Consider the following 54,376-nt stretch of genomic DNA (forward strand, 5'->3'; position numbering starts at 1 on the left):
CAGCACAAAGCTGCCCTTGGCAGCCGCTTCGGCACGCGCATGGCGGCCGTCGAATTCCAGGTCGGCCGCATGCGCGGTCGTCCCCAGCGCTGCCCCCAGGGCAGCGGTCAGGCAAATGATCTTCAGCATCGAAGCGGCAGACCGGCTTGCGCCCGTCGACCTCCCTCCCTCTCTGCACCGTTTATAGGTCCGCGCAGCCGTGACCGGCGCGCGGGCGCGGCGCCTCCCTCAAGGTGCCTTGGGCCCATGGTAGACGCGGGGCTGTCGCCTGCGTCCAGCTGCATACGTATTCATGCACCGACGCGGCAGTACGCCCGCCGGGCTGGCTTATGGTCCGGGTCTGCCAACGGCGCCTTGGGAGGGGAAATGCCGATGTCATCCAGTGTTGTACGTGCGGTGTTCGCGCGAATCATGGGCGTTGCGCTGCTGGGCCTGGCCGCGCTGGCGCAGGCCGCCCCGCAGATCACCAGCGTCCAATCGCCCGGCGGCGTGCTCAAGGTCAGCCTGGTGCTGGACGGCGGCACCGCCCGCTACCGGGTGGAGCGCTTCGGTGAAGCCGTAGTGGAGGATTCCAGGCTTGGCTTCGAACTGCGCGATGGCCGCCTGGACCGGGATTTCATCCTGCTCGGGCAGCAACGACGCAGCGTCGATGAGACGTGGGAACAGCCGTGGGGGGAACGCCGCCTCACCCGCAACCACTTCAACGAGCTGACCGTGCAGCTGGCCGAAACCACCGGCAGCAAGCGCCGGCTGGATGTGGTGTTCCGCGTCTACAACGACGGCCTGGGCTTCCGCTATGTGTTCCCTGAGCAACCGAACCTGCGCGAAGCGATCATCGATGACGAGCTGACCGAGTTTGCCGTCGCACAGGATTCTACCGCTTGGTGGATTCCGGCTGGCGAACCGATCCATTACGAGTACCTGTACCAGCGTACCCCGCTGCGCGAAGTGCCGCTGGTGCACACGCCGATGACGCTGCGGAGCCGCGATGGCCTGCACGTGGCGATCCACGAAGCCGCACTGGTGGACTACGCCGGCATGTGGCTGCGCCGCACCGACGGCCAGCGCCTGCGCGCGCAGCTCTCGCCCTCGGCCGAAGGGTGGAAGGTGCGCCGTGCCCTGCCCTTCGTCACGCCCTGGCGCACGCTGCAGATCGCCGACCGCGCCGGCGGCCTGGTCGAGTCCGACCTGATCCTCAATCTCAACGAGCCCAATGCACTGGGCGATGTGAGCTGGGTGAAGCCGGCCAAGTACCTGGGCGTGTGGTGGTCGATGCACCTGGACAACGAAAGCTGGGCGACCGGACCGAAGCATGCGGCGACCACCGCCAAGACCAGGAGGGTGATCGATTTCGCCGCCGCGCACGGCTTCCGTGGCGTCCTGGTGGAGGGCTGGAATCCCGGCTGGGACGGCATGTGGGTGGGCAATGGCTACGACTTCGACTTCACTCGCGCCACGCCCGATTTCGACATTGAAGCGCTTTCGGCATATGGACTGAAGAAGGGCGTGCACCTGATCGGCCACCATGAAACCGGCTGTGCCATCGAACACTATGAGGCGCAGCTCGACGCCGCGCTGGACCTGTATGCGCGGCTGGGCGTGGACCAGTTCAAGACCGGCTACGTCTGCGACGACGGCCAGGTCGACCGCCGCAACCCGTCGGGTGGCCCGCTGTGGCGAGAGTGGCACGACGGCCAGTTCATGGCGCGCCACCACCTGCATGTCGTGCAGGAAGCCGCGCGCCGGCACCTGTCGGTGAATCCGCACGAGCCGATCAAGGACACCGGCCTGCGCCGCACCTATCCCAACTGGATCTCCCGCGAAGGCGCGCGCGGCATGGAGTACAACGCCTGGGGCCAGCCGCCGAACCCGCCCGAACACGAAGTCAATCTGGTGTTCACCCGGATGCTGGCCGGACCGATGGATTACACCCCCGGCATCCTCAGCCTGAAGGGCCGCCACGGCCAGGCCATCCCCAGTACCCTGGCACGTCAGCTGGCGCTGTACGTGGTGCTGTACAGCCCGATCCAGATGGCCGCCGATCTGCCCGAACACTACCTGCAGCATCGGGAGGCGTTCCGCTTCATCGAAGACGTGGCGGTGGACTGGGAGCAGAGCCGCGTGCTCGATGGTGAAGTGGGCGACTACGTGACGATCGTGCGCCGCGACCGCAACAGCCGTGACTGGTTCCTGGGCAGCATCACCGACGAGCATGGCCGCGTGCTGCCGGTGTCGCTGGGCTTCCTGGAGCCGGGCGTGCGCTACCGCGCGGAAATCTATCGCGATGGCGACGGTGCGGACTACCGCAGCAATCCGTTCGCGTTCACGCGGCAGACGCGTGAAGTGACCAGCGCCGATGCACTGCCCCTGATGCTGGCGCCGGGCGGCGGGCAGGCCATTCGGTTCACGCCATTGGAGTGATGGATGCCCCCGCGTGATGTTCGCCGGGCATGGCCCGGCGCTACCGTGGCGGGGATCTGAAAGCGATTACAACCCTGCAAACGTCATTGAATACGTATGCAGGGTGATTCCCGCGGAGAACCCGCTGCCTACCATAGCGGCGACGACAGCGGCCACCGCGTCGCACGTTCACGGCGTTGCCGGAACGACCTCGAAATGAACAACAACATTGCCTGGGAGGGGAAAATGTTGAACCACAAGCGCAGCGCGCTGAGCATCGCGCTGGCCGTTGTCCTGGCGCCGTCACTGGCGGCGGCACAGACCACGCAGAGCACCACCACGCCGGCCGGCACCGCCGCCACCAACCTGGATACGGTGCAGGTCACCGGTATCCGCCGCGGCATCGAGAACGCGATCGCGATCAAGCAGGACGCCACCTCGGTGGTGGAAGCGATCTCCGCCGAGGACATCGGCAAGCTGCCCGACGTCAGCATTGCCGAATCCATCTCGCGGCTGCCCGGCCTGGCCGCGCAGCGCGTCGCCGGGCGTGCACAGGTGATCAGCGTGCGCGGCCTGTCACCGGACTTCGCCACCACCCTGCTCAACGGCCGTGAGGTCGTCAGCACCGGCGACAACCGTGGCGTCGAGTTCGACCAGTATCCATCCGAGCTGGTCAACGGCGTGACGGTATACAAGACGCCCGATGCGGCACTGGTCGGCCAGGGCCTGTCGGGCACCATCGACATGCAGACCGCCCGTCCGCTCAGCTTCCCCGACCGGGTGATCGCCGTCAGCGGGCGCCTGCAGAAGAGCTCGCTCGGCGATGCGGCCAACGTCGATGAGTTCGGCAACCGCTTCAGCGCCAGCTACATCGACCAGTTCTTCGACAAGACCCTGGGCATCGCCGTCGGTTACGCGCACAGCGACAACCCGATCCAGGAAAACCAGGTCGGCCTGTACGAGCCGTGGACCACCCAGTACACCACGGACGGAAAACGTCCCGGCGTTGCTGCAGGCACCTATTTCTCCGACGGCATCAAGGCGCTGCGCCGTACCGGCAACAACAAGCGCGATGGCGTGATGGCCACGATCCAGTTCCGGCCCAACAACAGCTGGAGCAGCACCTTCGATGCGTTCCACACCGAAGCCGAGCAGATCGACACCGCCAACCAGTTCGAACTGAACCTCAGCAACTACAACGGCAATTACCTGCCGGGCCTGCTGATCAGCAATCCGCAGATCAACGCCGACGGCACCTTCACCGGCGGTACCGCCAGCGGCGTGTACCCGCTGGTGCGCGGCATGTACAACAAGCGCAAGGACAAGATCGACGCGTTCGGCTGGAACAACGAATTCAACTTCGGCAGCGTCAGGCTGGTCGCCGACCTGAACTACTCCAAGGCCACGCGTGACGAGCTGAACCTGGAGAACAATCTGCAGCTCACGCCCATGCCGCAGCTGGATACGGTCGGCGTGCAGATCCGCCAGAACGGCTTCTCGCAGATCAGCCCGGGGCTGAACTACTCCAATCCCGATGCCCTGTTCCTGACCAACACCATCTATGGGTCCGGCTACGGCAAGGTGCCGAAGGTGGAAGATCGCCTGAAGGGCGGCAAGCTGGCGGCGACCATCGCCCTGCCCGAAGCGATGGCGTCGTGGGCACCGGACCTGGACATCGGCGTGAACTATGCCGATCGCCGCAAGGTCAAGACCCAGTCCGAGGGCAACATCCTGCTCGGTGCCCAGGGCGATGCCAACATCGCGGCGGACCTGCAGTACGACCCGGTGAACCTGGGCTTTGCCGGCCTCGGTACCATCCCGGCCTGGAACGTGCCGGCGGCGGTTGCCCGCTACATGACCTTCGATCCGGTCGACAACCTGGACTACCTGATTCCCAAGTCGTGGACGGTGCAGGAGAAGATCACCACCGCCTGGGCGCGCCTGAACATCAACACCGACATCGGCGTGGTCGGCGTGCGCGGCAACATCGGCGTGCAGATGCAGCGCACCGATCAGAGTTCGGACTCCCGCTACTGGGACGCGTCGCAGCCCGCCGGCAGCAACGTGCAGCCCTACTCCGACGGCCGCAAGTACAACGACTGGCTGCCGAGCCTGAATCTGGCCTTCATGTTCCCGCACGAACAGACCCTGCGCTTCGCGGCAGCCAAGCAGGTCGCGCGCCCACGCGTGGACCAGATGCGCGCCGGCCTGGAGTTCGGCGTGGATACCTCCACCGGCCGCCCCGGCGGCAGCGGCGGCAATCCGCGGCTGGACCCGTGGCGCGCCACCGCGCTGGATCTGTCCTATGAGAAGTACTTCGGCGAGAAGGCCTACGTCGCTGCGGCGATCTTCTACAAGGACCTGAAGAGCTACGTCTACACGCAGTCGGTGGACAACTACGACTTCAGCGGGCTGCTCGGCAACTACGTGCCGCCGCCGGGCATGGTGGTGCCCGTGCTGCCGACCGGCACCTTCTCCACGCCGGTGAACGGTGAGGGCGGTACCCTGCGCGGCCTCGAGCTGACCGGTTCGTTCCCGCTGGAGATGCTCACCGACAGCCTGCGCGGCTTCGGCGTGCAGGCCAGTGCCACGTTCAACGACAGCGACATCAAGATCCTCGACCCGGAAAGCGCCTCCAGCGTGGGGACCGATCCCATCAGCCTCCCGGGCCTGTCCAAGCGTGTGTACAACTTCACCGCGTACTTCGAGCGCAATGGTTTCGAGGCCCGCGTGAGCCAGCGCCGTCGTTCGGACTTCATCGGTGAGATCGGCAACTTCAACGGCAATCGCACCCTGCGTTATGTGGTGGGCGAGAACGTGACCGATGCGCAGATCAGCTACACCTTCAGCGACAGCAGCGCCCTGCGCGGGCTGACCCTGCTGCTGCAGGGAAGCAACCTGACCAACGAGCCGTACCGCACCTACGCCGGCACCAAGGATCGCCCGCTGGAATACATCGAGTGGGGCCGCACCTACGTGCTGGGTGTGAACTACAAGTTCTGACCCTCACCGGGCAATGCCGGCCCCAGGCCGGCAACCACCCCATCGGTAACGCCGGGCCATGCCCGGCGGCGAGGACCGCAGGCATGACCGGAAACCCGCTGCGCCTAAGCAGCGGGTTTTCTTTTGGGCGGGGTCCGCCAGCCACGGCACGGCCCATAAAAAAGGGACGGGGCGCTTCGGCCCCGTCCCCGCAAGTACCGCCACCGGAGAAATCGATCAGCTGCGTCGTGCGCAGAACACCGCACGCGGCGGCAGCTGGAGTTCGCCACCCTGCACCGTACCCGCATCCGGGCCCGGCACATCCATCTGCTGCCAACGGCCGGCCGGCAGCGGATGGGTCACCGCCTCGCCCGACAGGTTGAAGGCCAGCAGGAGGGTTTCATCTGCAAGCATACGCTCGAACAGCAGCACTGGCTCACTGCTGTCAAGGAACCGGATGCTGCCATGCTGCAGGACGGGCTGATGGCGACGCCAGCCCAGGAATGCCCGGAAGGCCGCCAGCACCGACTGCGGGTCAGCGTCCTGCACCGCGACGGCCGCTGCCCGGTGCCCGGCCGGAATCGGCAACCACGGCTGACCGGTAGTGAAACCGGCCAGTGGCGCATCCGTCCACGGCATCGGAGTGCGGCAGCCATCGCGGCCCTTGAAGTTCGGCCAGAAGGTGATGCCGTAGGGATCCTGCAGCGCCTCGAACGGCACCTCGGCCTCGGCCAGGCCCAGTTCCTCGCCCTGGTACAGGCAGACCGAGCCGCGCAGGCAACTCAGCAGCGCCACCAGCATGCGCGCCAGGCGCGGATCGGCCGGATGGCCGCCCCAGCGGGTGACCGCGCGCTCCACATCGTGATTGGACACCGCCCAGCACGGCCAGCCTTCACTCATCGCGGTTTCCAGGCGCGAGACAGTCTCGCGGATGTAGGCCGCGCTGTAGTCGTCCACCAGCAGTTCAAAGCTGTAACCCATGTGCAGGCGGCCATCGCGGGTGTACTCGGCGGTGGTGGCCAGCGAATCCTCCGAGGAGATCTCGCCCAGGCTGACCGCACCGGGGTACTGGTCGAGCAGCGCGCGCAGCCGCTCCAGGAACGGCAGGTTCTCCGGCTGCGTGTTGTTGAAGTAGTGGTACTGGTATGCGTACGGGTTGTCCGGGCTGAAGCCTCGGCCAACGCGCTTGTCAGCGGGCTTGGCCGGGTTGTCGCGCAGCTGCGCGTCATGGAAGCAGAAGTTGATCGCATCCAGGCGGAAGCCATCCACGCCACGGTCCAGCCAGAACCGCACGTTGTCCAGCGTGGCCTGCTGCACCTGCGGGTTGTGGAAGTTCAGGTCCGGCTGGTCGACCAGGAAATTGTGCAGATAGTACTGTTCGCGGCGCGGTTCCCACTGCCAGGCGCAGCCGCCGAACAGCGACAGCCAGTTGTTGGGCGGCGTGCCGTCCTCGCGCGGGTCGGCCCAGACGTACCAGTCGGCCTTCGGATTGCTGCGATCCTGGCGGCTCTCGCGGAACCACGCGTGCTCGATCGAGGTATGGCTGAGGACCTGGTCGATCATCACCTTCAGCCCCAGGCCGTGGGCCTTGGCCAGCAGGCGGTCGAAGTCCTCCAGGCTGCCGAACAGCGGGTCGACGTCGCGGTAATCGGCGATGTCATAGCCGAAGTCGGCCATCGGCGACTTGAAGAACGGCGAGATCCAGATGGCATCCACACCCAGCGTGGCGATGTGGTCCAGGCGCTGGATGATCCCTGGCAGGTCACCGACCCCGTCGCCGTTGGCGTCAAGGAAACTGCGCGGATAGATCTGGTAGATGACGGCTCCGCGCCACCATGGATAGTGCGACATCGACAGCCCCCCTCCGGGCATGCGGGACCCGCCGGAAGCGGGCCGAAAACCAAGTCCCGCAAGCTTAGCGGTGCCTCCCCGGGGATGGCGCCACCTGCATACGTATTCACGCCAGGCAGTCACGGACGGCCGGGGCGATCAGGCCGGCAGGCCGGTTTGCGCCCGAATTCACGGGCAGCGCCTATAATCATCGACGAGCCTGAAAGCCTGATCGCATGACCATCACCGAAGACACCCGCCCCGCCCTGGGCCTGCCCCAGATCCAGTCGCTTGCTGCGGCCGACATGGCCGCCGTCGACGCCCTGATCCGGCGCCGGCTGTCCTCGGACGTCGTGCTGATCAACCAGATCGCGGACCACATCATTTCCGCCGGCGGCAAGCGCCTGCGGCCGATGCTAGTGATGCTGGCCGGTCATGCGGTCGGCCATGCCGGCCCCGAGCACCACCAGCTGGCGGCGATCATCGAGTTCATCCACACCTCCACCCTGCTGCACGATGACGTAGTGGACGAATCCAGCCTGCGGCGCGGCCGCAGCACCGCCAATGCCCTGTGGGGCAACGCACCGAGCGTGCTGGTTGGCGACTTCCTGTACTCGCGCAGTTTCCAGCTGATGGTCGAGCTGGACCGCATGCCGGTGATGCGGATCCTGGCCGACACCACCAATCGCATCGCCGAAGGCGAAGTGCTGCAGCTGCTGCACGTGCATAACCCGGATACCGACGAAGCGGCCTACCTGCGCGTGATCGAGCGCAAGACCGCCGTGCTGTTCGCTGCCGGCACCCGCCTGGGCGCGCTGGCCAGCGGCGTGGACGAAGCCACCCAGCAGGCGCTGTACGACTACGGCATGCATCTGGGCTACGCCTTCCAGATCGCCGATGACGTGCTGGATTACTCGGCCAACGCCGAGGAGCTGGGCAAGAATCTGGGCGACGACCTCGCCGAAGGCAAGGCAACGCTGCCGCTGATCCATGCCATGGCCCACTCCGACGACGCCACCCGCGAGCGCCTGCGCACCATCGTGCAGGAAGGCGATGCGTCGGCAATGCCGGAAGTGCTGGCCGCGATCCACGCCACCGGCGGCCTGGACTACAGTCGTCGCCGGGCCGAGGAATACGCAGAGCGCGCCGAGCGTGCGCTCGACGGGCTGGGCGACAATGATGCCGTCGCCGCTCTGCGTGGACTGGCCCGCTACGCGGTGCAGCGGACGCATTGACCGCGCTCGCCGGGCATCGCCCGGCGCTACCTGATGCCGCTGCGCTCGCCGGGCATGGCCCGGCGCTACCTGATGCCGCCGCGCTCGCCGGGCATGGCCCGGCGCTACCGGGTGCCACTGCGCTCGCCGGGCATGGCCCGGCGAACCCGGTGCCTCAGCGCTTCTCGAAGCGCTCCTCGAAGAATTCATCCAGTGCCTTCCACGCGCGCTTCGCCGCCCGTTCGTTGTACTGGCACCCCGGCGGATTGTTGGCATCACGCTCGGCAAAGCAATGCACGGCACCGCTGTAGTTGGTGAACTCCCAGTCGACCTTGGCGGCATTCATCTCGTTCTGGAAGCTGGCGATGTCGGCCGCGGTCACGCTCCTGTCATCGGCACCATTGAGTACCAGCACCGAGGGATGCGCTCCACCGGCCTGCGCCGGCAGCGGCGAGCCCAGCCCACCATGCAGGCTGACCACGCCGGCCAGCGGCGCGCCCGCGCGGGCCAGCTCCAGAACGGTGGTACCGCCGAAGCAGAAGCCGACCGCACCGATGCGGCTGGCATCCAGCGGCACCTTGCCGGCCTGTGCCTTGAGCACATTCACCGCCTCCAGCGCACGCGCCCGCAGCAGCGGCCGGTCGTTGCGCAACGCGGTGGCGACCGGCCCTGCCTCGGCATCGGTCTTCGGCCGCACGCCCTTGCCATAGACATCGGCCACCAGCACCACGTAATCATCGCCAGCCAGCTGCTTGGCCTTCTCGACCGCCGATTCGTTCACACCCTTCCAGTTCGGCACCATCACCAGTCCGGGGCGCCTGTCACTGTCCCCGTCGTCATAGACCAGCACCCCGCTGAAGGTCGTGCCCTGGTGCGTCCACTCCACCGGCTGGGTCTTCATCGCCGCCCACGCCGGCAGCGCCGCCAGACCCAGGACCATCGCCACACCGCAACGCCATGCATTCATGCGCCTGCTCCAGAGAAAAGGAAACAGAGGGGTCGCCTGATGTCCCCCTCCCGTCCGCATTCTGCATTGGCGGCGTGACGCAGGTGTGGTTGGATACGCCCTGATTCCGCCCAGCCCCTGTTTGCGAATGAACCTTGTCGATCAATTCCTGTCCGGCCTGATGCCGCGCCTGCCCGCCGACGATGCTGCGCAATGGACGCATGTCCAGGGCGCCAGCGCCGGAGACCTGCAACGCCTGCGTGCGCAGTGGCCGCAGGTACCTGACAGTCTGGTTGCGCTGCTGTCGCGCGTGGATGGCACGCATTTCCGTCGGTATCCCGAGGGCGAGGTCTGCGTGCTGATGCTCGGCTCGGACGTGGAAGGCGGCGGATACCCCTACTACCTGCGCTCGGTCGCACAGATCTTCGAGGATCAGCGGCACTGGGACGACAGCATCCGCTCGATCTACGAAGAATGGCTGGACGACGAACCGGAGATTCTCGGCGACGCCATCGATGCCGACGTACCGATGAGCCGCCGCCTGTGCTTCTCGCACTGCATGAACAACGGCGGCACCTCGATGCTGTACCTGGATTTCGACCCGGCCCCGGGCGGCACGATCGGCCAGGTGGTGCGCTACCTGCACGACCCGGACAGCTATGCGGTCATCGCGCCCGGCTTCGATGCGTATCTGCAGCAGTTGATTGACGGCGACTACGCGTTCATCGAGGAAGCGTAGATCCACGCCTGCGTGGATGAATTTGCCGGTGGGTTGCCGGCCGGGATCCCGCCGGGGTCAGAACCCTTTCCTGCGGAAAGGGATCCGCCCCCCTCAGGCGATGCCCAGGCCCGGAATCGCGCTGATGCTGTCCGGATCGAATCCGGCCAGCTCGGCGAAGTGACGTCCGCGCGCAACGTAATCGCGGTAGGCCCCAAAACTTGGTGCGCCCGGCGACAACAGCACCACCCCGCCCTGCTGGCCCAGCGCAGCGCGTGCCAGCGCCATGGCCTCCGGCAGGTCGACGGCCGCATGCAGCCCGAATCGACCTGCATCGGCCAGCGGCTGCAGCATCGCGTGGATGCGCGGGCCGTTGCTGCCCATGGTCACGATCTCCACCGGCGGCACATCGTGCGCCATATGCTGCATGAAATCGGTCCAGTCCAGGCCGCGGTCATGCCCGCCCACCAGCAGCGCGATGCGCTGGCCGCTGAAGCACTCCAGCGCCGCCAGACTGGCGTGCGGCGTGGTGCTGATCGAATCGTTGATGTAGGTCAGCCCATCGGCCACGCCGATGCGCTGCAGCCGGTTGGGCAGCGGACGGAAATCCTGCACGGCCGGCGCCAGCGCCGCCGCGTCCAGGCCCAGCGCTTCCAGCGCGGCCAGCACCGCACACAGGTTGCCGCGGTTGTGGCGGCCCGGCAGCGGCGTATTGCGTGTATCGAACACCGCCTGTTCGCCACGATGCACGATGTCGCCACGCATGTGCCAACCCTGCGGCTGGTTGAACCAGACCACCTGGCTGTGCGGCAGCGTCAGTTCCGCCAGATGCGGATCGGCGGCATTGAGCACGGCGATGCACGGAGCGGCATCGGTGACCAGCTGCAGCTTGTCCTCGATATAGCGCTGTTCGCTGCCATGCCAGTCCAGATGTTCGGGGAACAGGTTCAGCACCACCGCCACCTGCGGTCGCGCGCCACTGCGCGCCACTTCGCCGGTCTGGTAGCTGGACAGTTCCACCGCCCAATACTCAGGCGCCGGCTGCGGGTCCAGCACTTCCAGCAGCGGCAGGCCGATGTTGCCGACCAGGCCGGTGCGATGACCGGCCGCACGCAGCAGGTGCGCGACCAGCGCGCTGGTGGTGCTTTTGCCCTTGGTACCGGTCACGCATACGGTGTCATGGACGATGCCGTCGTCAGCGGCATGCTCGGCGAACCAGAGCGCGGTGCCCCCGATGAAACGCGTGCCCCGTGCCGCCGCGGCCACCGCGATCGGCTGGTAGGGACTGATGCCGGGTGACTTGATCACCACGTCGAACGCGGCCAGCGCCTCGGCCGAAGGCTCGCCACGCACCTCCAGTGACCCCTGCGTTTCCGCGCGCGCCGCATCGGCTTCGGCGGCCGGACAGAACAGGCTCAGCGGCAACGTCGGCAGGCGTGCACGCAGCACCGCGAATGCGGCACGGCCCTCACGCCCCCAGCCCCACAGCGCGACGCGCTTTCCTTCAAGCTGAGAAATCTTCACGCACCCGTTCCCACAGCGCAGCCGGAATGCGGTGCTCGCCCTGCAGCTGCAGCATCGACGCCAGCTCCAGTTCGGCCGCGTCGAGCTGCGGCTGGATCTCGTTGCAGAAGCGCTTCACCAGCGCATCTTCCTTCCACTCCGGTCGCTGCGCCAGGGTCGCCATTGCTGCACGCGATTCACGACCTTCGCCCACGCACTCGAACGGCTTGTGATCCTGGAACTCCAGCAGCGCGTCGAAGCCACCGGCCTGCTCGACATCATCCAGCAGATTGCGACCGAAGATGCGCACGAGGCGGGTCTTGGGCATGAACGGCGCCAGCGCCAGAAACACGAAATGGCACTTCGGGCAGACGCCGCACCAGCGGTTCACGGGGCGCTCGCCGAGGATATGGAAGTTGCGGTTGCAGCTGGAGAAATGCGCGTCGTAGAAGTCGCTCTTGGCAAACTGGCGGGCCACCGCCAGTTCCGACATCGGTCGCAGCAGCGAGTAGTACTGCAGGTCTGCGGCCACGTGCGCCTGCACATGGCTGCCGAAGGCCTGCTCGAACGCCCAGCCCTTGGACCACTGGTGGTTCACCTCGCCGGTGCCCGGAATCTGGCTGCCGTAGCTGGCCGAGCGTTCGTTGGAGAACACCACCTGGTCCACGCCCTGCAGCAGGGCTGCCAGCACCATGATCGCCGAGTTCACCGCCGTCACCGGGATATGGCCGTTCCACGCCCCTTGGCGGTTGAGCTCGAACAGCTCCGGCGCCAGCGCGCGGCCCAGGTTCAGCGTCGGCAGGCCGGTGCGTTCGGCGCAGGCACGGATCAGCTGCGAACCGCCGATCCAGGTGACCGTCTCGTCCACACCCGCCCGTCGCAGCGCTTCGATGCTGACCAGCGAATCCTTGCCGCCACCGATGGCGACCAGCGCATGCGGCTGCAGGCCCACCTCCGGTGCCTGCACCGGCTCGCCCTGCACCGGCAGGCGGAAGCGGCCACGCAGGTTGAGGCCGTTGCGGTAGGCGAACTCGCCCAGGCCGTTGAGGTAGATCGCTTCCACCAGCGCCGCGGTATCGGCATCGATGGCGTAGCTGTCGATGCTGACGATCTCCGGCACGCCGGCCTTGTAGTAGCTGACGCCGGCGATCAGGTGCAGCAGCTGCAGCGCTCGCTGCACGGCAGCGGCGCGCGCCGGGTCGAGGACGAACGGGGCGCCGGGAACGGTGATGGTTTCCACCATCTCGGGGCCATCATCGAAGGCGTAGACCAGCCGTGCCACGCCGCTGTCCGCGGCAAATTCGCAGCGGACGAAGCGGAAACGGGAGACCTGGTGTTTGTCGAAAGCAGTCATGGTGTATCCAGTCAGGCACGGACCCGCGCGGTTGCGCGGGGCGTGTCGGTGGGCGGGTGCAGCGCGCGCAGGGCGATCACTCGATCACATCCTCGCGCGGCAGCGCCCGCTGGTTGTAGGTGTTGGACATCACGTAGCCATAGGCGCCAGCGTCAGCAATCAGCATCACGTCGTCCGGCGCGGTGGACACCGGCAGCTTGCGCCGCTTGCCGAACACATCGCTGGACTCGCAGATCGGGCCGACGACATCGAATGCCGCCTCGGCGTACCCGCCCTGGCGGCTGAGGTTCTCGATGTCGTGCCAAGCGTCGTACAGGGCCGGACGCATCAGCGTATTCATGCCGGCATCCAGGCCGACGCGGCGCACGCCGTCCTTCTCCACCACCTGGGTGGCATGGGTCAGCAGCACGCCGGACTCGGCCACCAGGTAGCGCCCCGGCTCGATGGCCAGGCGGAATGCGGGGTGCAACGCCTTGACCTCGGCCAGGCCGGCAGCCCACGCGTCCAGATCGAAGGGCTCGTCCTCGTCGCTGTACGGAATCGGCAGGCCACCGCCGATGTCGATCGTCTGCACGCTGCCGATGCGGCGGGCGAAGCCTGCCAGCTCATCGCACATCAGGCGCCAATGCTGCGGGGTTTCCACGCCGCTGCCCAGGTGGGCGTGCAGGCCGACCACCCGGCTGCCCAGTTCGGTGGCGGCACGGACGAACTCATCGACGCGGGCGATCGGCAGGCCGAACTTGGACTCCTTGCCGCCGGTGCGGACCTTGGCGTGGTGGCCTTCGCCGCGCCCCAGGTCCACGCGCAACCACAGCTCGCGGTTGCGGAACAGGTCCGGCCAGCGCTGCAGGGCTTCGACGTTGTCGACGGTGACGGTCACGCCCAGTGCGAACGCGGCCTCGTACTCACTGCGCGGGCAGAAGCTGGGGGTGAACAGCACACGCCTGGGCGAAAGTTCCGGCAGGTGCTGGAACACATGCTTCAGCTCGCCATGCGAAACGCACTCCAGGCCGAAACCCTCCGACTCCAGCAACTGCAGGATGGCCGGGTGGCTGTTGGCCTTGATCGCGTAGTAACGCTGGTCGATCGGCTTGATCGCAGCCAGCGCGCGGGCACGCGCCCGCACGGTCGGTAGGTGATAGACGTAGCGCGGGGTGCCCGCGTCGGCGAGCTGCAGCAGGTGTGCCCGCTGGCCGCGCCACCAGGGCGTGCCGCGCGGGCGAACCGTGCCGGCGATCTCGCGCCAGCGCGGGCCGAACACCTCGGTTTCCTCCACCGGCATGGCGCCGCTGTCGATCAGTTCCGCATGCAGGATCGGCAGCAGGCCATCGGCATCGGCCTCATCGATGACGAAGGTCAGGTTCAGGTCGTTGGACGACTGCGAGATCATGTGCACGCGCTCACGGCCGAACGTGGCCCACACATCCGACAGCTTGTGCAGCAGCGAGCGCATGCCCAGCCCGACCAGGGTGATCGCCGCACAGGGCACGATCACCTTGACCTTGCACACCTGCGACAGGTCGGCCGACAGCGCGGCCAGCACATCGGTGTTGACCAGGTTCTCCGACGGATCCAGCGACACGGTGACATTGGTTTCGGCCGAACCGATCAGGTCCACCGACAGGCCGTGCTTCTTGAACAGGGCGAACACATCGGCCAGGAAGCCGACCTGTTGCCACATGCCGATGCCTTCCATCGACACCAGCACGATGCCGTTGCGACGACTGATTGCCTTCACGCCCGGTACCGGCGCGGCATTGCCGTCGATGCTGGTACCTGGAAGCTCGGGGCGCTCGGTGTCGAGGATCGCCATCGGTACACCGGCATCGCGGCACGGCTTGATCGAGCGCGGATGCAGCACCTTGGCACCCGTGGTGGCAATTTCCTGCGCCTCGTAGTAATCCAGGCGGGTCAACAGGCGCGCGTCCGGCACATCCTTGGGATTGGCGCTGAACATGCCCGGCACGTCGGTCCAGATTTCCACCCGGCTGGCGCCGAGCAGCGCACCGAAGTACGCCGCCGAGGTGTCCGAACCGCCACGGCCGAGGATGGCAGTGCCACCGTCCGCGTGCCGCGAAATGAAGCCCTGGGTGATCAGAAGGCGGGTCGGCTGCGCACGGAAGCGCTGCGCCCAGTCCGCATCCGAGCGCCACTGGCAGTTCACCGACAGGCGTTGCGACCAGTCGCTCTGGTTCGGCTGCGGCGGCAGTGCATCCAGCCAGTGCCGGGCATCCATCCAGCCCATGTCCAGCCCGGACGCGCGCAGGTATGCAGCGCCCACGGTCGAGGACAGCAGTTCACCCTGGCCCAGCACGTCGGCCTGCCAGTCCAGCGGCCGGGTGGCCGCGCGCGGATCGTCCAGCAGGCCCTGCAGGGCGGCCAGACGCTCGGCCAGCACTTCGCGGCCGAGGCCCAGCTCGACCAGGAATGCCTCGTGGCGTTCGACCAGCGCGGCGACGCGATCACGGCTGTCCGCCGCACCGTCGGCGATCGCGGTCAGCTCGTTGGTCACCCCGGACAGCGCCGAAACCACCACCAGCACGCGCGAGCCGGTTTCTTCCGCGCGTTTTTTCGCCAGCTTCCCGATCGTGTCCCAGCGATGGCGACGCGACACCGAGGTGCCGCCGAACTTCAGTACGATCCAACGATCGACAAGGGGGGAAGCTGACATGGATTGGCTATGTGTATTGTGGGGAAGCCGCCCCTGGGGGCGGAGCCTTCGATTCTAAGCCCAATATCCCCGCCATGACCGCCTATCGTTACCTGCAGCTCGATGTCTTTGCTCCCCGTCCCGGCACGGGCAACCCACTGGGTGTCGTATTTGACGCGGACGGGCTTTCCAGCGACCGCATGCAGGCGCTGGCCGCCTGGCTGAACCTGTCCGAGACAGTGTTCTTCGTCCGCCCCACCGCGGCCGGTGCCGACTACCACGTACGCATTTTCACCCCGGGCAGCGAGCTGCCGTTCGCCGGCCACCCCAGTGTCGGTGCCGCCTGGGCAGCGGTGACCAGCGGCCTGGCCGTGCCGCGCGACGGTGCCCTGGTACAGCAGTGCGCCGCCGGGCTGTTGCCGGTGCGCGTGTCCGGCCCGGCTGCCGCACCGACGATCCAGCTCGCCAGCCCCGCAGCACGGCACCTGGATACCGCTCCCGGGGCGGTGCCGGAAGCGCTGCTGGCCCAGGCCGCCGAGGGCCATGTGGCCCAGTTGTGGGACAACGGTCCGCGATGGTGGCTGCTGCCCCTGCGTGATGCCGCCAGCGTGCGCTCCCTGGCGCCGGACATGGCCGCCGTGCGCGACTGGACCAATGCCACCGGCGCGACCGGCGTGGCCGTGTTCGCACTGGAACAGGCTGCCGCTCACGCGCTCGTGGTGCGCGCTTTCTGCCCCGGCGATGCGGTGAACGTGCCCGAGGATCCGGTGACCGGCAGTGCCAATGCGCTGATTGGCGCCTGGCTGCGGCAACGCAGCGCGCTGCCGGGCACGAACGCCGGCTACGTGGCCAGCCAGGGCCGCGAAGTGGGCCGCGATGGTGAGGTCCAGGTCCAGGTCGATGCGCAGGGCACCGTGTGGATCGGCGGCCAGGTGCAGCCGGTGATCGATGGGCAGATTCACTGGTAGCCCCCGCGATACCCTATGCCGCCTTGCCGGTAGCGCCGGGCCATGCCCGGCGACTCGCCGCGCTGCGCGCTCGCGGAGCATGGCCCCGCGCCACCGTCCCATCGTTTCCTGGAGTTGTCACTGATGTCCGCACGCCGTTTCCTGCAACTGGATGTGTTCTCCCCGCGCGCCGGTGCCGGCAATCCGCTGGCCGTGGTGCTGGATGCCGACGGACTCGACGACGACACCATGCAGGCCATCGCCCGCTGGACGCGGTTGCCCGAGACAACCTTCGTGTTCCCGCCGCAGACGGCGGGAACCAGCTACCGCCTGCGCATGTTCAGTCCGCAGAAGGAAGTCCCGTTTGCCGGCCACCCCAGCGTAGGCACCGCGCATGCCGTGCTGCAGGCGGGCCTGGCGGAGGCGGTGGATGGCCTGCTGGTGCAGGACGGGATTGCCGGCGCGCTGCCGCTGCGGGTCAGCGGCGAAGGCGCGCAACAGCGCATTGCCATCCGCACCCCGCGCGCGCAGCTGGCCGAAACCGCGCAGGCGGACGATCCCCGCCTGCAGGCGGCCCTGGAGGGCTGGCCACTGGGTCGGTTGCCGCCCGCACGCATGCAGGGCGGGCGTAGCTGGTGGGTGGTCCAGGTTGCCGATGAATCGGCCCTGCGCGCGCTGCGCCCGGACTGGGACGCGGTGGCCGCGCTGGCCGAATCCACCGACAGCATGGGCGTGTTCGCCTATGCATTCGCCGACGGCAACGAAGGCTTCGATCTGGCCGTGCGCGCGTTCGTCGGCAACGGGCGCCGCTTCGAGGATGCCGCCTCCGGCGCCGCCAACGCCGTGCTGGCGGCATGGCTGGACCTGCGCGGCGCTCTGCCGCGGGGCCGCGAGGCATTCGACGTCAGCCAGGGCCGGGAGGTCGGGCATGACGCACGCCTGACCCTGCGCGTGGACGAGGCCGGCGAGGTCTGGTCCGGCGGTCAGGTGCAGACGGTGATCGCCGGCACCCTTGATTGGTGATGGGTGGTTGCCCTGGGACGCCGGGCATGGCCCGGCGCTACCGACCTCAGCCCAGCTCGGCCTCCAGGCTGATGGGCACCGCGCTCAGTGCCTTGGACACCGGGCAGTTCTGCTTGGCATCGTCGGCGATGGCACGGAACTGCGTCGCATCGATCCCCGGCACCACGGCCTTCACTTTCAGCCGGATCTGCGAAAGCTGTGGGCCGCCTTCCATCGACAGATCCACCTTCGCCTCGGTATCCAGCGACGTCGGAGTGAAACCGGCCTCGCCGAGCTTGGCCGACAGCGCCATGGTGAAACAGCCGGCATGCGCGGCGGCGATCAGCTCTTCCGGATTGGTGCCCTTCTCCTCGCCGAAACGGCTGTTGAACCCATAGCGGGTCTTGTCCAGAAGGCCACTCTGCGGCGTGCTCAACTGTCCCTTGCCGGACTTCAGATCGCCTTCCCAGTGCGCGGTGGCGTGTCGCGAGATTCCCATTTGCTGCTCCTGTGTGGCGGTGATGAACGGTCACCCTCGCATGGCGCACGTTATGCCTGCGTCGCTCTGCCGCATTGCAGCGTGCCCGGCACGCGTGCTCCGGTTCCATCGCGCCACCTCCGCTCCATGCTGTTTTTCCCTTGTTTTCAGCGGTTTCGAGCTCCCACCCGGCGTAAGGGCCGGCGCTTCCCTGCCCCTCCGGAAGCCCCTGCCCCCTACCGCCGGCCATGTACTGAATCGGCCTGGATATGAAAAAACATGCACTTTCCGCGCTCCGGGCTATTGGCGGCGCCCGAGAGTTGCCCTACATTGCGCTTGCCGACGGGGTTCGGCGCCGACCAAACAACCAACCGTTCACGGAACAGGAAACCATGGCAAAGACCGCTAAGAAGGCTGCCCCGAAGAAGGCAGTGAAGAAAGTCGCGACGAAGGCTGCCGCCAAGCCGGCCGCTCCGAAGCCGATCAAGGAAGTGCTGACCAAGTCCGGCCTGGTTGCACACATCGCTGAAGCCTCCGGCGTTGTCGCCAAGGACGTGCGCGCTGTGCTGGCCTCGCTGGAAGGCGCTGTCGCCTCTTCGGTGCACAAGAAGGGCGCTGGCTCCTTCACCCTGCCGGGCCTGCTGAAGATCACCACCGTCAATGTGCCGGCCAAGCCGAAGCGCAAGGGCATCAACCCGTTCACCAAGGAAGAGCAGTGGTTCGCCGCCAAGCCGGCCACCACCAAGCTGAAGGTTCGTCCGCTCAAGAAGCTGAAGGACGCCGCGCTGTAAGCGCGCGCCATTCGGCGGATGCATGACGGGACGGCCCAGGCCGTCCCGTTTTTTTTGGCGCCCCCGGCGGTTCCGCGCAGGCAGCGACCATCTTCCGGGCACGGCGCCGGGCATCGCAACACAGCGTTGCCCCAGCAGCGCAATCGGCCTCCCAGGCCCGCCACCAAAGGCTGCGGCCACGCTTCCCCCGCACTTCGTCCAACCGGGTGGAACACTGCGTGCAGCGCCGGCCGTCGCCGCCGGCGGCGGCCTTGCCTATGGTGGGCACATTCCCCCACAGCAACGGCGAGCACCTCTCATGGCCAGCCCCTCCACCCGCTACCGGATCTCGGTGACTCCGATCGAAAAGGACGGGTTGCAGTGCACCGGGCGCTGCACCATCGAACTGGAACATCGCGCCAGTCGCGACCTGATGCGACTGCTCGAAGCGGCACCGCGCACCGCAGGACTCAGTGGCGACGAGCGCGCCACGCTGGTGGTCGCCACCCAGTTGCTGCGCGACATCGTGCAGCGTCATGCCGACACCGACGGTCATGCACTGGCCGCACTCGCCGCCCAGGTCCTGCCGGCGCTGGATGCGCTGGATCAGCTGCCATCTTCCCGCTGAAGACCCCGTAGTCGATACACTGCCGTCCTCCAGGTCGCCTCGGGGAGGAGGCACCATGCGCAGGACCCTGCTGTTGCTGATGCCGCTGGTCGTGCTGGGCTGTTCCCGGCCGCCCCCCGCAGTGGATATCACCGCCCCGGTCGCCACCAGACCGGATGATGTACACCGGCAGCCGACGGCCGTGGGCGATGAGGCTGCATCGCTGCGGCCACCCTCCGTCCAGCCGTTGCTGGCAGCAGTGGCCGACGACGCTGAGCCGCCCGGGGACATGCTCAGCCGGTACATGACCGACCTGCTCAATCGCGACCACGCCGCGAGCGACGCTGCCTGGACCTTCCCCCCCGCCGATCCGCGGCGGGCGGATGACGCCGCGCTGCGCCAGCTGGACAACGTGCGCGCCCTGCGCCTGCGCAGCCAGACGCCGGTCGCCGTCGACGGCAAGCTTCCGCCGCAGCTGCTGGAAGTTCCGGTGCAGGTCCGCGCGGTGACCGCCGACGGCACCTTCCGCTTTGGTGGCTGGTATCGCGTGCAGCCCAACGCCGACGGCAGTGCCTGGCAGATCCAGTCGGCGCAGCTGCGGCCCTCTTTGGACTGAACCGCTGCAACGGCATGCACGCTCGATTCAGCCTGCAAAGCTACTCTGTAGCCACCCCGCCCTTTCCGGTCACCGCCATGCGCCTGCGTCCCCTGATGACCCGCCTCGCCGCCGCCACCGTCCTGATCGCCGCTGCGATCGGCGCGCAGGCCGCACCTTCGATTTCCGGCCGCGAACTCTCGGTTGGCGCCAGCGACGTGCAGCAGTACCTGGACGGCAGTTTCCCGCGTACACAGGATGCACTTGGCGGCCTGATCGCGCTGACGATGAGCCATCCGCAACTGAGCCTTCCCGCAGGCGAACGCCTGAACCTGGGCATGGACGTGGCGCTTGCGACCGCCGGCGGCAGTCCGGCCAAGCTCGGTACGGTCAAGCTCAGCAGCGGCCTGCGTTATGACGCCCAGACCCAGGGCTTCCACCTGCAGCAGCCGAGCGTGGACGATTTCACCCCGGCCAATCAGGGCGGCCGCCTCGATTCACGTACCCGCGGGCTGCTCAATGCCTGGCTGAGCGACTATGCGCAGCGTGAACCGATCTACAAGCTTGATCCGGCCGTGGCCGGCATGCTCGGTGCGCTGCAGGTGCAATCGGCACAGGTGAAGAACGGCAAGCTGGTCGTCACCTTCAACCAGAACCTCGGCAACCTGGTGCCTGCGGGCCTGCTCGGCAACTGAGCCGAGCTGCAGCACCATGCCCGGCCTCCAGCGGCCGGGCACGGGTGTGACACAGCGGCAGATCGTCAGGCAGCCAGCGCGCGGACGACGGCCTCGCTGAAGGCGGGAATGTCGTCGGGCTTGCGGCTGGTGATCAGATTGCCGTCCACCACCACTTCGGCATCCTGCCAGCGCGCACCGGCGTTGAGCAGATCCTGCTGCAGTGACGGCCACGAGGTGACCTCGCGGCCGTTGGCCAGATCACTGTTGATCAACAGCCAGGGGCCGTGGCAGATCGCCGCGACCGGCTTGCCGGCCGCCGCCACGTCGCGGATGAAGTCCACGGCGGCCTGATCCGTGCGAAGCGTGTCCGGATTGATCACGCCACCGGGCAACACCAGCGCATCGAACCCTGCCGCGTCGGCTTCGCTCAGGGGGATGTCCACCGCCACCGCCTCGCCCCAGTCCTTCTCTTTCCAGCCTTTGATGGTGGCTTCCTTCGCCGGCGATATCACGCTGACCCGGGCGCCTTCCGCTTCAAGCAGGCGCTTGGGTTCAATCAGTTCGGACTGCTCGAAGCCGTGGGTGGCCAGGATGGCGATCTGTCTGCCTTTGAGGCGCTGGGCCATGAGTGCACTCCCGTTGGTGAGGATGAGCACCCAGCGTGCGGCAACGTGCATTGAAGCGGAGTGACCCGCGTGTCGATGGCAGGTGCATGTCCGCGATGCGGCCGGCGATCGGCCGGCCGTACCCGGTGCCGGTCAGCGCTTGGGCTGCAGCATGGTGCCGGTGCACTTGGGGGAACCGCAGCGGCACTCCCAGATCTTCTTCAGCTTGGCCGTATGGCGCTCGGCCAGGACGATGCCGTAGTTGTAGGTCAGCTCCTCACCGGCGGCGATATCGCGCAGCGCTTCGATGAACACCTTGTCACCACGGCTGTCGCCGTCCGCATCTTCCTCGATCACCGCCTCGCAGTTGGGGTCGCAGCTGTGGTTGATCCAGCGCGCATCGTTGCCCTTGTAATTGGCATCGATCACCCAGTCGTCGTTGAGGGTGAACAGGAAGGTGTGGCCGCTTTCGACGTCACCGCTGTCATCGGCATCGACGTCGCCATGGCTGCGCAGCAGGCCCTTGTACTGGATCACGCGCTCGCCCTGCTTGATCGGGGCCACGGCGAACACACCGTTGCCATGGATGGCGGACTTGCGGGCTTGGATCTTCTTCGGCATCGGCACGGGCTGTTTGCAGCGAAAGGAACCCGGATTCTCGCCCATTCCGGGCAATTGCGAAAATCGTCCCGATGCTCCAGCATGTCGCCCCGATCGTGACTGCGGGTGAACGGCCCCGGCCAGGGTCTCCCAGCGCCGGCTGAATGCCCGGGTTGGATGCCGGCGAAGAAAAGCGTACAATTTCAGTCCGCTTTAAGAACCGCTCGCATCCCCCATGTTGCGCGTCACCAAACTCACCGATTACGCCACCGTCGTGCTGACCGTGCTCGCCGCCCGTCCGGGCGAAGTGCTCAGCGCCACCGAGCTGGCCGAATTCACCGGCCTGGAGCCGCCCACCGTCAGCAAGGTCCTCAAGCCGCTGGCACAGGCCGGCCTGGTCGAGGGCCTGCGCGGCGTCCGCGGCGGCTATCGGCTGACCCGGCCCGCCGTGGAGGTCTCGCTGTTCGAAGTGGTGGAAGCAATGGAAGGGCCGCTGGCCCTGACCGAGTGCAGCCACGACCACCACCAGTGCGGCATGGCGCCCAAGTGCGGCGCGCGCAGCAGCTGGCGGCTGATCAACGACGTGGTCTCCGAGGCCCTTCGCGATGTCAGCCTGGCGCAGATCCTGCCCCCTCTTCCCCTTGTCGATGACGAACAGCGCCGCACCATCGCTGTCGACGTCGTCTCCTGATCCGTAGGCAGCCCCCCATGGCCACCGAAACCATCGAAACCGTCGCCCACGACGACACCCCCAACCGCGAGATCCATGAGCAGCTCGGCCGCAAGTACTCGGCCGGCTTCGTCACGGACATCGAATCGGACTCGCTGCCCCCGGGCCTGGACGAGGACACCATCCGTGCGCTGTCCGCCAAGAAGGACGAGCCGGAATGGATGACGCAGTGGCGCCTGGACGCCTACCGCCACTTCCTGACGATGCCGATGCCGAACTGGGCCAAGCTGCAGATCGCCCCGATCGACCTGCAGGCGCTCAGCTATTACTCGGCACCGAAGGGCCCGAAGTACGCCTCGCTGGATGACGTGCCCAAGGAACTGCTCGATACCTACGACAAGCTGGGCGTGCCGCTGCACGAGCGCGCCAAGCTGGCCGGCGTGGCGGTGGACGCGGTGTTCGACTCGGTCTCGGTCGGCACCACGTTCCGCAAGGAACTGGCCGAGAAGGGCATCATCTTCTGTTCGATGTCCGAAGCCATCAAGGAACATCCGGAACTGGTGCGCCAGTACCTGGGCACCGTGGTGCCGGTCGGTGACAACTACTTCGCCGCGCTCAACTCGGCGGTGTTCTCCGATGGCAGCTTCGTGTTCATTCCCAGGGGCGTGCGCTGCCCGATGGAGCTGAGCACCTACTTCCGCATCAACGCCGGCCACACCGGCCAGTTCGAGCGCACCCTGATCGTGTGCGAGGACAAGGCCTACGTGTCCTACCTGGAAGGCTGCACCGCGCCGATGCGCGACGAGAACCAGCTGCACGCCGCGGTGGTCGAGCTGGTGGCGCTGGAAGATGCGGAGATCAAGTACTCCACGGTGCAGAACTGGTATCCGGGCGACGAGAACGGCGTCGGTGGCATCTACAACTTCGTCACCAAGCGCGCCGAGTGCCGCGGCGCACGCAGCAAGGTCACCTGGACCCAGGTCGAGACCGGCTCGGCGATCACCTGGAAGTATCCGTCCTGCGTGCTGCTGGGCGATGACTCGGTCGGCGAATTCCACTCCGTCGCGCTGACCCACCATCGCCAGCAGGCCGACACCGGCACCAAGATGATCCACGTCGGCAAGCGCACCAAGAGCAAGATCGTCAGCAAGGGCATCAGCGCCGGCCGCGGCCAGAACACCTACCGCGGGCTGGTCAAGGTCGACCGCAATGCCGAGGGCGCACGCAACTATACCCAGTGCGATTCGCTGCTGATCGGCAAGCAGTGCGGCGCCCACACCTTCCCCTACATCGAGGTGAAGAACCCGGGCGCCACCGTCGAGCACGAGGCCACCACCTCCAAGATTTCCGATGACCAGCTGTTCTACTGCCGCGCCCGTGGCATCAGCCAGGAAGACGCGGTGTCGATGATCGTCGACGGCTTCTGCAAGCAGGTGTTCCGCGAACTGCCGATGGAATTCGCAGTGGAGGCCAAGAAGCTGCTGGAAGTCTCGCTGGAAGGTTCGGTGGGCTGAGCCCTGCCCTCGCAACGCATTCTTTTTATCGGCGGGCTGCGGCCCGCCTCACGGAAATTCCCACCATGCTGAAGATCGAAAACCTCCACGCCCGCATCGGCGACAAGGAAATCCTCAAGGGCCTTTCGCTGGACGTCCAGCCCGGCCAGGTGCACGCCATCATGGGCCCGAACGGCGCCGGCAAGTCCACCCTGGGCAACGTCCTGGCGGGCCGCGACGGCTATGAAGTGACCGAGGGCAGCGTCCGGTTCGACGGGGTCGATCTGCTCGACCAGGACCCGGAAGCGCGCGCCGCTGCCGGCCTGTTCCTGGCGTTCCAGTACCCGGTGGAAATCCCCGGCGTGAACAATACCTACTTCCTGCGCGCGGCACTGAACGCGCAGCGCAAGGCACGCGGCGAGGACGAACTCGATTCCATGCAGTTCCTCAAGCTGGTACGGCAGAAGCTGGCCGTGCTGCACCTGAAGGACGAACTGCTGCACCGTGGCGTCAACGAAGGCTTCTCCGGTGGCGAGAAGAAGCGCAACGAGATCTTCCAGCTGGCCGTGCTGGAACCGAAGCTGGCGATCCTCGACGAAACCGATTCGGGCCTGGACATCGATGCGCTGAAGAGCGTGGCCGACGGCGTCAATGCGCTGCGCGCCGCCGACCGTTCGTTCCTGGTCATCACCCACTACCAGCGCCTGCTGGACTACATCAAGCCGGACGTGGTGCACGTGCTGGCCGACGGCCGCATCGTCAAGAGCGGTGGCCCGGAACTGGCGCTGGAACTGGAAGCGCACGGCTATGACTTCCTGAAGGACCGGGTCGTGCCCGAGGCGGCGGTCTGATGAGCGCCCTGCTTGATTCCATGGCCCAGGCCTTCTGCGGCAGCGATGCGCGCCGTGAAGTGCTGGATGCGGCCCTGCGTGATGGCCTGCCGGCCGCCCGCAACGAAGCCTGGAAGTACACCTCGCTGCGCCAGCTGGAGCGCCGTGCCTTCGCCGCCGCGCCGCTGTCGCCGCCGGTGCTGGATGTGACCGTGCTGGAAGACATCCCCGCGCCGCGCCTGGTGTTCGTCAACGGCCGCCTCAGCGACGCACTGAGCGACACCCACGGCCTGCCGGCCGGCGTGCAGCTGGAACCGCTGTCCTCGGCGCTGGCCGCCGGTGAGGATGCCGCGCGTTTCCTCGGCCGCCGCTACGAGCGCAGCGACGAAGTGTTCGCCCGCCTGAATGCCGCCCTGGCCGATGAAGGCGCGGTGCTGCGCGTGGACGACGGCGTGCAGGTCGAGGCACCGCTGCAGCTGGTGTTCGCCAGCGTCGCCGGTGACACCGATCTGGCCTGGCACCACCGCCACCTGATCGAACTGCGTGCCGGCGCCAGCCTGGGCGTGGTCGAACACCGCTTCAGCGTCGGTGACTCCGCCCACCTGGACAACACCGTGCTGCACGTCCACGTTGCGCGCGATGCCGTGCTCAAGCATGCGCGCGTGCAGGCCGGCAGTGCACGCCAGACCAGCATCCTGCGCACCGACGCGGTGCTGGCCCGTGACGCGCAGTATCACCGCGTGGACCTGGAACTGGGCGCCGCGCTCAGCCGCCATGAACTGAACGTACGGCTGGAGGGCGACAGCGCGCAGCTGACCGCCAATGGCGTGCTGCTCGGCAATGGCCGCCGCCACGTCGATACCCGCCTGGGCATCGACCACATCGCCCGCGATACCCGTAGCGAGCTGCTGTGGCGCGGCGTGGCCGCCAACCGCAGCCGCGTGGTGTTCCATGGTGGCATCCAGATCCGCGAAGGCGCCGACGGCACCGACGCGAACCTGTCCAACAAGAACCTGCTGCTGTCGGCCGACGCCGAGATCGACACCCAGCCGGTGCTGGTGATCGATGCCGACGAAGTGAAAGCCGCACACGGTGCGACCGTCGGCCAGCTCGATGCGAACGCGCTGTTCTACCTGCGCTCGCGTGGCCTGCCGCAGGCACAGGCGCAGGCGCTGCTGAGTGCCGCGTTCTGCCATGAGCCGCTGAAGGTACTGCCGGACGCGCTGCGCGAGCAGCTGGCACGCCGCCTGGACAAGGCCCTGGCCGAGGCGGGTGTGGCATGAATCTCTCCACCCCGCGCCCGATCGAAGAACGCGCCAGCGCCCCCGACTGGGATCGCGTGCGTCTCGACTTCCCGCTGCTGATGCGTGAAGTGCATGGCAAGCCGCTGGTCTATTTCGACAACGCCAACACCGGCCAGAAACCGGTGCAGGTGATCGGCGCGGTGGATGAGTTCTATCGCCGCTACAACGCCAACGTCAGCCGCGCGGTGCATGCCCTGGGCAGCGAAGCCACCGATGCCTACGAAGGTGCGCGCAACAAGCTGGCGCGCTTCCTCAACGTGCGCCCCAGCGATCTGGTGCTGTGCAGCGGCACCACCTTCGCCATCAACCTGGTGGCGTACTCGTGGGCGCTGCCGCGATTGAAGTCCGGTGATGTGATCCTGGTCTCGCGCATGGAGCACCACGCCAACATCGTGCCGTGGCAGCTGGTCGCGCAGCGTACCGGCGCCACCCTCCGCGTGGCCGAGATCACCCCGGATGGCGCGCTCGACCTGGATGCGCTGCGTGCGGCCATGACCCCCGAGGTCAAGCTGCTGGCGGTCACCCACGTGTCCAATGTGCTCGGCACGGTCAACCCGGTGCGCGAGATCTGCCGTGAGGCGCGCAAGCGCGGCATCATCACCGTGGTGGACGGTTCGCAGGCCGCACCACACCGCAAGGTCGACGTCGCCGCGATCGGATGCGACTTCTATGCCATCACCGGCCACAAGATGTGCGGACCGACCGGCACCGGCGCCCTGTGGGCACGCCGCGAGCATCTGGATGCGATGCCGCCGTTCCTCGGCGGTGGCGAGATGATCAAGGAAGTCAGCTTCGACGGCACCGTGTTCAACGATGCCCCGCACAAGTTCGAGGCTGGCACCCCGAACATCGCCGGCTTCATCGGCCTGGGCGTGGCCGCCGACTACCTGCAGGACATCGGCCAGGAGCACGTGGAGGCGCGGGAAGCCGAGCTGCTCGCCCACTTCACCGAAGAGCTGCGCCGCGTCGAGGGGCTGCGCATCATCGGTGAAGCGCCGGAGAAGGCGGCCGTGGTCTCGTTCCTGATCGACGGCGCGCATGCACACGACCTGGCCACCCTGCTCGACCTGGAAGGCGTGGCCGTGCGTTCCGGCCAGCACTGCGCACATCCGTTGCTGCAGTACTTCGGTGTCGCAGCCACCTGCCGTGCCTCGCTGGCGTTCTACAACACGCACGCCGAGATCGAGCGATTCATGACCGCGCTGACCAAGGTACGTAAGTTGCTCGGCTGAGGATTCACCGGAGCCAGGGAAATACGGGAACGCCGCAGGGGACTGCGGCGTTTTTTATTGCTCGTGGGAAGCAAGCCAGTAGAGATGAAACTGGGAAATGCCGAGTGATGCCAGGAACGGGCAATCTCATCGTAATGCCGAACCATTCCACCATCAGCGGCCTTGAGACCTCGCCTTTCACATGCCAACGAGCATGGATACCCCGGAAGCAATCAAGAAGACGTACATCATCACGACGCCCCTCAACACCCACCGCTCACCCTGATGGAGCGCCTGCCCTTTGGAAGTGAGGGCAAGCACTGCGATACCACGCAAGCACCTAAGCCACCAGTCAACCTTGATGATTCCGGCTGCAGCAAGTACTTCTGGCCGTTCGCGCTCGATTTTCAGCAGCATCCTGTGAGCCGCAAATGCGTTTATCCACATGGCACCTAGAATTATGGAAGCCCAAACGGGGTAACTCTCAACAAGCCATTTCATTTACCTACCCCATTGAGAATTGTGTCATCAAACATCACTGAAACACCCGTGTAAGAGCCTAGACTCGTGCTTGCACTGAATGTCAAATCCAAGCCCGTGCCCGGGTCAAACTTCAACGCCGCAGATACGGGACCAGCAGCGAAAGATCCGACTATATCGACTGGGGCATCCACCCCTCCCCACCGAAAACCAACCTTTACAAGATCTGCCGCAGGGAGCCCAGTTAAAGACTTGGATAGTCCGCCCCTCACGCCAACTCCAATCGGAACTATGCCCAAGGCATCCTTTTTGCTGTCCCAATCACGAGTGTAACGAAGTCCTGCTCCATAGGCAGCCACAGCTTCTGTTTCATAGCTCATTTCTGCAACTTGAATGAACAATCCTCTTTCTGCATTCTTTGCGGCGCCCTTTTGTGAACTCGAACCACCACTGGACACCCGAGCCCCTCCCAAGGTTCCCATCCGTGAGCCGGGAGCCACTCCTCCCCCCTTGATCGCACTTCCGACAGTAGCCACCCGTGGGCTGCGAACCTTTTCATCTGGGGCACGCCCATCCGGATCGGTGAACCTGTAGGGGTTACCGTTTGCATAATAGTAGCGACCGAATGCCACTTCTGTAGCAGAGATGGGATCGACAGACAGAAACGCACTCGCCTCTGGATCGTAATACCGCTGCTCCATGTAACTCAGCCCCGTACCCGAGTCTGTCACATGCCCCGTATACCCCGGCCCATCCTTCAGCGGCCGGTTGACCACGGCCCCATACGGCTCATACACCGTGCGCTCGATAACATTGCCGCTGGCATCGGTGATCGCTACCGGAGAACCCAGGGCATCGGTATGGATGTACTCCACCGTTTCCTGGGCCGCAGCCGGCACAATCCAGGCCGCCAGCGTCACAAGAAAAACAGCACGCATCAGTAAACAAGTGATTCCATTCATGGCTCAGTCCCAGCTCAATACGCCAGTGGTCACCGGATGGTCCGCCGACCACGGCGAGCAACCACCGGCATTGCAGGCACGCACGCGATAGTCGCCGGCACAGTAGGCATTGCCGTTGGCGCTCACATAGGCCTTGGGTCCGGTATACAGGCGCTTTCCGCCACCGCCACTTTCAAGCTGGTACTCGGTGGCATCCGCCACCTGGCTCCAGCCCACCGAGCACTGGACCTGGTAGGGCGCCTTGCGCGTGGTCAGCCATTCAGCCAGGTAGAAACCCGGCGTTGCCGGAGGAAGTGCCACGACCACGGTCACGACGCCCGAGTAGGGGCTGCAACCCACGAAGTTGCAGGCACGCACTCGGTAGGCGTAGCTGCCCTTGCCGCGGCTTGCACCGAAGCTGTTCGCGCCCCCGTTGTGCACCACGGTCCAGCCTCCGCCGTTGGCACTCTCCTCCAGGATGAAGCTCTCGCTGTTGGCAGGCACCGACCAGCTCAGGCTGTACTGCGGCACGTTCACCAGCCCCGGTGCACTGATCACCGGCTCGAGGGTTGGCGCACCAATCACAGCCACGGTGGATGTTCCCGACCAGGGACCGCAGCCTGCACCATTGCAGGCAGCCACGCGAAAGCCATAGCTGCCCACGCCCCGCGCAGGCGTGGCGTAGGAGGTCGCATTGCCATCGAACAGCGTCACCCAGCCACCCCCATTGGCACTTTCCTGCAGGGTGTAACGGTCAGCGCCGGCGATGCTGTTCCAGCCGATGCCGATGCTGCCCGGTCCGGAGCGCGAAGGCGCCGAAAGGCCGGGAGCCGCGGCCGGCGGATACACCACGCCGACTGCGGCGCTGCTGCTATATCCGGTGCACCCCACCGGATTGCACGCACGGATGCGGTAGCTGTATGTGCCCGCCGCTTTGCCGGTGAAGGCCTTGGATTGCCCGGCTGCGTTATGCACCTGGCTCCATGCGCCACCATTGGCGCTTTCATCCAGCTCGAATCGAACAGCTCCGGCCGAAGCCGACCAATTGACGGTATAGCTGCCATTGAATGCCTTGGCAGGTACCGTCAGCGTCGGCACGACGGCCGGGGCGAGCTCCACCACGACCGGGGCCGTGTTGCTCCACCCGCTGCATACCTCGCGGCATCCACGCACACGGAACTGGTAGGTCCCGGTGACAAGACCGGTGCTCGTGAACGTCCGTGCGGTACCGTCATACACCTTGGACCATGTTCCCGCCTGGGAACGCTGCAGCTCGTAGCGGTTGGCACCGCCTGCCTGGCTCCAGCTCAGGCTGACGCTGCCCTGGGTCACGTAGCCGGGCGCACTCAGCGCGGGCACGCCCGGCGCCGCCGCACCATGCACCTGCGCCACCAGGCTGCCTGACAGGCACAGGTAGTCGGTCTGTTTGCCTGTGCGTTCGTTTCGCTGGAAACGCAGCACGCCGCCGTTGTCGTAGAACGAGTAGATCGCGCCGGCCCCTTCCGCCGATGCTTTCACGCGTCGGCCGTGGGCATCGTATTCGTAGCTTTCCGCCGTGCCGACCGCGCGCAGGCGGTTGCCGAAGTCGAAGGTGAACGGCTGGCCATTGCGGATGGAGAGGTTGCCCTGCACGTCGTACCCCAGGCCGGTCACCGTGGCACCACTGCCGGTCTCGACCACATTCACCAGCCGGTTGGTCGGATCAAAGTAGTGCGTGCGATCCCTGCTGCCCACCTTGGCCCGGCGCAGATTGTCCAGCGCGTCGTACTCATACAGAGCATTGCCGAATCCCGGTGCCATCACGGTGCGCAGCCGGTCCAGGCCGTCATAGGTCATGTCACGGTTCCCCGGCGCCCCCGGCAGGCCGTCGGAGATGGCCATGACATTGCCGCCAGCATCATAGTCGTAGCTGTCGTCGAGCACCGCAGCGGCGGCCGTGGCGTCACGGCTGCGGTCGGGCAGGCCGCGCGCGTTCTGGGTCATCGTATGCACGACCCCGTTGCCGTAGACGAACCGTGCCAACGCACCATTGGCGAAATAGGTGGCTTCCTTCGCATAGCCACCCACTGTTGTCGCTCTGCCCAGGGCATCGGGTGCATAGCTGACGACCCGCCCCCCGGGATAGGTGTTGCTGGCCAGGGTACCGTTGGCATCGTAGCCATAGGCGAGGTTCAGCGTGCCCAGGTCCGGGTGCTGCAGCGTTTCGCCAGTGAGCAGGCGCCGCCGGTTGTACTGGTATCGGTTGATGACGACCGGTCGTGCCGCATCGTTCTGGGTACTGATTTCCGCCGGCAGGCCATCGGGCGTGTAGGACCATGATTGACTGCCGCGTCCATCCGGGAAAGTCAGCATCGATAGGCGATTGGCGGCGTCATAGCTGCGCTTCACCGCGCGACCACTGGCCAGCGCTTCGCTCCGGTTGCAGCCAGCGGTGCTGGTCAGCCCGGTACCGGCCGCCGACCACAGTACATTGCCTGCCGCATCATAGTCCTGCACGGTGGCGCCGGTTTCCGGCTCGATCGTCTTGCACAGTTGCTGATAGGCGTCATAGACATAGCGGCGGGTCAGCGACTGGCTGCCGTCCGCGCTGCGTCGGGTAATGGCCAGCGGCTTGCCGAGGACGTCACGCTGGATCTCGGTCACCACGCCTTCCGGATGCTGCAGTGTCAGCGGCATCTCATAGGTTGGCTGGTCATACGCCAGGTGCCGCGTGGTCGTGGACTGGCCGCGCGGGTTGGTCGCCTTCACGGAAAGATTGCCCACGTACTCGGTACGGGTCGCCAGTGTGCCCAGCTCCGAGGATTGACTCACGAGCACCGGCCGGCCCAGCGCATCGTACTGCGTGGTGGTGCCGTCCAATGCCGCGCCGATGCTGGAAAACTGCCGGGTCGGATAGGAGACGAACACCGTCCTGCCGCTGCTGTCGTAGCGGGTCACCACGGCACTGTCGCGCACGTTGTTGGCATTCTCGGTCACAAGCACCGGCCTGAACATGGCATCCAGGTAGGTATCGGTACGCCTGCCGCCCTGCGTGCGCGAATGCTTCCAGGCACCGGCCGGCACGCCGAACTGCGCGCTTCCCAGACGCTGCAGGTCCATCGTTACGCCATTCCAGTTCACCGTATCGCCGGTGGGGAACTGCTGGCTGCGCAGACGCCCCATGCTGTCGTAGCTGAAGCTGGTGGTTGCGCCGGTCTCGTCGGTCAGCGAGGTGATCCAACCGTTGTCGTCGACGGCAACAGTGCGCACCGCGCCATTTGGCGCCTCGGCTGTGGCCGGCATCCGCAGTTGCTGCGGAACACCGCGCTTCCACCCCGACAGATGGCTGGTATTGCCGCGGCCATCGGATACCGACGCCACGGTGCCGTCGGCCGCATAGGTCACCTGCTGTGCCAGACGACCGAATGCGTAGGCGCGCAAAGGCAACGCTTTGGCCGTGTCGAACTCGGTGCGGGACTGTTCAATGCCATTGAGGACGCTACGCGCGGACTGACCGTTCACCCATAGCGCGGGATTGTCGTAGTAGGCCGTGGTGCTGGTGCGACTCTGTCCGGCGGAATTTGCTTCAACGACGGTGACTTCACGTGCAAATGCATCAAAGGTCTGCACGGTCCGGCTGAACTGCACACCGTCCTGCTCCACAACAGTGGACTGGACAGGGCGGTTGTAGTGCGCCTTGAGGTCATTCGCACCGTACTTGAAGTCCTTGCCGGCTTCCTTCGGGAAGGGCGCCGCGTCCAGCTGGGCATCCGGATAGTAGTTGTTGCGGTCAACGCGCACGACCGAACTACCCGATCGCGTCGTCGTCGACAGTAGAAGACCATCGTTATAGGCGACTTCCTTGCCGAATCCGTATACGCGTACGACGCCATCCGGCAGCGTCTCGGTGGTGATCTTCGGCTCTGCCTGGCCTGCAGGGATTACCGGACCGCCCAGATCCTGTGCGTAAGCCCCGTTGAGATTGGTGTACTGATAGGTCCACTGCGCGGTGGGAATGCCAGGACCACTGATGGTCTTGGCCACCAGCGACATCGCATCACGGTAGACCGGTGTGTAGTTCCAGCCTTCTGCGATGAGATGATTGTCGCCAGAGGTCTGGCAGTCCAGAGTGACGTTCTTGCGCCCATGGCGGAATGGGCGGAACTGGAACGTTCCCAGTGCACCCGATGGATGCTGGACGGTCATGGTGATTTCGCTGGGCACGATCTTGTTCACACGCGAACAGGTCGCCGGGTATTCCATGTAGTCCCAGATGTTCTGCCCGGTGTACTCGGCGTACTTGTGCGTAACCGATAGCGGCGGCAGGCTGTAGGTCCACTGGGTTCCATCGGGCAGCGTCACCGTCCGCAGGATGTCGGCATCCGTATAGCCGTAAGTCCAGGTGCGCCCGGCGGCAGTTGCAGAGGCGATCAACCCGTTCGATTGGTACGCAAGGCTGATTTCGCGGCCATCGCTTGCGGTGATGCGCTGGAGTCGGGTACCGGACCATTCATAGCGCACCCAGTTTCCGAAACGATCAACAATCTGCGATGGATACAGGTGAACTCGCTTGCGCCCCAACTGGGCGTTGCTTTCCGGTCCGAACGGCTGCAGGGTCGCGGAGCTGTTGGGGCGAGCCACCATCCAGTCAAAATAGTATTTGGTCCCATCCGGTGCATGTCCCAGGAATCCTTCGCCGGCCTGTCCGCTTTTCAATGCGGCCAAGCAGGTGAATACCCAACCGCCTTTTGTATTCCATGGCGCGGGCTGTCCCAGCTGCGGCCGGGGTTGCCGCGCATCGCCATTGCCGCCCAGCAGTGGTTCGCCCCCACCTCCGGGCAGCGAAAGCCGCACGCCATCCCAATAAGTGTGTGGATTGAAGTTGACCTTCTGAGTGTTCCGGCGGTTCCAGACCTCCAGCGTTGGCGGGGCACCGACGGTGGTACAGCGCGCGGCCGGCATCCAGTGCCCTTGAGCTGCAGTCTCGGGGAGATCGCCATAGACACCTGACAGCGACGGAACATCCAGATCCCAGTCGCCAAGAGGACTTTCACTGCTGCCGTCGCTGGCTGATCGGCTGCGACTAAGCGCGACCGGGAGTCCGCTGTTGCCCGGCAGCGAGATATCGGTAGCCTTGAAGCTGATCGAGCCGTCATAGAGATTGACCTGCTCGCCGAAGATCTCGCCCTTCAGCGGCTCGACGAGATCACCGTACTTCAGGCGCTTGTCGTACTCCTGCCGCCAGGTCGGGACGATCTGCGCCAAGCCCACTGAAGGAAGCCCGATCGCGGCCAGCAGCAGAAGAAGCGTCGAAAGGCCGGCCGGGCCAGACTGGCGCGGGCGGAGCGTGGCACGAGACCGCATGGGATCCTCCTTGGATCGTCCGTTCCTTGAATGCGTGCACGTACGCGACAGTCGCAACGCTGGCCGTGCCACTCTTTATTTATGAACATGGAATGAAGGCGGCGTCAAGGCTCCGTTCACGACAGTGCTTCCATCGGCGGTCGAATCCCCGGCGCGCATCGCCAATGCAGAAGGGCGTGCGGCCTGACCCACGCCCCACCTAGAATGGCGCCATGAGCACCCTGACCTTCCGCGCCGCCACGTCGGCCGATATCCCTGCCCTGATCTCGCTGGTGACCTCCGCCTACCGGGGTGACGCCAGCCGGGTCGGCTGGACCACCGAAGCCGACCTGCTGGACGGCGCCCGCATCGATGCCGAAGGCATCCAGACCGACCTCGACCGTCCCCGCTCGACCATCCTGCTGGCGGAGCGCGAGGGCCGCCTCGTGGCCTGCGCCCACGTCGCCGATGTCGACGGCAAAGGCTACTTCGGCATGTTCTCGGTCGATCCGGCCCAGCAGGGGGGCGGCGTCGGCAAGCAGCTGATGGATGCGGCCGAAGCCCACGCCGCGCGCGAATGGGGCGTGCCGGTGATGCAGATGACCGTGATCGACGTGCGCGACGAACTGATCGCCTTCTACGAGCGCCGTGGCTACCGCCGCACCGGCATCAAGAAGCCGTTCCCCTACGGCGACGAGCGCTTCGGCATTCCCAAGCGCGACGATCTGCGCTTCGAGATCCTGGAAAAGCCGCTGGCGGGAGCCACCGCATGAGCGACGCGTGGACCTTCGTCTGCGCCGGCAGCGACCTGCTGCCGGGTGAAATGAAGAGCGTGTTCGACGAGGTTACCGGTACGCCGATCGTGGTGTTCAACCTCGACGGCGAGCTGTATGCCCTGGAAGACCAGTGCACGCACGAGGAATTCGAGTTGTCCTCCGGGGAGTTCAACACCACCGAAGGCAGCGTCGAGTGCGTGCTGCACGGTGCCCGCTTCGACGTGCGTGATGGCCGTGCCCTGTGTGCCCCCGCGTACAGCCCGGTCCCCAAGTTCCCGGTCAAGCGCGAGCACGACGCCATCTGGACCCGCGACGACCGGGACTGACCGGCCCATCCGCCCCGCCCGGGAAGGCCCTGCAGGCGCCCACAGGGCCGCGAGTGGCCAGGTACAGACCTCCCGCAACACCGAAGATGCGAATCATTATCGTTGCTGTTACTCTACGTAACATCTTCGTAATGCCCATCGCCGCGCCATGGCCTCGCCCGCGCCCATCGCTACGCTCTGCCAGCTTGCCCGCACGGGCGGGCCGCTGTTGGCTGCGCTGCTGCTGGCACTGCTGCTGGCACTGCTGCTGGGATGGTCGGCGCTGCATGAAGGGTCGCGCAACTCGCTGGTCACCACGCCGGCGCTGCAGGCGCAGGACAGCCTGCCCGCAGCGCCTTTTGGCACGCCTTCCCGCGAGCAGGCCATGCCGCGGGTGGAAGCCGAGCCCGATGACAGTCGGAGCATCAAGTCCCCGCTGCTGCGGCGGTTGTGTGGCCCGCTTCCAGTGCCGCCACCGGTGCCGGCAACCGCGCCGTCACCCTACCCGGCCCCTGCGCTGCCGTCGCGCTACCAGCATCCCCCCGGCCAGGCGCCTCCGTCCCTGCTGAGCTGACGCTCTCCCCGGCCGCGCCCGGGCGTCCGGCGCTTGCCGGACCTCCACCTCCGATCCCGCTTCGAGTCCGCTTCCGATCCTGCCTGCCGCGCCGTCATCCGGCACCGGCGGATCGTTCCTGTCCCGCTACCCACCCAGACCCATGAACCCGATCAAGAGCCGCAAGCACGCCTCCCCACTCCGCAACCTGCCGTTGGCGACCGCCAGCCTGGCCGCCGGCCTCGGCCTGGCCACGCTGCCCGCGCTGGCCCACGCCGAAGCGACCGACAATGCCCGCACGCTGGACAAGATCGACGTGCACGCCACACATGGCTACAAGGCCGACAAGGTCGCCTCGCCGAAGTTCACCCAGCGGCTGCAGGACACCCCGCAGACCATCCAGGTCATCACCAGCGACCTGTTCAACCAGCAGGGCGCCACCACCCTGACCGAAGCGCTGCGCAACAGCCCGGGCGTGGGCACCTTCTATGCCGGCGAGAACGGCAACACCACCACCGGCGATGCGCTGTTCATGCGCGGCTTCGACACCTCCAACAGCCTGTTCGTCGATGGCGTGCGCGACCTCGGCTCGATCTCGCGCGACGTGTTCAACATCGAACAGGTGGAAGTGACCAAGGGGCCGGCAGGGACCGACAATGGTCGCTCGGCGCCGACCGGTGCCATCAACCTGGTGAGCAAGCAGGCGACCCTGCAGGACGCCACGTCGGCCAGCGTTTCGCTGGGCAGTGACCACCAACGCCGGACGACCGGTGACTGGAACCAGTCGCTGGGTGCGACCAGTGCGCTGCGCGTCAACGCGATGTGGCAGGACAGCGACCAGCCCGGACGCGATCACGTGCAGAACAAGCGCTGGGGCCTGGCCCCGTCGCTGGCGTTCGGCCTGGGCACGGCGACCCGCTACTACCTCAACCTGCTGTACGTGAAGCAGGACAACGTCCCCGACGGCGGCGTGCCGACCCTGGGGCTGCCGGGCTGGACGCCGCAGCCGACGCTCGAAGCGCTGGCCGGGCATCCGGTGGATCCGGAGAACTTCTACGGCACCCGTGCCGACCACGACGACGTGACCGCGAAGATGGCCACGTTCCGCTTCGAACATGATTTCAACGACAGCGTGCGCCTGACCAACACCGCGCGTTGGGGCCGCACCGAGCAGGACTACCTGCTCACCGCCTTCATGGGTACCGGCGCGCTCGGCGCCAATGGTCGTCCGACCGGCAACATCGGCTACACCAACTCCGCCGATCGTTCGACCTACACGATCGCGCGCAGCCTGCCGACCTTCAAGGACCAGCGCAACACCATTCTGACCGACCAGTTGAACCTGCGGGCCGACTTCAGCACCGGCGCCATCGGCCATGCCCTGAGCGCAGGCCTGGAGTTCACCCGCGAAGAACTGGACAGCTACGGCCAGGCGGCCACCGGCGGCACCAGCTGGCCTGCCGCGAACCTCTACGACCCGGACTGGAACGTGACCGGGCTGACCTGGGCACATAACGGCGCCGATGCCCACGGCAAGACCACCACCTCCTCGGCATATCTGTTCGACACGCTGGCATTCGGCGACAGCTTCCTGCTGACTGCCGGCGTGCGTGCCGACCACTACAAGACCGAGTACGCCAGCGCCTCGGTCTGCGGCGGCCGGAGTGGTCCCGCCTGCGGCAGCAGTCCGGCCGGCACCGTGCTGCGCAACCCCACGCTGGAGGCCTCCGACACTCTGTTGAACTGGAAGCTGGGCGCGCTGTACAAGGTGGGCGACACGGTCAGCGTGTATGCCAACTACGCGATCTCGCAGCAGCCCCCGGGCGGTGCCAACTTCCAGCTGAGCAGCTCGGCCAGCAGCGCCGACAACCCCAAGCTGGACCCGCAGAAGGCCAAGACCTTCGAGGTCGGCAGCAAGTGGGCATTCCTGGAGGATGCACTGGCCGTCAACCTGGCGTTGTTCCAGACCGACGTCGACAACGAGATCAATACCACCGTGCTCGACGAGGCCGGCAACCCGACCCAGACCGGCAGCAAGCGCGTGAAGGGCGTGGAGCTGTCCGCCGTGGGCCGCCTGACCGACAACTGGTCGGTGTCTGCCGGTTTCAGCCACCTCGACACCGAAGTGAAGGAAGGCGCCAAGGTCGCCGCCGACGGCACCACCAACCTGACGTACACGCCGGACGATACGTTCACCGGCTGGACCAGCTACACGCTGGCCCACGGCATCACCGTCGGGGGTGGCGTGCGCTACGCCGCCGGCATGCATCGTGGCACCGACGGTGCTGTCGGCACGCCGTCATTCACCAAGTCCTACGTGGTGTACGACGCCGTGGTGTCGTGGGCGGTCAACGAGAACATCTCGCTGCGCTTGAACGGCTACAACCTGTTCGACAAGGCCTACGTGGCCAGCATCAACAAGAGCGGCTACCGTTACACCCCGGGTGCCCCGCGCACCTTCCTGCTCAGCGCGGACATCCGCTTCTGATGTCCTGGCGCGGGGGAGCCCGGCTCCCACGCGCAACGACGAGACGACACCATGCTGCTGCACATTCCCAACGTGCTCACCGCTGATGAAGTGGCACAGGTCCGCAAGCAACTGGACACCGCGGACTGGACCGATGGCCGCGAGACCGTGGGTGCCCAGGGTGCGCAGGTGAAGCACAACGAACAGCTGCCGGACGCGTCACCGGTGAAAGCCGAGCTGGGTGCCGGCGTGCTCGCCGCACTGCGGCGCAGCCCGCTGTTCTTCGCTGCGGCACTGCCGTTGAAGATCCTCCCCCCACGCTTCAACCGCTACCGCGGCGGCGGCACCTACGGCTTCCACGTCGATGGCGCAGTGATGAACCTGGGCAACGGCGAGCAGCTGCGCTCGGACATCTCCTGCACCCTGTTCCTGTCGGCGCCGGACGAGTACGACGGCGGCGAGCTGATCATCAGCGACACCTACGGCGAGCACGAGGTGAAGCTGCCGGCCGGCGACCTGATCGTCTATCCCTCCAGCAGTCTGCACCAGGTCAATCCTGTTACCCGGGGCGCGCGCGTGGCGTCGTTCTTCTGGGTGCAGAGCATGATCCGCGACGATGTACAGCGTCGCCTGCTGTGGGAAATGGACACGTCCATCGAGCGCCTGCGACAGACGGGAGGCGACGCTGATGCGGTGCTGCAGCTGACCGGCGTGTATCACAACCTGCTGCGACGCTGGAGCGAGGTCTGAGCCACTCCAGGCCGCGCCTTACATTTTAGCAATCATTCTCATTTGCATCCGCTAACAGCTCTCATTACAATCACGCCCCGTTGATGCTGGCCGCTGCCGGCAAACTATCTGGGGACCCCCGCTTGCTGCGCCCGCTCCGCCCTCGCCCACTCATCCATCGCAAGATGGGCACCGCCATGCGCGGCCAGCGTCCCGCGCTGGCCAGCCTGCTGGCATGGGTGGCGATGCTGGCGTTGCTGCTGGGCACCCTGCCGCTGCTGCCGCACCCGGCCACAGCGATGACCTTGCAGATGCCGCTGGAAGAACGTGGCGGCGAAGGCCCGTTGCAGGAAGAAGCCCCGGCCAAGCTGCGCCGCTGTGCCTCCGCCCCGGTAAAAGCGGCCGAGAAGGCGCCGCCGCTGCTGCTGGCCAGCCAGTGGCTGCGTACCGAACTTGAACTCGTACCCGCCACGCCGGCCATGCCCGGTGTGCGCCCGGACTGGCCGCTGGCCGCTCCGGACACGCCCTGGGCCGACGCGCCCGGGCGTCGCCAGCAACGCGGCCAGGCGCCGCCGCTCGCCTGATCCACGGCCCGACGTGACCGCCTGCGCGGTCGCGTCCACACGCCGCTGACTGCTTCTTCCCTGCCGCCCCTGACCGGGCTTTCCCTGCCTGCCGTGCGCGCTCCGCACCCGGCATCGCGCTGCCTTACATCCTTCGAGGTATCTGCCATGGCCCAGCGCCATCGTGTCCGTTCGTCCCTGTCCCGCCCCCTGCTGACCAGCGCCGTGCTGGCGGCGATGGCGGCCCCTGCTTTCGCCCATGCAGAGATCGCAGGCGCCCCGCAGACCCTGGACAAGGTGGTCGTCACCGCCTCCGGCTTCGAACAGAAAATCACCGATGCCCCGGCCAGCATCAGCGTGGTCAGCCGCGAGGAACTGAGCAAGCGCCCCTACACCAGCCTGGTCGATGCGCTGCGCGATGTGGAAGGCATCGACGTCGGCCTGGAAGCCACCGACAAGAATGGCCGCGCCACCGTCTCCATGCGTGGCCTGCCCTCGGAATACACCCTGGTACTGATCGACGGCCGCCGCCAGAGCAACGTCGGCCAGCTGTATCCCAACAACTTCGGTGGCGGACAGTTCTCCTACCTGCCGCCGCTGGATGCGATCGAGCGCATCGAAGTGGTGCGCGGCCCGATGTCCACGCTGTACGGCTCGGATGCGATGGGCGGTGTCATCAACATCATCACCCGCCGCAACCAGGACAGCTGGCACGGCGCGCTGACCCAGGGCTTCACCGTGCAGCAGGACGACCAGTTCGGCGATGCCCGCAGCACCGACGTGTACCTGAGTGGTCCGCTGCTGAAGGACCGCCTGGGCCTGTCCGTGCGCGGCAGCTACTACGATGCGAAGGCGTCCAATCCGGAATGGGATGCGCTGCCGTTGCCCGATGGCACCCTGTGGGAACGCAGCATCGGCTTCGGAGGTGGCGGCAAGTCGGTGGCCAACACCAACTGGAACACGGGCGTGCGCCTGAACGTCCACGTCAATGACGACCACGAACTGTGGCTGGACTACGACGTGTCGCGGCAGAAGTACGACAATAGCGCGGGCCAGACCGGCACGCTCGACAGCCTGGCCAGCCTGTGGCGCGTCGGCAATGCGGTCATCCCCGATCCGGATGGCGGCGGCACCATCACCCGCCGCGTGGTGCAGCCGCGCGTGGGCTACACCGCCTACCAGCGCTATGAGCGTGACCAGGTATCGCTGACCCATCAGGGCCGCTACAGCTTCGGCACCTGGCAGACCTCGCTGACCCACAGCAAGAGCAGCAACCTCGGCCGTTCGCTGCCACTGACCCTGGACGAGCGCGCCAACCTGCAGACGCTGTGGAATGACGTCTGCCGCCGCACCGGCGCCGCCAACAACTGCGCGGCCGGTCGTGGCAATGCGCTGTCTGCCCTCGACCCGAGCGAGATGGCGCGCCTGCAGGCGTTCCTGCCACGTCCGCTGCGCACGATGGAGCTTGAGGGTTACGTGCTCGACACGATGCTCGACCTCGATTTCGGCGCGCACAAACTGACCGTTGGCGGACAGTACAACGACACCGATATGGTCGACGGCGTGTTCGGCATGGATGGCGCCGGCTACCGCAGCAACACCCGGCAGAAGCACCGCATGTGGGCTCTGTTCGCGGAGGACAACTGGGCACTGACCGATACCCTCACGGCAACCTTCGGCCTGCGCTACGACGACCACAACGTGTTCGGCAGCCATGTCAGCCCGCGCGGCTACCTGGTGTGGAATGCGAGCGACGCATGGACCTTCAAGGGCGGTGTCAGCACCGGCTACAAGACACCGCGCCCGGATCAGCTGTTCCCGGGCATCACCGGCTTCGGTGGGCAGGGCGTGCTGCCGCTGGTCGGTTCGCCGAACCTCAAGCCGGAGACCAGCACCAACTACGAGCTGGCTGCCTATTACGAAGGCCAGCGCTGGGGCTTCAACGTCACCGGCTTCTTCAACCGGTTCGAAGACAAGATCGCCAGCGGCGGCACCTTCCCGAACTGCGAAGTGGCTCCGGCCGGCAACGGCTACTGCGTGGACATCGGGCCGGGCTGGGCCTCGCTGGGCTACAGCACCTTCACCCAGAGCGTGAACATCGACAAGGCCGAAACCCGTGGCGCCGAACTGGCCGCGCACGTCGATCTGCTGGAAACCCTGCAGCTGCGAGGCAACTACACCTGGACCCGCAGCGAACAGACCAGTGGCCCGCAGAAGGGACTGCCGATCAGTGGCACCATGCCGGCCAGGCACATGGCCAACGCCAGCCTCAACTGGCAGGTCAGCGACGCGGTCAGTCTGTCGCTGATCGGCGAAGGCCGCTACGACCGCTACCGCGATACGATCCTCGATGCGGCCGGCAACAGCCACGACCGCGTCTACGAGGACTACACGATCTTCCACCTCGGCGGCAGCTGGAAGGCCAACGCATGGCTGACCGTCAACGCACGCGTCAACAACCTGCTCGACAAGGACTTCGTCTCGCAGTCGTGCCTGCTGATCAGCCAGAGCGAGTTCAGCTGCGTGGACGATTACGCAACCAAGGACCAGCGCCGCAGCTACTGGATCTCGCTCAACGCGAAGTTCTGAGGCGACCCTGACCGGTGCCGGCCGTGGCCGGCACCGGGATACAGAACGACACGCAATTGCGAGCTATTCTCATCAATGATGTAATGCGCAGTCCGCATCCGCCCTGAATCCCCGTCGTGAGCCGTTCCGTTCCCTCCAACGTGCAACAGCAACAGAGCCGCGGCTTCTGGCTGCGGACGCTGCACCAGTGGCACTGGATCAGCTCGGCGGTGTGCCTGATCGGCATGCTGCTGTTCGCGGTGACCGGCCTGACCCTCAACCACGCAGCGAAGATCGAAGCCAAGCCCCAGGTGCAGAACCAGCAGCTGCAACTGCCGGCCGATCTGCGCGGCCAGCTCGGCACGCGCGAAGACGGAAACGCGCCGATTCCGCGCCCGGCCCGGCAATGGCTGGATACGCAGCTGGGCATCGCCATCGGCGGTCGCCCGGCCGAGTGGTCGGCCGAGGAGATCTACGTGTCGTTGCCACGCCCCGGCGGCGACGCCTGGCTCAGCATCGATCGCGAAACCGGCGCGGTGGAATACGAATCAACCTCCCGCGGCGTGGTGTCCTACCTCAACGACCTGCACAAGGGCCGCAACGCGGGCCCGGCGTGGGGCTGGTTCCTGGACCTGTTCGCCGTGGCCTGCCTGGTGTTCTGCATCACCGGCCTGTTCCTGCTGCACCTGCATGCACGGCAGCGGCGCATGACCTGGCCGCTGGTCGGCCTCGGCCTGATGATCCCGCTGTTGATCGCCCTGCTGCTGATCCACTGAACCATCGAATCCCCTTCACCGGAGCCGCCCCATGCGCGTCACCCTGACCATCGCCCTCAGCGGCCTGCTGGCCACCTCGCCGGCCTATGCCGCCACGCTCGACATCAACGTCGAGGTGCCCAAGCTCAATGTCGCCGAGTATCACCGTCCCTACGTAGCGGTGTGGCTGGAAGGCGCCGACCAGAAAGTCGCGGCCAACCTGTCGGTCTGGTACCAGCAGACCAGCAACAACGAAGGCCATGGCACCAAGTGGCTGCCCGACCTGCGCCAGTGGTGGCGCAAGAGCGGCCGCACCCTGCAGGTGCCGGTGGACGGCGTGACCGGCCCAACCCGCCCGGCCGGCAAGCACGCGCTGTCGTTCAACGACAAGCAGCCGGCGCTGAAGCAGCTGGCCCCGGGCAACTACACCCTGGTGGTGGAAGCGGTGCGCGAAGTCGGTGGCCGCGAACTGCTGAAGATCCCCTTCACCTGGCCGGCCACCGCCGCACAGAACGGCAAGGCGCAGGGCGCCACCGAACTGGGCCAGGTGACCCTCGCCATCAAACCGTAACCGCCTGAGCCGGGGTCAGAGCCCTTTCCGTTGGAAGGGGATTTGACTCCGGGGTCGGATCCCTTCCGCAGGAAGGGCTCTGACCCCACCCATCCAACGTCCCTGGAGTCTTCCGCATGAAGCGCACGCTCGTCCTCGCCGCCGCTCTGGCCGCTGCCCTTCCCTTTTCCGCACTCGCCCACAAGGCCTGGCTGCTGCCTTCGCAGACCGTGATCGCCGGCAATGCGCCGTGGATCACTGTTGATGGTGCGGTCTCCAACGACCTGTTCTACTTCAACCACGTGCCGCTGCGCTTGGAATCGCTGGTGATCACCGCGCCGGACGGCAGCACCGTGCAGCCGCAGAACGCCTCGACCGGCAAGTACCGCAGCGTGTTCGATCTGGAGCTGAAGCAGCAGGGCACTTACCGCATCGCTTCGGTCAATGACGGCCTGTTCGCCACCTACGAACAGAACGGCGAGCGCAAGCGCTGGCGCGGTACCGTCGCCACCTTCGGCGAACTGCCCAAGGACGCGGAGAAGCTGGAAGTGAGCCAGTCGGTCGGCCGCGTGGAGACGTTCGTGACCAATGGCGCGCCGAACGATACCGCACTGAAGCCGACCAACCGCGGCATCGAGCTGGTTGCGGTCGGTCACCCGAACGACCTGTTCGCCGGCGAGGAAGCCACTTTCCGCGTGCTGGTCGACGGCAAGCCGACGGCTGGCCTTGCCTTCGAGATCGTGCGCGGCGCCACCCGCTACCGCAACGCGCAGGACGAACTGAAGGTGACCAGCGACGCCAAGGGCGAAATCAAGGTGACCTGGCCGGAAGCCGGCATGTACTGGCTGGAAACCGGCACTGAAGACAACAAGACCTCGGTGAAGCAGGCCGCCAAGCGTCGCCTGAGCTACGTGGCCACGCTGGAAGTGCTGCCGCAGTAATGGGGACCGCGATGCCGGGCACGCCCCGGCATCGCAGCCGCCACGCCCCGTCATGACCGATTCCCTGCTCGACATCGCCCGCCTCGGCGGCACCACCATGGGCACCACCTGGAGCGTGTCGCTGGTCGCGCCGCGCCAGCGCGACCTGGACCCGCTGCACGCCGGCATCCAGGCGCGCCTGGATGATGTGGTCGCGCAGATGAGTACGTGGGACGCCGGCTCGGACCTCAGCCGCTACAACAGCGCCGATGCAGGCCAGTGGTGCACCCTGCCTGCCGAAACCCGTCACGTCCTGTCCTGCGCGCAGTCCATCGCCGCCGCCAGCGACGGTGCGTTCGATCCCACCATCGGCCCGCTGGTGGCACTGTGGGGTTTCGGTGCACATGCCGGCGAACGCCGCCAACCCGATGCCGCCGCCGTGCAGGCCACGCGCGAGCGCTGCGGTTGGCAGCGGTTGCAATGGCGCGGCGATGCGCTGCTGCAACCCGGCGGACTGGAACTGGATCTCTCTGCGATCGCCAAGGGGTTCGGCGTCGATCACGTGGCCGCGTGGCTGCGCGATCAGGGCATCGCTGCTGCACTGATCGAGGTCGGTGGCGAACTGGCCGGCTACGGCCGCAAGCCCGATGGCCAACGGTGGCGCGTGCTGGTGGAATCGGCGCCGGAAGAAGACGCGCACGCCAAAACACCACCGCGGGTGCTGGCGCTGGACGGCAAGGCGGTCGCTACCTCCGGCGATCGCTGGCATCACTATCAGGCCGATGGCGAGGCCTACAGCCACAGCCTCGACCCGCGCACCGGCAGGCCGGTACGCCAGGTTGCAGCGGCGGTGACGGTGGTCGCCGACGACGCGATGCATGCTGATGCCTGGGCCACCGCACTCACCGTACTCGGCCGCGAGCACGGCATGGCGCTGGCCGAACGCGAAGGACTGGCCGCACGCTACCTGCATCGCGCAGCGGATGGCCCGCACGAGTTTCTCAGCAGCGCCTTCCAGCGCCTGCTCGACGAGCGGGACGCATGAGCGCACGGCCGTCGCGCGCGCTGCTCGGCAACGCGCTTGTACTGATCCTGCTGGCGCTGATCGGCTGGGCGCTGCTGCGACTGCATCTCGGCGAAGCCTGGTGGCAGGGCGCACCGCCGGCGCGGCAATCGCAGATCGCCATCATCGCCACCGCGCTCTATGCGCTGGTCTGCACCGCACTGTGGTGGCGTGGGCGACCGCGCGACGATGCTGCCTCTGGCGACGTCGCGCCGATCCTGCTGGTCTGGTCCAGCCAGACCGGCTTCGCCCGCGAACTGGCCGAACGCAGTGCCGAGGCATTGCGTGGTGCCGGCGTGCCGGTGCGTGTGCGCGGTCTGCATGAGGTCGACGCCACGTTGCTGGCCGGCAGCCAGCGTGCACTGTTCATCGCCAGTACCACCGGCGAAGGCGACCCGCCCGAACACGCTGTGCCCTTCCTGCGCCATGTGATGGCCCTGCCGTCATCGCTGCAGCATCTTTCGTACGGCGTTCTCGCCCTGGGTGATCGCAGCTACGGTCACTTCTGCGCCTTCGGTCACCAGCTCGACGACTGGCTGCGCCAGCACGGCGCACATGCCCTGTTCGACGCCATCGAGGTCGACAACGCCGATCCCGCTGCACTGCGGCACTGGCAGCAACTGCTCGGACAACTTGCCGGTGGCGCCAGCGAACTGCCCGACTGGAGCCCGGCCGAATATCAGCCGTGGACGCTGCTGCAACGCCGGCACCTCAATCCCGGCAGCCAGGGCGGACCGGTGTACTGGCTGCGCCTGCAGGCGCCTGCCAGCGACGGCGTGCGCTGGCAGGCCGGCGACATTGCCGAGATCGGCCCGCAGCACGCGCGGCACAGCGCGCGGGCCTGGCTGGAATCACAGGGTTTCGATCCGCAGACGGTGCTCGAGGACGGCCAGACGCTGCTGGCCCGTGTCGAACGCTCGCACCTGCCCTCACTGGTGCCACCGGGTGATCTGCCCGCCCTGCTGGCGGCCCTGCAGCCGCTGCCGCATCGTGAGTACTCCATCGCTTCGGTGATGGACGATGGTGCGGTGGAACTGCTGGTGCGCCGGCAGCTGCGTGCCGATGGCACGCCCGGCATCGGCAGTGCCTGGCTGTGCGACCACGCCGTCATCGGCGAGCCGGTACAACTGCGCCTGCGCCGCAACGACAACTTCCACGGTGCCGCCGTTGCGGCGCCGCTGCTGCTGATCGGCAATGGCACGGGCATCGCCGGCCTGCGTGCACACCTGCATGAGCGCGCGGCCGTCGGCGCGCACCGCACCTGGCTGCTGTTCGGCGAGCGCTCGGCCGCGCACGACTTCCATTTCGGTGACGAACTGCGGGCGATGCTGGCGGCCGGCACGCTGCAGCGTCTGGATACGGTGTTCAGCCGTGACGGCGGCAGCCACCGTTACGTGCAGGACCGCCTGCTGGCGGAGGCGGCAACGCTGCGGCAATGGGTCGATGAAGGTGCCACGATCCTGGTCTGCGGCAGCCTGCAGGGCATGGCGCCAGCCGTGGATGCGGTCATCGAGCAGGTGCTGGGTACCGACGGCAAGGAGGCCCTGCTGCTGGCCGGCCGTTACCGCCGTGATGTGTATTAGCCCAGGCAGCGCCCAGCGCATGCGCGGATGATGCCCATCGGCGCATGCGAATCATCAGTCCGCGGCGCTCACCCGTATCGCCAGCAGCTCGCCACTGCCCTGCAGCGCATGCCGCTGGCGCTCGCCGGCCGCCAGCCATGCAGTGTCGCCTGCCTGCATCGGCGGCAAGCCACTGTCCTCGGCAAAGCCGGCCTCACCCGCCAGCAGGTGCAGCGCCCAGGCCACGCCTGGCTCGCAGAAGAAGAACATCGACCCCACCAGCGGCCGGTGCAGCAGCTCGGCGTGCAACTGCCCGCGCTTCCACATCAGGTTGAAATCATGGGTGGTGCCATCGACCAGTTCGCCGTGCAGTGCCTCCTCGCCGGCAAAGCGCACGCGACCATGCGGCGGCAGCACCTCCGCCACCCGGCCATCGGCGAAGCGCAGGCGCACACCGTTGCCCTGCAGCAGTACCAGTTCGCGCTCCACGCCCGGAAATGCGGAGAACGCGGCATCCTGCTCGATCTCCGCCACGGACAGGCGCAGGGCCCAGTCGTCCCCGTGCGCCGGCAGCCGCAGGATTTCGCGGGTCCAGCCCAGGCCATTGCGCCAGCGTTCGCGGCGGTAATCCAGGCGGGCAATCACCTGGCTCGGAGTCTTCAGCAGCGCATCGATATCCATGCCTGCATTGCACCACGCCACGTGCAATCGCGCATCAGCGCGTGGCGACCGTATCCTGCGCGCCGCACTGGCCACCCAGCAGCTGCGAATGCTTCAGCCAGTCCTGGTCGGGGTAATAGGCGAACACCATCGTGCCACCACGCAACGCGTCGATCAGCGGCCTGGCCACCGACAGCCGCACTGCCGGACACCCCAGGCTGCGGCCCAGCCGACCCTGCAGCTGGGCGGTCGCCGGATTCACGTAGGGGGCGCCATGGATGACGATCGCACGCTCGCGCGCGCGGTCGTTGAAGCCCGGTTCCAGCCCGGCCAGCCGCAATGAGTAGCCGTTGCCGCCCATGTAGGTTTCCTGCGCGGTGAACACACCGAGGCTGGACATGTAACTGCCGTCGCGATTGGAAAAATGCTCGGTCCGGTTCTCACCACTGTTGCGGCCGTGCGCCACCCATTCCTCGAACAACAGCCGCTGGTGCGCCAGGTCGAACACCCACAGGCGCGGCTCGGTGGAGGGCCGCGAATAGTCGATCACGCTCAGACGTTCGCCGCTGATGCCCAGCTCCGGTCGCAACAGGGCGCAGCGCATGGCCTGCGCCGCCAGCTGCAGCACATGGCGATCGGCCTTCGGCGCGGTGCGTGCCAGCAGGGCGGCCAGATCCTCGGCACGGGTCGCGATGGCGGGCGTCTGCGCCAACGCGGGTGCGCTGGCCGAGGTTGCCAGCAGGCCAAGCGTGGCCAGCCGGCAAAGGCGGGATGCGGTCATGGACGGGACACAGGACTCAGTTGCCTGTGAGAGTGGACCCTGCCGGCTCGGATTCCAAGACCGGCTGCAGGCCGGATTCAGCCGGGCTTGGGCGCACGGCGGGCAGCGAGGTCACCAGCAGCGTCGTGCCCGGCACCAGCACCTGGTACAGCTGGCGGGCGAAATCGGCCGGCAGCGCCAGTGGCAGCGACGGCGTGGCCAACAGGTCCGGGGTCGCCTGCGCACGGTCCTGGCCCAGCAACGGATAGGCCGTCCATTGATGCAGGCGCTGCTTCGCATCGAGCGGGCTGGGAACATCGCTGTAGCCCTGCCCCATCACGAACAGCGTGGTGCCCTGGAAGGCTGGCAGCGCATCGGCTTTCAGCGGCGATTCGCCGATCATCACGCCGTCGCGCAGGACGTACAGCCGCTGGTCGTGCAGGCTGACCAGGATGCCGACCTGCCCGGCCGGCGCCGCGCTGTCGTTCCACCAGGCCGCCGCCACACTGCCGTCGCCGGTTTCGGGCAGGGCCTCGCCGCGCGCGTTGACCGGCGCCAGTACGGCGGGATAGGCCAGCGTCATCGGCGCGCTCTTGGCATCGGCCACCACCACCGTATCGCCGCGCCGGGTCTCGCTGAACAGCTTCTGCGCGAACGCCTGGGGCAGCCGTACGCAGCCATGCGAGGCCGGATGCCCCGGCAGGCTGCCGCCATGCAGGGCGATGCCGTCCCAGGTCAGCCGCTGCATGTACGGCATCGGTGCGCTGTTATAGAGGTTGGAGCGGTGGTCCTTGTCCTTCTGCAGGATCGTGAACACCCCGGTCGGCGTCTCGTGTCCCGCCTTGCCCGAACTGATCGTGGTCAGCCCGATGGCGATCCCGTTGCGATACACGTAGGCGCGCTGCTCGTCCAGACTGACGACCAGCACGATCGGGCCGGCCGGGGAAATCTCCGGATGCCAGAGGAATTCGCCCGGCTTGAGATCAGTAGGCCCGCGTTCGGCGGCCACCGGCCCGGACGGGTCGGTCGAGTGCGAAGACGGCGGCCCGGCCTGCGCGGTCAGCGGCAGTGCCAGGACAAGGGAGAGCATCAGGGACGGACGGTGCAGACGCATCCAGCGGAGGTTCCATTCCATGCGAAGCGGTCACCGTACACCATCGCGCCGTAGCGAACGCGCCAAAAGAGAATGCCCGGCGACACAACCCTGTGTCGTACCGGGCAATCGTCACGTCCTTGTCGGCCTGCTGCCTCCCCCGCGCGTCCTGCGAAGTGGGGGTGGCGTTGCATCCTGCACGCGGCCGCGTCTGTCCTGCTTGTATCTCAGCCCCTTCCACAGGTCTGTGATGCCACCGTCCTGGTGATTGGTGCCGCATCCTGCGACGGTCGGTGAACACAGCCTCCCTGGCGGTGCCCGGTGGACCGGCCTCCTGCGGGTCCCGACGATTCCTGTTGTCAACGCCTTGGTACGGTCCGCACCGGTACCGATCCGGGTACCGGATCCGCGGGCAACAGCCTGTCGCCTACGGTGATCCGCTGTCGATTCCGTTCGACGATCACTGTCCCTATCCCCTTCACCTGCGTCAGATCCTCGACGCGCTTGAAGGGCCCGTGTCTGCGCCGGTGCTCGACGATCGCCGCAGCCTTCCTGGCTCCGACCATCGTCAATCCCTGCTGCAGCGCCTGGACATCGGCCCGGTTGATGTCGATCGGTTCGGCGGCATGCGCCCCTGCGATCCCCATTGCCAGTACCAGTGCCCTCAACACGACTAACCAAGGCACGACGTATAACTCCTTGTGGTTCTGGCCGCCCCGACCGGCAATCCCGTCGGTAGGAACAGTGTCCGTCACCACATACACACAGACTATCGGTTTCGTGGATTTCTAAAAGCCAGCCAAATACCCGACGTGATGTAGGAAAAACCCTACCCCCGGCGCAGGCGTAGAATGGCCGGATCAGCCATGCAACCGGAGTTTCAGATGGACAGCGCCAAGCTCGGCCAATTCGTGAATGACAAGTGGGACAGCGAAATCGTCCCGCAGTTGGTCGACTACATCCGCATTCCCAACAAGTCGCCGATGTTCGACGCCAATTGGGTGCAGAACGGCTACATGGAACAGGCGGTCACCCTGATGGAGACCTGGGCCAAGGCACAGGAGCTGCCGGGCCTGAAGGTCGAAGTGGTCCGCCTGGAAGGCCGTACCCCGCTGATTCTTCTGGAAATTCCCGCCACCGGCAGTGAAACCGGCGACGACACCGTCCTGCTCTACGGGCACCTGGACAAGCAGCCGGAAATGACCGGCTGGGACGACGACCTGGGCCCGTGGACCCCGGTTCTGCGTGGCGACAAGCTCTATGGCCGCGGCGGCGCCGACGATGGCTACGCGATCTTCGGTTCGCTGGCCGCCGTGCTGGCCCTGCAGGCCCAGGGCCTGCCGCACGCGCGCTGCGTGGTCCTGATCGAAGCCTGTGAAGAGTCCGGCAGTTACGACCTGCCCGCCTACGTGGACCATCTGGCCGACCGCATCGGCAAGCCGTCGCTGGTGGTCTGCCTGGATTCGGGCTGCGCCAACTACGACCAGCTGTGGTGCACCACGTCGCTGCGCGGTCTCACCGGGGGCAACTTCACCGTCAAGGTGCTCAACGAAGGCGTGCATTCCGGCGATGCCTCCGGCGTGGTGCCGTCCAGCTTCCGCCTGCTGCGCCAGCTGCTGTCGCGCATCGAGGACCAGGACACCGGCCGCATCCTGATCGACGGCATGAACGTGGAAATCCCGGCCGAGCGCCAGGAACAGGCCAAGCGTGCCGCCGAAGTGGTCGATACGGCCATCTTCGAGAAGTTCCCGCTGGTCGATGGCCTGCGCCCGATGAACGAAGACCTCACCGAGCTGGTGCTCAACCGCACCTGGCGCCCGGCGTTGTCGGTCACCGGAATCGGCGGCATGCCGCCGCTGGAATCGGCCGGCAACGTGCTGCGCCCGCAGACCTCGGTGAAGCTGTCGCTGCGCCTGCCGCCCACCGCCGATGGCAAGACCTGCGGCGAGCTGCTGAAAGAAGCGCTGCTGCGCGATCCGCCGAACGGCGCGCAGGTCACCCTGGATCTGGAAAAGGCCTCCACCGGCTGGAATGCCCCGGCCATGGCGCCGTGGCTGACCAAGGCCATCGACGAAGCCAGCCAGACCTTCTTCGGCAAGCCGGCGATGTACATGGGCGAAGGCGGCTCGATTCCGTTCATGGGCATGCTGGGCGAGAAGTTCCCCGGTGCCCAGTTCATGATCACCGGCGTGCTTGGCCCGCACTCGAACGCGCACGGCCCGAACGAGTTCCTGCACATTCCGATGGGCAAGAAGGTCACCGCCTGCGTGTCCAAGGTGATCAGCGAGCACTACGCCGCCAGCCTGCGTGGCGAGACCAGTGGTTCGCCGGTGGCCGCCGACAGCGGCACGCGCCATGGCGACCACGGCTGCTGCTGATCCGGCACACCGTGACGGACGCAGCCCGGCCTTGCTAGGCTGCGTTCTTCTCAAGCGGAACGCACACGCATGAATGGTCTGTTCGGCAGCAGCAGCTGGCTGTACATCCTGCTGGTCGGCTTCTTCGTCGGCCTGCTCGGGCGCTTCTTCATGCCGGGCAACAACCGCATGGGCTGCCTGCTGACCATCGTGCTGGGCATCCTCGGTGCCCTGCTGGCCGGCTGGTTTGGTCAGTACATGGGCTGGTACGCCCCGGGCGAACCGGCTGGATTCCTCGGTGCCGTGGTCGGCGCGGTGGCCGTGCTGGCGATCCTGCGCCTGTTCAGCGGTCGCCGCTGAAACGGCCCCACCTTTCCCTCCTGTCCCCGACGTCGGCGCGCCCCGCGCGCCCGGATATGCCCGCATGACCGAACCCGCCTCCGATCCCCAGCGCAGCGCGCAGCGACTGCAGTGGGCCCGTATCCAGCTTGGCGATGCACAGGCCGTGGTTGAACGTGCCTCGGTCGATGCGGGCATGCGCAGCTACTGGCGCGTCACCGGTACACGCGGCAGCCACATCGTGATGGATGCTCCGCCGGGACTGGAAGACCCCCGCCCCTGGCTGCGCATGCGCGGCCTGCTGCACGACCATGGCCTGCGTGTGCCGGCCCTGCTTGCGCAGGATCTGGACGCCGGCTTCCTGCTGCTGGAGGATCTCGGCGGTCCGACCCTGGCGAGAATCCTCGACGAGCGCAACGCCGATGAATGGTTCGGCCTCGCCATCGATCAGCTGCTGCGCCTGCAGGCGATCCCGGTGCCGGCCGACTTCGGCCAGTTCGGCGAAGCCCTGCTGCAGCGCGATGCCGGCCTGTTCGACGAATGGTTCCTGCAGCGCCATCTCAACCTGCAGCTGGACTGCGGCGAAATCGAGGGCCTGCAGCTGGTCCATCGCCGGTTGATGGACAACGCACTGGGCCAGGCGCAGCTGATGACCCACCGCGACTACATGCCGCGCAATCTGATGCCCGTTGCCGACGGTCCGGCCGTGCTGGATTTCCAGGATCTGGTGCGGGGCCCGATCGCCTACGATGCCGTGAGCCTGTTCAAGGACGCGTTCCTGAGCTGGCCGCTGCAGCGCGTGGACGAGTGGCTCGCGCAGTACCACGCGCGCGCGCGCGCTGCGGGCCTGCCGGTGCCCGACCGTGCGACCTTCCTGCGTGACGCGGACTGGATGGGCATCCAGCGCCACGTGAAGATCCTGGGCCTGTTCTGCCGCCTGCGTTACCGCGACAACAAGGGTCATTACCTGGACGATGCGCCGCGCTTCATCACCTATCTGGACGAAGTACTGCCGCGCTACCGCGAGCTGGCCCCCCTGCGGCAGCTGCTGGACACACGCATCAAGCCGGCGCTGGCCGAGCTCGGCACACCGATGCGCGTGGCCCGATGAAGGCGCTGATCTTCGCCGCCGGTCTGGGCGAACGCATGCGCCCGCTGACCCTGCACACACCCAAGCCGCTGCTCGCAGTGGCCGGCAAGCCGCTGATCGTCTGGCACCTGGAGCGCCTGGCCGCCTGCGGCGTGCGCGATATCGTGGTCAATACCGCATGGCTGGCGGAACAGTTCCCGGCGATTCTTGGCGATGGCAGCCGATGGGGTGTGCGCCTGCACTTCATGCATGAAGGCGATACCCCGCTGGAGACCGGCGGAGGCATTCTCAATGCCTTGCCGGCGTTGGGTGAGGATCCGTTCCTGGTGGTCAACGGCGACATCTGGACCGATTTCGATTTCGACACACTGCCGCGCGAGCCGCAGGGCCAGGCGCATCTGGTGCTGGTCGACAACCCCACGCAGCATCCGCACGGTGATTACCGGCTGGACACACAGGGCCTGCTGCACCATGACCGCGAAGGACCGTGCCTGACCTATGCCGGCATCGGCGTGTACCGCCCTTCAATCGTGGCCGACTGGCGCACGGTGATTGGCGATGCGCCGGGCAGCGAGCGGCTGCCGCCGAAGTTCTCGGTGGTGCCACTGCAGAAGCACTTCATGGCGCAGGGATTGATGACGGGGCAGCACCATCGCGGGCGCTGGACCGACGTCGGCACGGTGGATCGCCTGCGTGCGCTGGATGTTGAGTTGGCGGCGAACGGCTGAGCCCCTCGTGGTTGGTCGCGTAGAGCGGATCGCGTGTTCGGCCGGGCGGGTGGGCCATGCAGGGGACGCTGCAAGTACGTCCCTGTAAGCTCGATGGCGCCATCCATGGCGCCAACGCCCCTGCATGGCCTACCCGCCCGGCCTCTGACAGTTTCCGTGCGCGTCCAGCCACGGAAGAGAGTAAAGAAAAGCAGAAGCAGGTCGCTTCGCTCACGAAGCGAAAGCGCATCCACGCGTAGCGTGGCTCTACCGTGTCGACCAAGGTCGACACCCACCAACAGCAGTGCAGTACGCAATCCCGGCAGATTGCGGGAACCTGTCGAAGGCGGGGTGGCTCAGGTTGCGGGGGCGTGAGCGCCATGGATGGCGCGACCGAGGCTACATGGACGTACTTGCGCCGTCCCCCGCA

General features: G+C 66.7%; 47 protein-coding genes (1 of these 47 running past the window's edge). 31 read left to right on the forward strand and 16 right to left on the reverse strand.

Annotation, left to right across the window (positions count from 1 at the left end):
- On the reverse strand, positions 1-129 hold the 5' portion of the coding sequence (locus tag ABE543_RS12120; RefSeq protein WP_346475723.1) for a Six-hairpin glycosidase-like protein. It extends 2,064 nt beyond the left edge of the window; 129 of the gene's 2,193 nt are visible here — the first part of the coding sequence; the start codon lies at positions 127-129; its stop codon lies off the left edge, out of view.
- A gap of 237 nt (positions 130-366) precedes the next feature.
- Between ABE543_RS12120 and ABE543_RS12125 the strand changes: the two genes are divergently transcribed.
- On the forward strand, positions 367-2,421 hold the full coding sequence (locus ABE543_RS12125) for a glycoside hydrolase family 97 protein (RefSeq protein ID WP_346475724.1): 2,055 nt from the start codon (positions 367-369) through the stop codon (positions 2,419-2,421).
- A 225-nt stretch (positions 2,422-2,646) separates the two neighbouring features.
- Positions 2,647-5,403 carry a TonB-dependent receptor gene (locus tag ABE543_RS12130; RefSeq protein ID WP_346475725.1) on the forward strand — a complete coding sequence of 919 codons (2,757 nt, stop codon included), beginning with the start codon at positions 2,647-2,649 and terminating at the stop codon, positions 5,401-5,403.
- 216 nt (positions 5,404-5,619) lie between these two features.
- Here ABE543_RS12130 and ABE543_RS12135 read toward each other — a convergent pair whose 3' ends face one another.
- On the reverse strand, positions 5,620-7,233 hold the full coding sequence (locus ABE543_RS12135; RefSeq protein ID WP_065182403.1) for an alpha-glucosidase family protein: 1,614 nt from the start codon (positions 7,231-7,233) through the stop codon (positions 5,620-5,622).
- Between the two features lie 215 nt (positions 7,234-7,448).
- Between ABE543_RS12135 and ABE543_RS12140 the strand changes: the two genes are divergently transcribed.
- Positions 7,449-8,447, forward strand: a complete 999-nt coding sequence (locus ABE543_RS12140; RefSeq protein WP_065174563.1) for a polyprenyl synthetase family protein — start codon at positions 7,449-7,451, stop codon at positions 8,445-8,447.
- Between the two features lie 154 nt (positions 8,448-8,601).
- Here ABE543_RS12140 and ABE543_RS12145 read toward each other — a convergent pair whose 3' ends face one another.
- A complete protein-coding gene (locus ABE543_RS12145) occupies positions 8,602-9,393 on the reverse strand; it encodes a dienelactone hydrolase family protein (RefSeq protein WP_346475726.1) in 792 nt (263 codons plus the stop codon).
- Between the two features lie 127 nt (positions 9,394-9,520).
- On the opposite strand from ABE543_RS12145, the gene ABE543_RS12150 reads away from it, so the two are divergent.
- Positions 9,521-10,111: an SMI1/KNR4 family protein gene (locus ABE543_RS12150; protein WP_346475727.1), complete on the forward strand. Its 591-nt coding sequence runs from the start codon at positions 9,521-9,523 to the stop codon at positions 10,109-10,111.
- Positions 10,112-10,204: 93 nt separating this feature from the next.
- Here ABE543_RS12150 and murD read toward each other — a convergent pair whose 3' ends face one another.
- From murD to ABE543_RS12165, 3 genes are all read right to left on the reverse strand, one after another.
- A complete protein-coding gene (gene murD / locus ABE543_RS12155; RefSeq protein WP_111186012.1) occupies positions 10,205-11,614 on the reverse strand; it encodes a UDP-N-acetylmuramoyl-L-alanine--D-glutamate ligase in 1,410 nt (469 codons plus the stop codon).
- Positions 11,595-12,947 (reverse strand): UDP-N-acetyl-alpha-D-muramoyl-L-alanyl-L-glutamate epimerase, encoded by a 1,353-nt coding sequence (gene murL / locus ABE543_RS12160; RefSeq protein ID WP_346475728.1) that lies wholly within the window; start codon positions 12,945-12,947, stop codon positions 11,595-11,597. The genes murD and murL overlap by 20 nt, the downstream gene beginning before the upstream one ends.
- 76 nt (positions 12,948-13,023) lie before the next feature.
- Positions 13,024-15,618 (reverse strand): bifunctional aspartate kinase/diaminopimelate decarboxylase, encoded by a 2,595-nt coding sequence (locus ABE543_RS12165; protein WP_053516666.1) that lies wholly within the window; start codon positions 15,616-15,618, stop codon positions 13,024-13,026.
- A gap of 74 nt (positions 15,619-15,692) precedes the next feature.
- On the opposite strand from ABE543_RS12165, the gene ABE543_RS12170 reads away from it, so the two are divergent.
- Both ABE543_RS12170 and ABE543_RS12175 read left to right on the forward strand, forming a co-directional pair.
- On the forward strand, positions 15,693-16,565 hold the full coding sequence (locus ABE543_RS12170; protein ID WP_065182409.1) for a PhzF family phenazine biosynthesis protein: 873 nt from the start codon (positions 15,693-15,695) through the stop codon (positions 16,563-16,565).
- 123 nt (positions 16,566-16,688) lie between these two features.
- Positions 16,689-17,567 carry a PhzF family phenazine biosynthesis protein gene (locus ABE543_RS12175; protein ID WP_065174556.1) on the forward strand — a complete coding sequence of 293 codons (879 nt, stop codon included), beginning with the start codon at positions 16,689-16,691 and terminating at the stop codon, positions 17,565-17,567.
- 46 nt (positions 17,568-17,613) lie between these two features.
- Here ABE543_RS12175 and ABE543_RS12180 read toward each other — a convergent pair whose 3' ends face one another.
- Complete coding sequence (locus tag ABE543_RS12180; RefSeq protein WP_053516662.1) at positions 17,614-18,045, reverse strand: OsmC family protein; 432 nt, start codon at positions 18,043-18,045, stop codon at positions 17,614-17,616.
- A 371-nt stretch (positions 18,046-18,416) separates the two neighbouring features.
- Between ABE543_RS12180 and ABE543_RS12185 the strand changes: the two genes are divergently transcribed.
- The 4 genes from ABE543_RS12185 to ABE543_RS12200 all read left to right on the forward strand — a co-directional run bounded on the left by ABE543_RS12185 (position 18,417) and on the right by ABE543_RS12200 (position 20,691).
- Complete coding sequence (locus ABE543_RS12185) at positions 18,417-18,815, forward strand: HU family DNA-binding protein (protein ID WP_053516661.1); 399 nt, start codon at positions 18,417-18,419, stop codon at positions 18,813-18,815.
- 298 nt (positions 18,816-19,113) lie between these two features.
- Positions 19,114-19,422, forward strand: coding sequence for a DUF3861 family protein (locus ABE543_RS12190; protein ID WP_053516660.1), 309 nt, complete (start codon positions 19,114-19,116; stop codon positions 19,420-19,422).
- 55 nt (positions 19,423-19,477) lie between these two features.
- Positions 19,478-20,017, forward strand: a complete 540-nt coding sequence (locus ABE543_RS12195; protein WP_340044112.1) for a hypothetical protein — start codon at positions 19,478-19,480, stop codon at positions 20,015-20,017.
- 77 nt (positions 20,018-20,094) lie between these two features.
- On the forward strand, positions 20,095-20,691 hold the full coding sequence (locus ABE543_RS12200; RefSeq protein WP_065174554.1) for a DUF1439 domain-containing protein: 597 nt from the start codon (positions 20,095-20,097) through the stop codon (positions 20,689-20,691).
- Between the two features lie 65 nt (positions 20,692-20,756).
- Here ABE543_RS12200 and ABE543_RS12205 read toward each other — a convergent pair whose 3' ends face one another.
- Entirely contained in the window at positions 20,757-21,299 is a 543-nt protein-coding gene (locus ABE543_RS12205; protein WP_111186009.1) for a type 1 glutamine amidotransferase domain-containing protein, read from the reverse strand.
- 132 nt (positions 21,300-21,431) lie between these two features.
- Positions 21,432-21,899 (reverse strand): SET domain-containing protein-lysine N-methyltransferase, encoded by a 468-nt coding sequence (locus tag ABE543_RS12210; RefSeq protein WP_053516698.1) that lies wholly within the window; start codon positions 21,897-21,899, stop codon positions 21,432-21,434.
- A gap of 214 nt (positions 21,900-22,113) precedes the next feature.
- Between ABE543_RS12210 and ABE543_RS12215 the strand changes: the two genes are divergently transcribed.
- The 5 genes from ABE543_RS12215 (at position 22,114) to ABE543_RS12235 (ending at position 27,407) form a co-directional block, all read left to right on the forward strand.
- Positions 22,114-22,569 carry an SUF system Fe-S cluster assembly regulator gene (locus tag ABE543_RS12215; protein WP_053516656.1) on the forward strand — a complete coding sequence of 152 codons (456 nt, stop codon included), beginning with the start codon at positions 22,114-22,116 and terminating at the stop codon, positions 22,567-22,569.
- A 17-nt stretch (positions 22,570-22,586) separates the two neighbouring features.
- Positions 22,587-24,062 (forward strand): Fe-S cluster assembly protein SufB, encoded by a 1,476-nt coding sequence (sufB, locus tag ABE543_RS12220; protein ID WP_065182413.1) that lies wholly within the window; start codon positions 22,587-22,589, stop codon positions 24,060-24,062.
- A 65-nt stretch (positions 24,063-24,127) separates the two neighbouring features.
- Positions 24,128-24,892: a Fe-S cluster assembly ATPase SufC gene (gene sufC / locus ABE543_RS12225; protein ID WP_053516654.1), complete on the forward strand. Its 765-nt coding sequence runs from the start codon at positions 24,128-24,130 to the stop codon at positions 24,890-24,892.
- On the forward strand, positions 24,892-26,154 hold the full coding sequence (sufD, locus tag ABE543_RS12230; RefSeq protein WP_346475729.1) for a Fe-S cluster assembly protein SufD: 1,263 nt from the start codon (positions 24,892-24,894) through the stop codon (positions 26,152-26,154). The genes sufC and sufD overlap by 1 nt, the downstream gene beginning before the upstream one ends.
- Positions 26,151-27,407 (forward strand): cysteine desulfurase, encoded by a 1,257-nt coding sequence (locus ABE543_RS12235; RefSeq protein ID WP_065182415.1) that lies wholly within the window; start codon positions 26,151-26,153, stop codon positions 27,405-27,407. Before sufD ends, ABE543_RS12235 begins: the two co-directional genes overlap by 4 nt.
- Positions 27,408-27,584: 177 nt before the next feature.
- Here ABE543_RS12235 and ABE543_RS12240 read toward each other — a convergent pair whose 3' ends face one another.
- The 3 genes from ABE543_RS12240 to ABE543_RS12250 form a co-directional block, all read right to left on the reverse strand.
- On the reverse strand, positions 27,585-27,803 hold the full coding sequence (locus ABE543_RS12240; RefSeq protein WP_346475730.1) for a hypothetical protein: 219 nt from the start codon (positions 27,801-27,803) through the stop codon (positions 27,585-27,587).
- Positions 27,804-27,883: 80 nt separating this feature from the next.
- Complete coding sequence (locus tag ABE543_RS12245) at positions 27,884-28,828, reverse strand: RHS repeat-associated core domain-containing protein (RefSeq protein ID WP_197571842.1); 945 nt, start codon at positions 28,826-28,828, stop codon at positions 27,884-27,886.
- Positions 28,829-28,831: 3 nt separating this feature from the next.
- On the reverse strand, positions 28,832-34,150 hold the full coding sequence (locus ABE543_RS12250; RefSeq protein ID WP_346475731.1) for a wall-associated protein: 5,319 nt from the start codon (positions 34,148-34,150) through the stop codon (positions 28,832-28,834).
- 212 nt (positions 34,151-34,362) lie between these two features.
- Between ABE543_RS12250 and ABE543_RS12255 the strand changes: the two genes are divergently transcribed.
- The 12 genes from ABE543_RS12255 (at position 34,363) to ABE543_RS12310 (ending at position 46,961) form a co-directional block, all read left to right on the forward strand.
- Complete coding sequence (locus tag ABE543_RS12255) at positions 34,363-34,902, forward strand: GNAT family N-acetyltransferase (protein ID WP_346475732.1); 540 nt, start codon at positions 34,363-34,365, stop codon at positions 34,900-34,902.
- Positions 34,899-35,231, forward strand: coding sequence for a non-heme iron oxygenase ferredoxin subunit (locus ABE543_RS12260; RefSeq protein WP_053516647.1), 333 nt, complete (start codon positions 34,899-34,901; stop codon positions 35,229-35,231). The genes ABE543_RS12255 and ABE543_RS12260 overlap by 4 nt, the downstream gene beginning before the upstream one ends.
- A 148-nt stretch (positions 35,232-35,379) precedes the next feature.
- Positions 35,380-35,784, forward strand: coding sequence for a hypothetical protein (locus ABE543_RS12265; RefSeq protein WP_346475733.1), 405 nt, complete (start codon positions 35,380-35,382; stop codon positions 35,782-35,784).
- Between the two features lie 142 nt (positions 35,785-35,926).
- Positions 35,927-38,251 carry a catecholate siderophore receptor Fiu gene (locus tag ABE543_RS12270; protein WP_346475734.1) on the forward strand — a complete coding sequence of 775 codons (2,325 nt, stop codon included), beginning with the start codon at positions 35,927-35,929 and terminating at the stop codon, positions 38,249-38,251.
- A 51-nt stretch (positions 38,252-38,302) separates the two neighbouring features.
- Positions 38,303-38,980: a Fe2+-dependent dioxygenase gene (locus ABE543_RS12275; RefSeq protein WP_065182420.1), complete on the forward strand. Its 678-nt coding sequence runs from the start codon at positions 38,303-38,305 to the stop codon at positions 38,978-38,980.
- A gap of 164 nt (positions 38,981-39,144) precedes the next feature.
- Positions 39,145-39,543 carry a hypothetical protein gene (locus ABE543_RS12280; protein ID WP_053516642.1) on the forward strand — a complete coding sequence of 133 codons (399 nt, stop codon included), beginning with the start codon at positions 39,145-39,147 and terminating at the stop codon, positions 39,541-39,543.
- Between the two features lie 147 nt (positions 39,544-39,690).
- A complete protein-coding gene (locus ABE543_RS12285; RefSeq protein WP_346475735.1) occupies positions 39,691-42,111 on the forward strand; it encodes a TonB-dependent receptor in 2,421 nt (806 codons plus the stop codon).
- A 116-nt stretch (positions 42,112-42,227) separates the two neighbouring features.
- On the forward strand, positions 42,228-42,866 hold the full coding sequence (locus ABE543_RS12290; RefSeq protein WP_053516640.1) for a PepSY-associated TM helix domain-containing protein: 639 nt from the start codon (positions 42,228-42,230) through the stop codon (positions 42,864-42,866).
- A 31-nt stretch (positions 42,867-42,897) separates the two neighbouring features.
- Positions 42,898-43,416 carry a DUF2271 domain-containing protein gene (locus ABE543_RS12295; protein WP_065174546.1) on the forward strand — a complete coding sequence of 173 codons (519 nt, stop codon included), beginning with the start codon at positions 42,898-42,900 and terminating at the stop codon, positions 43,414-43,416.
- A 116-nt stretch (positions 43,417-43,532) separates the two neighbouring features.
- Entirely contained in the window at positions 43,533-44,336 is an 804-nt protein-coding gene (locus ABE543_RS12300) for a DUF4198 domain-containing protein (RefSeq protein ID WP_346475736.1), read from the forward strand.
- 52 nt (positions 44,337-44,388) lie between these two features.
- Positions 44,389-45,360, forward strand: coding sequence for an FAD:protein FMN transferase (locus ABE543_RS12305; RefSeq protein ID WP_346475737.1), 972 nt, complete (start codon positions 44,389-44,391; stop codon positions 45,358-45,360).
- Positions 45,357-46,961, forward strand: coding sequence for a sulfite reductase subunit alpha (locus ABE543_RS12310; protein ID WP_346475738.1), 1,605 nt, complete (start codon positions 45,357-45,359; stop codon positions 46,959-46,961). The genes ABE543_RS12305 and ABE543_RS12310 overlap by 4 nt, the downstream gene beginning before the upstream one ends.
- A 54-nt stretch (positions 46,962-47,015) precedes the next feature.
- On the opposite strand, the gene ABE543_RS12315 is transcribed toward ABE543_RS12310, so the two are convergent.
- The 4 genes from ABE543_RS12315 to ABE543_RS12330 form a co-directional block, all read right to left on the reverse strand.
- Positions 47,016-47,621, reverse strand: a complete 606-nt coding sequence (locus ABE543_RS12315) for a HutD family protein (protein WP_253118901.1) — start codon at positions 47,619-47,621, stop codon at positions 47,016-47,018.
- A 34-nt stretch (positions 47,622-47,655) separates the two neighbouring features.
- Entirely contained in the window at positions 47,656-48,381 is a 726-nt protein-coding gene (locus tag ABE543_RS12320; RefSeq protein ID WP_346475739.1) for a murein L,D-transpeptidase catalytic domain family protein, read from the reverse strand.
- A gap of 16 nt (positions 48,382-48,397) precedes the next feature.
- Positions 48,398-49,474, reverse strand: a complete 1,077-nt coding sequence (locus ABE543_RS12325; RefSeq protein WP_346475740.1) for a L,D-transpeptidase — start codon at positions 49,472-49,474, stop codon at positions 48,398-48,400.
- Positions 49,475-49,812: 338 nt separating this feature from the next.
- Positions 49,813-50,100 (reverse strand): helix-hairpin-helix domain-containing protein, encoded by a 288-nt coding sequence (locus ABE543_RS12330; protein ID WP_227255415.1) that lies wholly within the window; start codon positions 50,098-50,100, stop codon positions 49,813-49,815.
- A 237-nt stretch (positions 50,101-50,337) separates the two neighbouring features.
- Here ABE543_RS12330 and ABE543_RS12335 point away from each other — a divergent pair, with 237 nt between their 5' ends.
- The 4 genes from ABE543_RS12335 (at position 50,338) to murU (ending at position 53,967) form a co-directional block, all read left to right on the forward strand.
- Positions 50,338-51,831 (forward strand): M20 family metallopeptidase, encoded by a 1,494-nt coding sequence (locus ABE543_RS12335; RefSeq protein WP_346475743.1) that lies wholly within the window; start codon positions 50,338-50,340, stop codon positions 51,829-51,831.
- Between the two features lie 69 nt (positions 51,832-51,900).
- On the forward strand, positions 51,901-52,170 hold the full coding sequence (locus ABE543_RS12340) for a GlsB/YeaQ/YmgE family stress response membrane protein (RefSeq protein WP_053516629.1): 270 nt from the start codon (positions 51,901-51,903) through the stop codon (positions 52,168-52,170).
- A 64-nt stretch (positions 52,171-52,234) separates the two neighbouring features.
- Positions 52,235-53,260: a phosphotransferase gene (locus ABE543_RS12345; protein ID WP_346475741.1), complete on the forward strand. Its 1,026-nt coding sequence runs from the start codon at positions 52,235-52,237 to the stop codon at positions 53,258-53,260.
- On the forward strand, positions 53,257-53,967 hold the full coding sequence (gene murU / locus ABE543_RS12350) for an N-acetylmuramate alpha-1-phosphate uridylyltransferase MurU (protein WP_346475742.1): 711 nt from the start codon (positions 53,257-53,259) through the stop codon (positions 53,965-53,967). Before ABE543_RS12345 ends, murU begins: the two co-directional genes overlap by 4 nt.
- Positions 53,968-54,376: the final 409 nt, after the last annotated feature.

Origin of the sequence: Stenotrophomonas sp. TWI169 (assembly GCF_039674705.1) — a bacterium.
GTDB classification, from domain to species: domain Bacteria; phylum Pseudomonadota; class Gammaproteobacteria; order Xanthomonadales; family Xanthomonadaceae; genus Stenotrophomonas; species Stenotrophomonas maltophilia_P.

Coding starts and splice junctions, on each gene's coding strand:
- ABE543_RS12125 (WP_346475724.1), top strand. CDS start 367: ATGCCGATGTCATCCAGTGTTGTACGTGCGGTGTTCGCGCGAATCATG.
- ABE543_RS12130 (WP_346475725.1), top strand. CDS start 2,647: ATGTTGAACCACAAGCGCAGCGCGCTGAGCATCGCGCTGGCCGTTGTC.
- ABE543_RS12135 (WP_065182403.1), bottom strand. CDS start 7,233: ATGTCGCACTATCCATGGTGGCGCGGAGCCGTCATCTACCAGATCTAT.
- ABE543_RS12140 (WP_065174563.1), top strand. CDS start 7,449: ATGACCATCACCGAAGACACCCGCCCCGCCCTGGGCCTGCCCCAGATC.
- ABE543_RS12145 (WP_346475726.1), bottom strand. CDS start 9,393: ATGAATGCATGGCGTTGCGGTGTGGCGATGGTCCTGGGTCTGGCGGCG.
- ABE543_RS12150 (WP_346475727.1), top strand. CDS start 9,521: ATGAACCTTGTCGATCAATTCCTGTCCGGCCTGATGCCGCGCCTGCCC.
- murL (WP_346475728.1), bottom strand. CDS start 12,947: ATGACTGCTTTCGACAAACACCAGGTCTCCCGTTTCCGCTTCGTCCGC.
- ABE543_RS12165 (WP_053516666.1), bottom strand. CDS start 15,618: ATGTCAGCTTCCCCCCTTGTCGATCGTTGGATCGTACTGAAGTTCGGC.
- ABE543_RS12170 (WP_065182409.1), top strand. CDS start 15,693: ATGACCGCCTATCGTTACCTGCAGCTCGATGTCTTTGCTCCCCGTCCC.
- ABE543_RS12175 (WP_065174556.1), top strand. CDS start 16,689: ATGTCCGCACGCCGTTTCCTGCAACTGGATGTGTTCTCCCCGCGCGCC.
- ABE543_RS12180 (WP_053516662.1), bottom strand. CDS start 18,045: ATGGGAATCTCGCGACACGCCACCGCGCACTGGGAAGGCGATCTGAAG.
- ABE543_RS12185 (WP_053516661.1), top strand. CDS start 18,417: ATGGCAAAGACCGCTAAGAAGGCTGCCCCGAAGAAGGCAGTGAAGAAA.
- ABE543_RS12190 (WP_053516660.1), top strand. CDS start 19,114: ATGGCCAGCCCCTCCACCCGCTACCGGATCTCGGTGACTCCGATCGAA.
- ABE543_RS12195 (WP_340044112.1), top strand. CDS start 19,478: ATGCGCAGGACCCTGCTGTTGCTGATGCCGCTGGTCGTGCTGGGCTGT.
- ABE543_RS12200 (WP_065174554.1), top strand. CDS start 20,095: ATGCGCCTGCGTCCCCTGATGACCCGCCTCGCCGCCGCCACCGTCCTG.
- ABE543_RS12205 (WP_111186009.1), bottom strand. CDS start 21,299: ATGGCCCAGCGCCTCAAAGGCAGACAGATCGCCATCCTGGCCACCCAC.
- ABE543_RS12210 (WP_053516698.1), bottom strand. CDS start 21,899: ATGCCGAAGAAGATCCAAGCCCGCAAGTCCGCCATCCATGGCAACGGT.
- ABE543_RS12215 (WP_053516656.1), top strand. CDS start 22,114: ATGTTGCGCGTCACCAAACTCACCGATTACGCCACCGTCGTGCTGACC.
- sufB (WP_065182413.1), top strand. CDS start 22,587: ATGGCCACCGAAACCATCGAAACCGTCGCCCACGACGACACCCCCAAC.
- sufC (WP_053516654.1), top strand. CDS start 24,128: ATGCTGAAGATCGAAAACCTCCACGCCCGCATCGGCGACAAGGAAATC.
- sufD (WP_346475729.1), top strand. CDS start 24,892: ATGAGCGCCCTGCTTGATTCCATGGCCCAGGCCTTCTGCGGCAGCGAT.
- ABE543_RS12235 (WP_065182415.1), top strand. CDS start 26,151: ATGAATCTCTCCACCCCGCGCCCGATCGAAGAACGCGCCAGCGCCCCC.
- ABE543_RS12240 (WP_346475730.1), bottom strand. CDS start 27,803: ATGCTGCTGAAAATCGAGCGCGAACGGCCAGAAGTACTTGCTGCAGCC.
- ABE543_RS12245 (WP_197571842.1), bottom strand. CDS start 28,828: ATGAATGGAATCACTTGTTTACTGATGCGTGCTGTTTTTCTTGTGACG.
- ABE543_RS12250 (WP_346475731.1), bottom strand. CDS start 34,150: ATGCGGTCTCGTGCCACGCTCCGCCCGCGCCAGTCTGGCCCGGCCGGC.
- ABE543_RS12255 (WP_346475732.1), top strand. CDS start 34,363: ATGAGCACCCTGACCTTCCGCGCCGCCACGTCGGCCGATATCCCTGCC.
- ABE543_RS12260 (WP_053516647.1), top strand. CDS start 34,899: ATGAGCGACGCGTGGACCTTCGTCTGCGCCGGCAGCGACCTGCTGCCG.
- ABE543_RS12265 (WP_346475733.1), top strand. CDS start 35,380: ATGGCCTCGCCCGCGCCCATCGCTACGCTCTGCCAGCTTGCCCGCACG.
- ABE543_RS12270 (WP_346475734.1), top strand. CDS start 35,927: ATGAACCCGATCAAGAGCCGCAAGCACGCCTCCCCACTCCGCAACCTG.
- ABE543_RS12275 (WP_065182420.1), top strand. CDS start 38,303: ATGCTGCTGCACATTCCCAACGTGCTCACCGCTGATGAAGTGGCACAG.
- ABE543_RS12280 (WP_053516642.1), top strand. CDS start 39,145: ATGGGCACCGCCATGCGCGGCCAGCGTCCCGCGCTGGCCAGCCTGCTG.
- ABE543_RS12285 (WP_346475735.1), top strand. CDS start 39,691: ATGGCCCAGCGCCATCGTGTCCGTTCGTCCCTGTCCCGCCCCCTGCTG.
- ABE543_RS12295 (WP_065174546.1), top strand. CDS start 42,898: ATGCGCGTCACCCTGACCATCGCCCTCAGCGGCCTGCTGGCCACCTCG.
- ABE543_RS12300 (WP_346475736.1), top strand. CDS start 43,533: ATGAAGCGCACGCTCGTCCTCGCCGCCGCTCTGGCCGCTGCCCTTCCC.
- ABE543_RS12305 (WP_346475737.1), top strand. CDS start 44,389: ATGACCGATTCCCTGCTCGACATCGCCCGCCTCGGCGGCACCACCATG.
- ABE543_RS12310 (WP_346475738.1), top strand. CDS start 45,357: ATGAGCGCACGGCCGTCGCGCGCGCTGCTCGGCAACGCGCTTGTACTG.
- ABE543_RS12315 (WP_253118901.1), bottom strand. CDS start 47,621: ATGGATATCGATGCGCTGCTGAAGACTCCGAGCCAGGTGATTGCCCGC.
- ABE543_RS12320 (WP_346475739.1), bottom strand. CDS start 48,381: ATGACCGCATCCCGCCTTTGCCGGCTGGCCACGCTTGGCCTGCTGGCA.
- ABE543_RS12325 (WP_346475740.1), bottom strand. CDS start 49,474: ATGCGTCTGCACCGTCCGTCCCTGATGCTCTCCCTTGTCCTGGCACTG.
- ABE543_RS12330 (WP_227255415.1), bottom strand. CDS start 50,100: ATGGGGATCGCAGGGGCGCATGCCGCCGAACCGATCGACATCAACCGG.
- ABE543_RS12335 (WP_346475743.1), top strand. CDS start 50,338: ATGGACAGCGCCAAGCTCGGCCAATTCGTGAATGACAAGTGGGACAGC.
- ABE543_RS12340 (WP_053516629.1), top strand. CDS start 51,901: ATGAATGGTCTGTTCGGCAGCAGCAGCTGGCTGTACATCCTGCTGGTC.
- ABE543_RS12345 (WP_346475741.1), top strand. CDS start 52,235: ATGACCGAACCCGCCTCCGATCCCCAGCGCAGCGCGCAGCGACTGCAG.
- murU (WP_346475742.1), top strand. CDS start 53,257: ATGAAGGCGCTGATCTTCGCCGCCGGTCTGGGCGAACGCATGCGCCCG.